This is a genomic window from uncultured Devosia sp., assembly GCF_913055165.1.
Classification (GTDB): Bacteria; Pseudomonadota; Alphaproteobacteria; order Rhizobiales; family Devosiaceae; genus Devosia.
In genome coordinates this window covers 1-47,148 of the sequence record NZ_CAJXJS010000027.1, presented here as the reverse complement: position 1 = coordinate 47,148, position 47,148 = coordinate 1, and the positions used below count along the sequence as shown (strand labels likewise).

Here is a 47,148-nt window from a genome sequence, read left to right as displayed (position 1 = left end):
TGCGAGCCATGCTTCTGCATGGCGTAGACATAGGCCTTGTTCAACAATTGCTCGTCGGCGTTCGGGTTGTATGCCTGAACCCGCTCGACAAGCTCGTACTGACGCATCATGGAGTTAGCCGCCCACTCGCACTGCCGAGCTTAGCGCCTGTGCCGGAAATGAAAAGAGCGCCCGACACATGCCGGACGCTCCCTGATATAATTGCGGCGCGCGTGAGCGCAACGCAAATTAATCGTCCCGGCGCTCCGGCGGAGCCAGGCTTTCGATGCCGCGCAGCAGTTCTTCTTCGCTGATGGTATCGAAGTTGATCGCATCGTCGTCGCCGGCGCTCTCGATCATCGGAGCAGCGCTGGTCTCGGGCTCGTCGACCTCGACGTATTTCTGCATGGAGTGGATAAGATCCTCGTGCAGATCCTCGGGCGAAATGGTGCCATCGCCGATTTCGCGCAGGGCAACGACCGGATTCTTGTCGTTGTCACGCGGTACTGTGATTTGCGCACCGGAGGAAATCATGCGCGCGCGGTGGGCGGCCATCAGAACCAGATCAAATCTGTTCTCGACCTTTTCAATGCAGTCTTCAACGGTGACGCGGGCCACGAACGTCTCCACACTTTTCGGGGAAATGAAGGGCCGCAATACACCAAGGGCGCTCCAATGACAAGGCCGCGGCGCCCACCAAGGACACAAAGGCTTCTGCTTTACGTAGCGCTGAAAATGTGCGAATACCGAACTTAAGTTTTAAAGGTCACGGCGGAATTTATTAGAGAGCCCGTCCTAGACGGCATTGCAAGGCTGGCAGCACCCCTGCCCCATGGGAGATTTCATATGGCTATTGATCCACGCGAGAAGATCGCCTTGTTCATTGACGGCGCCAATCTCTACGCGACGTCCAAGGCGATCGGCATCGATATCGATTATCGCAAGCTTCTGGCCGAATTCGGTGCCAAGGCTTATCTGCTGCGCGCCAATTACTACACCGCGCTGGTCGAAGATCAGGAATATTCCTCAATCCGGCCGCTGATCGACTGGCTGGACTATAATGGCTACACGGTCGTGACCAAGCCGGCCAAGGAGTTCACCGACTCCATGGGACGCCGCAAGGTCAAGGGGAACATGGATATCGAGCTGACCGTGGATGCGCTCGAACAGGCCCCCTATTACGACCATATGGTGCTCTTCTCCGGCGACGGAGACTTCACGGCGCTGGTGGCCTCGCTGCAACGCCGGGGCAAACGGGTGACCGTGGTGTCGACCCTGACCACGCAGACGCCGATGATTTCGGACGAATTGCGCCGGCAGGCCGATTTCTTCCTTGATGTGGCGGAGCTGGCCAAGACGGTCGGGCGACCTCAGGTGCAGAAGCCGGTCGAGGTCTGAAAGACGCCCGCCATTCGAGCCTTGTTCACTCAAATCGCGCCACTGGCGCGATTTGCCCTGCGGGACGTTCCAAGCTCTCATGGCCTGCTTACCTCAAATCTCTCCACCGGAGAGACTTGCCCCTCGGCCCTAGCCACTCGAGCATAGCTCTCGTGGCCTTCTTGACTTGCCCGGCTCCACAGGAGCCAGGCCTTCGCTTCGCGAACCGTCGGCGAAGTCAGCCTCGGCCGCCCTCTTTCAGGATACGCGCCTTGTCGCGGTTCCAGTCGCGTTCGCGGCTGGTGGCGCGCTTGTCGTAGTTCTTCTTGCCCTTGCCCACGCCGATCAGCAGCTTGGCCTTGCCCTGATCGTTGAAGTAGAGCTTCAAAGGCACGATGGTGTTGCCTGAGCGGGCCACTTCCTGATCGAGCTTGGCGAGTTGCTTTTTGGAGACGAGGAGTTTGCGCGGGCGCTTTTCCTCGTGATTGAAGCGATTGGCCTGCAAATATTCGGGAATATGCGCGTTGATGAGCCAGAGTTCCCCGCGCTCGGGGGACGCGTAGGATTCGGCAATCTGCGCCTTGCCCAGACGCAGTGATTTGACCTCGGTGCCGGTCAACACAATGCCGGCTTCGATCGTATCGCCGATCTCGTAATCAAAGCGCGCGCGACGGTTTTCAGCCACCTGACCGTGGCTGATCCACCCATTCTTGTTCTTGTCGTTCTTGGCTGCCATCAGACCTAGATAAGACCTGCATGGCGCATTGCAAAGTCCATGGCGTCCTGGGTCGGCTTGCTGATGGGTGTCAGGGGCAGGCGCATCTCATTGGCGCAGAGGTTGAGCCGGTTTGCCACATACTTGGCGGGAGCCGGATTGGGCTCCATGAACAGGTCCTTATGGAGGAAGGCGAGCTTGTCGTTGATCTCGCGGGCCCCCGCAAAGTCTCCGGCCAGCGACAATTCCTGCATTTGTGCACATAGGCGCGGCGCCACATTGGAGGTGACCGAGATGCAGCCATGGCCGCCATGGGCATTGAAGCCCAACGCCGTGCTATCATCGCCGGAAAGCAGGATGAAGTCCTTGCCCAGCTTGTTGCGCTGCATGGTGGCGCGCTCCATGCTGCCGGTCGCATCCTTGACCCCGATGATGTTGGCATGCGCATCGCGCAGCCGCACGATCGTATCCACGGTGAGGTCGACAATGGTCCGGCCGGGCACGGAATAGAGAATGACCGGGATGCCGATGGCGCTGGCCACGGCCGAGAAGTGCTGGAACAGCCCTTCCTGGTTGGGCTTGTTGTAATAGGGCACCACCGAGAGCACCGCGTTGGCGCCGGTCTTTTCTGCGAACTTGGCCAGGGCAACCGCCTCGGCGGTCGAGTTGGAGCCGGCGCCGGCAACCACCGGGACCCGACCATTGGCAACCTCGACGCAGATTTCGACGACGCGACGATGTTCCTCGTGGCTGACGGTGGGGCTTTCGCCCGTGGTGCCCACCGGCACCAGTCCATGCGTCCCCTCGGCAAGCTGCCACTCGACAAAGCTGGCGAAGGCTTTCTCATCAACGACCCCATCGCGCATGGGGGTGATGAGCGCCGTAATCGAACCTCGCAGCATTTTGTCGGTATTCCTCAATTGGGGTGCCGGCTCACCGGCCAGCTTGGATTTTCCAGGGGTTATGACTTCAGCGCAGAAGGCGCGGAATTGGGCGCACCATACTTTCAACAGCGCCGCGCCACAAGGCGCGTGAAACGCCTTGTTTCGGGGGCTCCGAGGCCGGTAAAAGAAGCCATGAAACCGTTCTTTGCCAGCCGCCGCAAGGTTCCGGATGCCCATCCTGCATTTGTGGGGCTGACCGTGACCCACATCTGCCTGGGGGATGCCCGTACGCGCGCTGCAGTGCATCTGCGCGGCAGCTTCCGAGCCGGCCGCATGCCTCTGGTGTGTCTGGCCGGCTACCATCGGAACATGAGCGACTTCACCAATTTTGTGACCTATTTTCATAGGCTTGGGTCTGGTGACTGGCCGATTGTGCTGATCGACCTGCCGGGGCGCGGCCGCGCCGATGATCGACCGCGAGAGATCCAGTACAGCACGCTTGCTGATGCGGCGGACGTCGCCGACCTGCTGTTTGCCCTCGGCATCGGCCGGGCCATTGTGCTCGGTCAGGGCCACGGGGGCCAGGTCGCCATGGCGCTGGCGGCGCAGCATCCCTTGCTGGTGGGCGGCACCGTGCTTGTGGATGCCGGGCCGGTGACGGATTCCCGCGGCATTGTGCGACTGCGCAACAATCTGGCCCATGTCGAATCCCTGCGCGGCGCCAAGGCGGTTGCGAATGGCTTTCGGCGCATGCTGGGCGGCGACTATCCGGGGCACTCCGAGGCCGAGCTGGATGCGCTGGCGCTCAGGAGCCACTGGTTCGACAAGCGCGGTCGGGCACGCCCCCTGTTCGACCCGCGGCTGCTCGACCAGATCAAGGATATCAGCTTCGACGATATTCTGGTGGCGCAATGGCCGCTTTACGACGCGCTTACCTGTGCGCCCCTGATGGTGCTACGGACGCAATTGACCGATCAGCTTCGTCGCGAAACCTTTGACGAGATGGTCCGCCGCCGGCCCGAGGCGGTGGCGCTGACCATAGCCGGCCAAGGGTCGCCGGCGCTGTTCGACCAGCAGCCAGAAATCGAGGCTATCGCGGGCTTCGTGTTCGCGTTGGGTGGGACGCGGCGGCGAGCGGCCTGACAATCAAGTGGCGGGCGTGGCCGTGGCCAGCAGGACGGCCTGTTCAACCCAGTGCTCGCGCCCGATGCGGCCCTTGACGGCAATACGCCCCTCCAGCCATTCGATGTGAGCCGGTGCCCAGGCGGCAATCTGGTCGTAATGATAGATGCCCAGATCGTTCAGCGCTGATTCCGTTTTTGGACCTATACCCTTGATTTGCTTGAGATCGTCCGGAACACCGTGGCGTGGGGCGGGCAAATCCGGCGGTCGCTGCTGGGACGCTGTTGGTGTGGGCTTCTGCGGCTCGGCGTCTTCCTTTTCCACTGCCCCGGCCAGGCGGCGGGCAGCCGAGCGCAGCGTGGGCGCATTGGCGGATGACGTTTGCGGTACCGGGACAGGCGTGGGTGTCGGCGCAGATGCGGCGAAGCGCGGCCTGTTTGCACTGGCCCGCACGGCCGCATGCGCCCCATAACCCAGGCTGCACCCCAGAAGATAGGCAACGAGTACCAGTAGCGCGATTTCGATGATGTGCTCGACGGGAATCATCCGCGCTCACCGCGGCTGAGGCTCAACCAACCAGTTACCAGACCAACGGCACCGGCCACGGCCATGAATGGCCAGTAATAGCCCAGGAGAAACAGAAGCGTCGTCCAGAATGACGTCATCGGCCCTGGCTCAACCCTCTCCGCCAGCCGCCCGGACGGAGACCACGATACGCCGGTTCTGACGCTTGCCGGCTGCGGTGGCGTTGTCGGCGACTGGTTTGGCCTCACCATAGCCGATGGCATAGAGCCGTTCGGGGGCAACGCCGCGCTCGATCAGGGCGTTGACGACCGCCTCGGCCCTGGCCACCGAAAGAGCGAGGTTGCGCTGATCGTCGCCATCGCTGTCTGTGTGGCCTTCGACATCGATGACGGCGTTGGGGCAAAGGGCGAGCGCCTCGGCGAAGGCGTCGAGCTCCGCCGAGGCGCTGGCGGAGATGATGGCGGCACCCGACTGGAAGAGAATTGCATTGTGCGCGGAAAGTTCGGCCAGGCGGGCTTCGCACAGCGCCAGATTTGAGGATGCCGCGGCAGGCGGTGGGGCTTCTTCCGACGTTGCGGCGATGGCCTCGGCCTGCACAGGTTCCTCTGGCGGCGTAGCGGGCTCAGCCGGCTCGACAGCGGGAGCGGAGAGCGCCAGTGACCATTTGGGCAGGGCCGTGCCAAGGGCGGCCTCGGCATCTGCCAAACGTTCGGCCGCAGCGATATTGCCATTTGCGGTCCAGCTTGCACCATCGAACGCGACCTCGCCGCTCTCGATGAGGGCCAACACATCCAGGGCCTGCAGGACCTCGAGGGAAAACTCTGCTGGAGCGCCGGTTCTGACCTCGGTGTTGTCGATGGCGGTCTCTCCCCCGCGTACCGCGAGGAAACGCTGCAGGGATTCTGCGGGCACAAAGCCTTCAAAGACGATTGCGCCGGTGGCGGACTTGCTTGCGGACCACACATAGGGTCGGGTATCGACGGGTTCGGGCACCACGACCTCGGCCCCTGCGGCGAGATCGAGCGGAGCGGCCACGTCCAGGCTGGCCTGACGCGCCGCACCGCTAGCAGCAGTTCCGGAAAGGGACCAGGACTTGCCATCGAAGGCCACCCTGCCCTGCTCCAAGGCCAGGAGCGCATCGACGGCGGCATTTACCTGGAGGGCAAAATTGTCAGGCGCACCAAGCGCCACGCGGCTGGTATCGGTGACCCGGGTGCCCACATGGACCTTGAGATAGTCCTGCAGCGCTGTGGCGGGCACATTGCCCTGGAACAGGAAACTGCCGTCGGCCAGACGCTCGGCGGACCAGACAAAGGGATCAGCCGCCACGGGAGCAGGCTTCGGGCTGGTCAGTGCCAGTGACCAGCCGGCCTGGGCGAGGCCCTGGACGGCAAACTCGGCCTCTATCGAACCCTTGTCGATGACCGAGGCGGGCTCTCCTGTGACGGACCAGCCCGTGCCGTCAAAACGGATCTCTCCCTGGCGCAACCAGGGCAGGAACTGCATGGCCTGCTCTGCGGATGCAACGAAGTTGGGCGCTTCACCCGAGGCATAAGTGACCTTCGAGCGTGCAGACGGTCCGGCAAGAGACAAGAGTTCTGTTTCGACCTCTGGAGCCGGCAGCATGCCGCTGAGGATCACTGCCCCAGTTTCATCGCGACGGATTGTGAAATTGTAGGCCGCGGCGGGAGGTGCCTGCACCGCCGCTTCGCCCAATATCAATCCCTGAGGCAGGGCTGACTCAAGCCGTGACCGGACCATCCGGTAATCGGCCGGTGATTGCGCGATGCCTGAAAGCGAGACGGCGTCACCGGCAAGAGCGAAGCGCCCTTCGGAAAGATGGGCGAGCAATTCGAGGCCGAAATCCACGGCACCATGATAGCCAGCCGGTGCGCCTGCACCGAACTTAAGGAAGGAAACATCTGCGCCGTCGAGGTCAGCAAATTTCGACCGGGTCGTTTCGTCGGGCACATAGCCATCGAATACCAGCACATTGCCCGGCTGCCGATTGATGCTGACCCAGTAGTCGGCGATGCGCGGCGGCTGCAGCTCGACAATGGAATTCGGGCCGGACAAGGCCTCGGTCACTGCTTGCGCAACCTCAAGGCTTGGCGGAACCCCCGTGAGACGGCTGACGCCATCGACAATGCGGCCCTCCCCTTCCTCGAGCCGCGCCAATTGCTCGACCAGGCGCCGCGCCTGCTCGGCGAAACCTGCCGGCGCACCGGAAGCAAGGGACAGGCCCGTGGCGATCGGTACGCCGGAGACGTCGGCGAGACGCAGCCGATCGACGATCTGCTCCTCCGGTACATAGCCGGAAATGGCGATGCGGTGCCCGTCATAGTCTGCGCGCCAGACATAGGGAGTGATGCGGACGGGCTCGACTGCAATCTGCCCTTTGGCAATGCCCGACGGCAGCGCGGCCAAAGCCATCTGCAAATGTCCGAGCGCGCGCTCTGAACTGGCCTGGCCAGTTGCGTTCAGGGTCAGGCCGGAGAGCTCGAAATGACCGGAAGTGACAAGCTGGGCCTGTGACAGGGCGAACTCGACACCACGCAGCCACTGGGCTTCATCAGGCTGGCCGGAGCGAATTTGCAGGTCCGCGGCAACCAGGCCCGGTCTGGAGGCGAGAGACTGACGTAGCTCTTCATTGGGCACGCTGCCATAGAGACTTACGCCCCGATCCTCAACTGCAACATTAATTCGATAAGGCGTGGCGAGCGGCGCGACTGTGACGATTTGCTCGACCCCCGCGACACCGGGCAGACCAGCAAGGCGCTGGATGACGAGGTCGCGTTCCGTATCAGAGAAAGTCGTTCCGGAGAGGGTGAGCTGGCGTCCCGAGATGGTGAAGTGGGCCCAATAATAGCCGTCAGAAGCGAGGACTTCCCTGCCCTGGCTTTCCAGATTGCCCACCATGGCCGGGGTGGCGAAGGCCAGGGCAGCGGCCGTGCCGCCCAGGACTGTCACAACACCCGGCGCCACCCACTTGAGGAGGTCCCTGATCATCCCGAATCCATTGGAAAACCGCAATTTTCAAGAGGTTAGATGATTTGCCGGGAAGGACAAAGGAAAAAGGGGTGGAGGCGAAACACTGGCGTGCCTGAGGGGCATCCTCCACCTGTTGGGGAGTAATGTCCGTCGCGAGGGCTGCCATTGCGTCAGACGCAGGTAATGTTCTCGAATCCGCGGTGTGCGGAGAAACTCCCCCTCACCGACTCGGCTTCGCCGAGCCACCTCTCCCCGATGGGGAGAGGAAATGGGGCGGCGCAGCTACAAGAAATGGCGCTCGCTTTTGCAGCTTGCTCATCCCAGTGTGGCGCTCATGGCCTTCTGGACTTGCCCAGCTCCACAGGAGCCGCGCATTCGCCAAGCGAACCGTCAGCGAATTTGCCTTTGGCACGGCTCAAAAACAGAAAGGCCCGGCAGAGCCGGGCCTTTCCGAATTCAGATGTAATCCGAGGATTACTTGAATTCCTTGGCGGCCTTGAAGGTGACCTTGTAGGCACCGTTCTGGTGGACTTCGCCCTTGACGGACGAGGTGAAACCACCGCCCGGAGCCCAGGCCAGTTCGGCAGCGCCGTAGAAGTCGGTCTGGGTCAGAGCAGCCGGCTTGTTGGTGCCGTAGACGCCGACTTCACCGGTGAGGGTGATGGTTTCAGAGACGGCAGCCACGAGCTGGGCAGCGACCTGGTAACCTTCGGTGTTGGCAGCAGCGGTGTCTTCATCGAACCAACGACCACCGAGGTTGATGCTCACGCCTTCGGTGACGGTGGCGCCGATGGAGCCGCCGATACCGGTCTGGGTGGCGACAGCGACATTGTTGGCCTGACCACCGGTGGCTTCACCCGACAGAGCGATCTTGAACATGTCGAAGGTGGCTTCAGCCGAACCCAGGACATTCCAGTAGCTGTCGTTGGTGTTGTTGGCGCTGTAGGCACCAGCAGCACGGACCTTGAACATGTCGAAGGTACCGGTCACGCCGGCGTGCACGGCCCAATCTTCGACGATCCCGTCGAGGATACCACCGGCAAGGGCGGTGACGTGAGCGGTGATGCCTTCACCGGCATATTCAAGCACACCGATGGCGGTACCGGCGTTCTGACCAGCAGCATTACCGGTGTACCAGCCACCAACAACGTTATTTGCAACATTGGTCGGCACCTGCTGACCAAAGGCACCCTGAGCAGAGCTATCGAGGTTCTCAAGGCCAGCCTTGACAACCACACCGTTACCGAGGTCGGACACGACCTGGATCACGTGACCACCATCTTTCGGCAGGTCATTGGCGAACATCACGCCCTTATCAACGGCATCTGAATTGAACAGGCCGAGGAAGTTGAACGGCTCGTCATCGCCGAAGTTGGCAATCGAACCCTTCTTACCAGCCATGATGGTGGTGGTATCGCCGATCGAGACATAAGCCTCGTCGATGATCCAGTCGCCATTTGCGCCGGCAATGTTCGCAGTGGCATCACCACCAACCGCGCGAGCACCTTCGTCAGTAACCTGCCAGTCCTGAACGGACTTCAGCTTGATGGTGGCAGAAGCCGGACCGAAGTCAGACGAAGCGGTGCCGACGAACTTCAGCCAAGCTTCAACCTTGGAGCGCCAGTCGTTGTCGAGGCCAGCGGTAGAACCGTTGTCCATGACATTGCGGCCACCGTCCTGGGCGTTGATCCAAGCCGGGTTGGTGCCGCCGTTCCAGTTGGCGTTGTAGTCGCCCCACTGGAGTTCGTACTTCACGCCGCCGGTGATCTGCAGGCAGTTGTCCGAGGACGAGATGGTCAGGCCGGAGATGCCGAGCGAGTCACAGACGTCGAGCGAGGTGAGAACACCCAGATCGGCAGCGAAGCCAGCGGTCGAGAGACCAGCGGCAGCAACAGAACCGAGGATAAGGCTCTTGAGTTTCATTAATTGACCTCCAAAGTCAGTCATTCTTTGTGCCGGTTACCCAGCGGTTTGTCGAAACGCGACCACACAATTCGTGGTGCTGTGTGTTGCCGTCGCGTTGCGACCGACAAACGATCCCATGCATGGATTCGCAAGACCCACTCTACGCATGCAAAAAGCTGACGCAATCGCGGCAAGCGGGTTTTGGGGTTGTCACAATCTGGTTGCGCGGCAGTTGTTGCAGATTCAGCACACACCTGGAAACGGACTGTTAAGCGAGCTGAACAAAGCGTTAAAATTGCAGGATTGCCCGGCATTTGCGCGCCAGAGATATAGCGAAGGCGGCCACGGCGCGGCAAATGTGGCAGCGTGCCCCATCTGTGGCACTGACGTGGAACGATGAGGAGACAGGCATGGGCGAAAGCAAGGTAGCACTGGTTACGGGAGGAACATCCGGGATCGGTCTGGCGGTGGCGCGGGGGCTCAAGCAGGATGGCTGGCAGGTGGCCATCTGCGGACGCCGGGCCGCTCTCGTGCATGAACTGGCCTCGGAGGCCGGACTGGACGGATATGTCTGTGACGTTGCGGATGCAGAATCGGTGGCGGCGATGTTCGACGCGCTCGGCCAGAAACACGGCCGGCTCGATCTGGTCTTCAACAATGCAGGGCGCTTCGCACCGGCGACGAATTTCGGCGATCTGGACACGGCGGTGTGGCGGGAGATGATCGACACCAATCTCAATGGCGCCTTCTATGTCGCCCAAGCCGCCTTCCGCATGATGCGGGATCAGCAGCCACAGGGCGGACGGATCATCAACAATGGCTCGATCTCGGCCTATGTGCCGCGCCCGCAAGCAGCCTCCTATACCACCAGCAAGCACGCCATCACCGGATTGACCAAATCGATCTCGCTGGATGGCCGCGCCTACAATATCGCTTGCGGGCAGATCGACATCGGCAATGCTGCAACCGACATGACGAGCACCATGAGTTCGGGATCATTGCAGGCCAATGGCACCATGATGCCCGAACCGACCTTCGATGTGGCCCATGTTGTTGATGCCGTACGTTACATGGCCAGCCTGCCGCTGGTGGCGAATGTCCAGTTAATGACTGTGATGGCGACAGCCATGCCCTATATCGGGCGAGGGTAGGCCCCGGCGCTATTTCAAGCGGCCCAAACCTTCTCGCCGGCAATCCAGGTCGACTGTACGTGCCGGCTGTCATCCAGGTGCACGAAGCTGGCCTCGGCGCCGACCTGCAGGTGGCCGATCCGGTCATCCGCGCCAATCGCGCGCGCGGGATATAGAGAGGCCATGCGCAAGGCCTCGCCCGGCTCATAGCCCAGGTGGTCGATCACGAAGTTCACGGCATCGATCATGTCGAGATCGGCACCAGCAAGAGTTCCGTCTGCCAGGCGGAGTGCGCCATCGGCACGCGTAATGGTCCGGCCGTTGAGCTCGATCGTCTTGAGATCGGTGCCGGTCTGGGACATGGAATCGGTGACAAGGAAGATGTGGCCCGGGCCCTGCTTGGCGCGCAGCGCGGCGGCCATGGTCGCTGGATGAACATGGATTCCATCGGCAATGAGGCCTGCATGCACATCCGGCCGGTCCAGCACCGCCCCGACCAGGCCGGGCTCGCGATTGCCCAATTGGCTCATGGCATTGAACAAATGGGTCGCCATGCTGGCCCCGGCGTCGAAGGCGGCGATGGCCAGATCGTATCCCGCATCGGAATGGCCGATGCTGACAATGGCGCCCGCATCGACGAGACGCGCGATCTGATCAGGCGGCACTGTTTCGGCGGCGATGGTGCAGAGCAGCCGGGGCAGGTCCGAAGCGGCCGAGCAGAGACGCTCCAGATCTGCTTGGCCCATGGGGCGGATCAACGCCGGGTCATGCGTGCCCTTGCGCGACAGGGCCAGATGGGGCCCTTCCAGATGCAGGCCGGCAAAACCCGGCACACGCTCGGCGTGGGCGGCGACGCCGGCGGCGATGGCCTGTTCGTTGATCTCGACAGTGTCGGTGATGAGCGTGGGCAACAGGGCCGTCGTCCCGAATTGGGCGTGGGCCCGGCAGATGGTCCGGATGGCATCCAGGGTGGGGCTGTTGTTGAACAACACGCCGCCGCCGCCATTGACCTGGAGGTCGACAAAGCCGGGGACGAGCAAGCCGCCATCGAGTTCGACACGCTGGGCATGTGCGGGAACATCGCCAAGCTGCACAATCCCGACGACATAGCCGAACTCGACCAGCAGCGCGGCATGGCCGTGCCAGGTGTCGCCGTCGAAAATGCGCGCGCCGAGGACGGCGGTGAGATCACTCATACCGTCTCCGTCACCTTGCGCAGCATGGGTGGCTCGTCCGGGTTGAGGCCGCGGTGGCGAGCCAGCGCCTCCACAAACCCATAGAAAGAGACAATCAGAGCGAGCGGGTCGGTCAGCGGGTGGCCGGTGGCAGCAAATGGCAGGCGGGAGGCGGCGCCGGGGCGGTCGCTGGTCAGGAAGGCGCGTGCCCCCTGCCCGGCCAGCTTGTGGGCCATATCGGCCACCGAGGCTTCGGCAGCGTCGCGGGCGGCCAGACCGAGCACCGGATAGCCGGGCGTGACAATGGAGACCGGGCCATGCATGACTTCGGCGGCACTATAGGACTCGCCCTGGATGCCGCAGGTCTCCTTGAACTTCAGCGCCGCTTCATTGGCGATGGCAAAACCGGGGCCGCGACCCAAAACGTAGAGGGCCGACTGGCCGTCGAGCGCCGGAATCATTTCGGACCAATCGCAGCGCACCGCCTTGGCGAGGCTTTCCGGCAGTGCAGCGACGGCACGCTGCAACTCGGCGTCGTCACTCCACCGGGCGAGCAGAGCGAGGCCGGCGACGACAGAGGTCACGAAGGTCTTGGTGGCGGCGACGCTTTTCTCAACACCCGCATGAAGGTTGATGGTGACGTCGCTGGCAGCGGCGAGCGGCGAATCGGCGGTATTGGTGATGGCAATGGTGGTCGCGCCGCTCCGGCGGGCGGACTGGGCCATGCCCACGATGTCCGGGCTCTTGCCGGACTGGGAAATGGCGATGGCAGCGGCCTTGCCCAGCTTGAGGTCGCGTCCATAGATCGAGGCAATGGACGGACCGACCGAGGCCACCGGAACGCCCAGGGACAATTCGATTGCATATTTGAGATAGGCCGAAGCGTGATCGGATGATCCACGGGCCACGGTGACCACCAGCGCCGGATCGAGCGCGCGCAGCCGGGCAGCGGCGCCTTCGAGCGTATCCGAGGAAGCCGTCAGGAAATTGGCCACCACTGCAGGGATCTGGTCGACTTCCTGGCGCATATAAGTCTGGGTCGTCACGGCCTAATGGCTCCATTGCTGGTGTCGCCAAGGCGCAACTCGGCCACAAAGTCATAGGTGTCGCCCCGATAGATGGAGCGGGTGAATTCCACCACGCGGCCCGTCCCCAAATAGGAAATACGCTCGATGTGGAGGCCGGCCGAGCCGACCGGCACCTGCAGCAGGTGAGCGTCGTCCTCGGCGATATTGGCGGCGCGGATGCGCTGAATGGCGCGGACGGGACGCATGCCGGTCTTTTCGAGATGCTTATAGAGCGAATCCGCAATAGCCAGGGGATCGGGCAAAACCGCCCCGGAGAGGCTGGCGCGTTCAATGGCGAGCGGCGTTTCACCTGTCAGGCGCAAACGCGAGATGCGCGAAACACGATCACCCGCACCGAGGCCCAGGATGATGGTTTCTTCCGGCGACGGGGCATAGAGACCCCGTTCCAGCCACTCGGCCCGCACCGCCATGCCGCGTCGGGCCATGTCTTCGGTGAAAGAGGTGAGCTGGGACAGAGATTGCTCGACCCGCTGCGTCTCAGGCGCAACAAACGTGCCGGAGCCGTGGCGCTGGACAAGAACACCCTCTTGCACCAATTGCTGGACGGCCTTTCGCACCGTCACCCGGGATACGTCGGCACGCAAAGCCAGGTCCCGCTCGGATGGCAAGGCGTCGCCGGGGTTGATATGCCCGCGCTTTATGGCATCCTCTATCCAGCGCTTGAGCTGCAGATAGAGCGGGCCGCCAATCGGCAGCACGACTGGACCGTCGCCAAACATCATGCCGGTCTGTTCAGTCAATCGACCTCCTTGGCCGGCCCTTCTCATGGCTGGAAAGCCTGTTGCACCGGGGCAGCCTCCCTTCATAATACCAATAAAATACCATTTACCAAGCCCAATTTGCCGCGGAGGGCGCAAGAAATGCATCCCGCTGTGGATATTGTGCTTTTGGACAAAGCGCCAAACCCCATTGGCTGGCCGCAGCAGTAAGTGGTATGTCTTTGGCATTATCGAGCGGAGGAGCGGAGAATGACCCAGAGGCTGACCGAGGCACGTCATCCCCAAGCGCAGGGGCTGGATCTGCTTGATGATGCGGAGATTCTCCATCTTCTGGCAGCAGGCCAGGCCGAGGCCGCCAACCGGGTCGCCGCGGCCATTCCCGAGATTGCCGCAGCTGCTGATCTGGCCGCCAAGTCAATCCGGGATGGCGGTCGCCTCGTCTATGCGGCCGCTGGAAGTTCCGGCCTCATGGCACTGGCGGATGCGCTCGAACTGCCCGGTACTTTCAGCATCTCCCGTGACCAGATCGTGGTCTTGCTGGCAGGTGGCATGGCGGCACTCAAGGATATGCGCGGCGGGCCTGAGGATGACGCGGAAGCGGCACGAGCGAGTACCAAAGAGCTGTCCCTGAACGAAAATGACTGCCTTATTGCCGTAACGGCCAGCGGCCGCACACCCTACCCTCTCGCGGCTGCCGCGGTGGCCCGGGCCGCCGGAGCGCGCACAATCGGCATCGCCAACAATGCCGGAGCAGACCTGTTCGACATGGTGGATGTTGGCATCTGCCTGCCGACCCCGGCCGAAGTGATAGCCGGCTCGACGCGAATGGGCGCCGGTACCGCGCAGAAGATTGCGCTGAACATGTTGTCCACCCTGATGGCCATGCGGCTGGGCCATGTGCATGACGGGTTCATGGTCAATGTCGTCGCCGACAATGAAAAGTTGCGCGCCCGTGCCTCAAGCATTGTGTCGGCGGTGGCCGGGGTGGACGGGACAGTGGCCGACGCAGCGCTTAGGACCAGCGCTGGTGCCGTCAAACCCGCCATTCTGATTGCCCGCGGGGCTGCCGATCTGGACCAAGCCAACAAGATCCTGGCGCGACATAGTGGACATTTGCGCCCTGCAATGGCTGATCTGGGCCAGTAACGACGCAATAACCCTAGTATTGGCGCCCCATCTTTGGTTAACTCCCGGTTACCGAACGACAGGGGGCAAACGATGTCGTGGATATCTTTTAGAGCCGCCGGCGGGCGACTTAAAATCAAGCCGCGCTGGCAGCAGCGCTGGGCCGAGCGCAACAAGAAGGTCAAGGTCGTGGACCTGGGGCTGTTTCTGGTTACCTGGTGGTCGGACGCCGATATCCAGCGCTATGGCTAGCTCTGCCCGTGATGTCGAAATTTTCTGATTTCTGATGTCGAAGCAGCATCGCGCCTGACGTCGCCTTTGCGAGACCGCAATACAAAGGAGACAGGCCATGCCTAGCCAAGTGACCGCTGACGAACATGCCGACGATTCCAACCGGGATCTGGTTCTGACCCGGATCATCGATGCCGCCCCAGAGGCGGTATTCCGCTGCTGGACCGAGCCGGTATTGATGAAACGCTGGTTCGCACCCAAGCCCTGGACGACGCCACACGCCAGCGTGGACCTGCGTCCGGGTGGCGCCACGCATATCGTCATGGCGGACGAAAAGGGGGACGAATATCCCAGCCCCGGCCAATTCCTCGAGATCGTGCCCAATCGCAAGCTGGTTTTCACCGATGCCTATATCGGAGACTGGCAACCCTCAGAGAAGCCGTTTTTCACCTGTGTGCTGACGTTCGGGCCGGAAAACGGCAAGACGCGCTATACCGCGACCGCCCGGCATTGGCGGGTCGAGGACCGTCAGACCCACGAGCAAATGGGGTTCCATGAGGGCTGGGCGCTGTGCGCCGCGCAGCTGGAGGAGGTCGCCAAGTCGCTTTGACAGGGCGCCAGCACCAAGAAACCCCGGAGGTGGTGGCACCTTCGGGGTTCTTGACCGGTCTTCGATATTTTTCAATCGCGTTCCGGTTCAGGAAAAACGCGCCCGATGCACAAGGGTTCCAAGAATTTTCCACGCGCACCCCGAACGCAATGATGAGATGATCAAAGCCGATCATATCTCGTTGGAGGTGCAAGGAAGTGAGCGACACCACGGGAGGGTGCCTTTGCGGAAAGGTCCAGTTTCGTGCACGGGGAGAGCCCTATCGGGTGGGGCTCTGCCACTGCCTGGATTGCCGAAAGCACCATGGAGCGCTGTTTCATGCTTCCGCGATCTACCCGGCGCCTGCCGTTGCGGTCTCGGGAACCACCCAGGCCTATCGGGGGCGGCATTTCTGTCCCGAATGCGGCTCCTCGGTGTTCTCCGTGTCCGGAGATGAGATTGAGGTCAACCTCGGTTCTTTCGATGTCATCGACGCATTCCGGCCCACATACGAACTCTGGTGCACGCGACGAGAGCCGTGGCTACCCGAGTTCGAGGGCCTGACAAGATATGCTGGAGACCGCGACAGGACCGGCAGGACCGAACCGTAAAGTGCCGCAGCGCCAGCGACCTAAGTCTGCTCCGGCTCGTAAGTGACTTCGCCCGCCAGCTCGGCCACGTGGTCAATGACCGCGGCAGCATCGGGATTGTCACCACCGAGCATATCGGCGACGCGTTCCAGCGCCGCGATCAGCATGATCTGCTCCCACTCCTTGAGCGCTGAAAACTGCTGGTGGAACTGCGCGTGGACCCCATCCGGGGCTATGGCGAGCACCTTCCGCCCCTTGTCGGTCAAGGACAGCAGCACCTGGCGGCGATCCTTCTCCCCGCGCCGACGCTGAATCATTCCCGCATTTTCGAGCTTTTGCAGCAAGGCTGTCGTGGTCGCCTGGGTGATGCCCATGCGCGAGGCTACGTGCCCGGCGGTTTTCTCCTGCTCGACATCCAGGATCTGCATGAAGATCAGCTGGGAAGGCGTGAGGCCCGTTTCGCGCATCAACTGCTTGGAATTCGATTCGGTGGCGCGCAGAATCTTCCGCATCGCGGTCAGCGCTGATTTGGTCCGATCTTCCAAAGGCGTACTCCAAAGTCTTCCCTAGCATATTATCGTCAGAAGCCAGGGAACCCAAGCGAGATGGCTGCGTTGGAATTTCCTTAGGCAAGGCTAACTTGTTTTTCGCACACAAAGCAAAACTCGCGGTCAGGAAAAATAATTCAGGCGCCCGCCTGGCGCGCAACCTCATGATTTATCGATCGAATTCAGCGCTTTCTGTCATTCATGTGACATCGCAACAGTGGTTCTGATCGTTTGGTGGGTTGAAATTTAGTTCAATCAAGCTAACTTTCGCGACCATGATTTATGGCAACTCAGCGCTATTCGACGCCGGTGCGATGCAGCGACAGTCCGCAAGAGGCTCCGAGGCGACCATCAGGACGCCGCGCAGTACCGATGGTGCAAAGGTGTGGGCCCTTATCGGCGACACAGCTTCGCTCGATGACAATTCGCTCTATTGCAACCTGTTGCAGGCCACGCATTTCGCTTCGACCTGCGCGATCGCCGAGCAGGACGACAAGGTGGTTGGCTGGGTCTCGGGCTATATCCCGCCGGAGGAGCCAGACACCTATTTCGTCTGGCAGGTCTGCGTCAGCGACGCGGCGCGCGGCCAGGGTCTTGGCAGGCGGCTGATTGGCAATGTGCTGGTGCGTCCGGCCTGCCGCTCGGTGACGACGCTCAAATGCACCATCACCCATGACAACGAACCGAGCTGGGGCCTGTTCACCGCTATCGCGCGCAAGCTCGACGCGCAGATGCGCCAAGTCGAGATGTTCGACCGACACGCCCATTTCGAGGACCGGCACGACAGCGAATATGCGGTCAGCATCGGTCCATTCCAACCCGATAAGGTCACGGCGCTTACGAGCGCCTGATCGCACGCCCCAAAAGACAACCCTTTGACTATCCACGTCCAGGAGACGTTTCCCATGGCCACGACAGCAACAATCACGCCCATGACCACCTTCGAGCGCGTCGAAAGCCGCGTGCGGTCCTATTCGCGCAGCTTTCCGAAGGTGTTCGACCGGGCGCTGGGCGCGACCATCTACGACACCCACGGCAAGGCCTATACCGATTTCCTGGCGGGCTGCTCGACGCTCAATTACGGGCATAACGACCCCGACCTGAAGGCGGCGCTGATCGAATATGTCTCTAATGACGGCATTGCCCATGGCCTGGACATGTTCACCGACGCCAAGGAGCATTTTCTTGCCACCTTCGAGCGATTGATCCTGCGCCCGCGTGGCATGACGCACCAGTTGCAGTTCACTGGTCCGACCGGCGCCAATGCTGTCGAAGCGGCCATGAAGCTTGCGCGCAAGGTTACGGGTCGCACCAACATCATTTCCTTTACCAATGGCTTTCACGGCGTGACGTTGGGCGCGTTGGCCGCTACCGGCAACGGCAAGCATCGCGGTGGTGCCGCCACGCCGCTTTCTGGCGTCACCCGCGCCGCCTATGACGGCTATCATGGTCCGGACATCAATACGGCCGACCTGCTTGATCGCCAGCTCAGCGATCCTTCGAGCGGCATCGATGCGCCGGCAGCGATCATCGTGGAGACCGTTCAGGGCGAAGGCGGCCTCAACGCCGCGTCACCCGAGTGGCTGCGCCAGATCGAAGCCATTGCCAAAAAGCACGGTGCTCTCTTCATCATCGATGACATCCAGGCCGGCTGCGGACGCACGGGCGGGTTCTTCTCGTTCGACGGCATGGGCCTGTCGCCGGACATCGTCACCATGGCTAAGTCGCTTTCGGGCATGGGCCTGCCACTGGCGGTGACCCTGATTAAGCCAGAGCACGACATCTGGAAGCCAGCCGAGCATAACGGCACCTTCCGCGGCAACAATCATGCTTTCGTGACCGCCGCTGCGGCCCTGGACAAGTTCTGGTCCGACGACCGCTTCCTCTCGGAGGTGAACGAGAAGGCCCGCTATCTTAGCGAACGTCTGGGCGCCATTGCCGACGAACATGGCCTCACTACCAAGGGCCGCGGCATGATGATGGGCATCGATGCCGGTTCAGGCGAAAATGCCGCCGCGATCTGCAAGGCGTGCTTTGCCAAGGGCCTGATCATTGAGACCTCAGGCAGCTTTGACGAAGTGGTCAAGGTCTTGTGCCCGCTCACCATTTCCCTCGACCAGCTCACCGCCGGCCTCGACATCATGGAAACCGCCTTCGACGCGGTCCTGGGGTCCCACCGCGCGGCCGCCGAATAAGGAAAGTTCCAAAATGATTGTACGCGATCTCGAATCCGCCCGTTTGGGCGACCGCCTCGTCAATTCCAATGGCTGGGACAGCACGCGCCTGCTGCTGGCCGGCGATGGGATGGGCTTTTCCTTTCACATCACCCGCATTCATGCGGGCACCAGCCACGTGTTTCACTACAAGCACCATTTCGAGAGCGTCTACTGCATCTCGGGTGAAGGCACGATCGAGGACATCGCCACCGGCACGGTGCACCAGATCCGTCCCGGCGTGATGTACGCCCTCGACCTCAACGACAAGCATCGCCTGACCGCCAAGAGCGAGATGGTGATGGCGTGCTGCTTCAACCCGCCGGTGACCGGCCAGGAAGTGCACCGCGAGGACGGCTCCTACGCCCCGGCTCCCGAAGACGCCTGAGCGGCTCCCCAAAACACCAACTGAAAGGCGAGACACATGACCCAGTCAGCTTTCGACACCGCCAATCACGATGACTATCCCACCCGTCTGCCGGCCGAAAAATGGCAGGAACGGAAAGACCCCGTCGTCTGGGGCAAGTGGAGCCCGGAAGCACCGCTGACGCGCGCGCAGACCGAGAGCTTTGAAAAGAACGGCTACCTGATCCTCAAGGATGTCTTTTCGCCGGCGGAAGTCGCCGCGCTGCAGAAGGAGTCCGCCCATATGCGTTCGGGCGAGGCAAAGATCGCCGACGACAATGTGATCACCGAGCCGGGTTCGGACGAGGTACGCACCGTCTTCCGGCTGGATGAAGAGAACGCGCTGTTCGCGCGTCTCGCCAGCGACCGCCGCATTGCCGGCGCCGTCAGCTTCCTGCTCGACGACGATGTCTATCTCCATCAGTCGCGCCTCAACTACAAGCCGGGCTTCACCGGCAAGGAATTCTACTGGCACTCCGACTTCGAGACCTGGCACGCTGAGGACGGCATGCCGCGCATGCGCGCGATCTCGGCCTCAATCCTGCTCACGGACAATGACGCGCTCAACGGTCCGCTGATGCTGATGCCGGGCACGCACAAGAACTTCATCGCCTGTGCCGGCGAGACGCCCGAGGACAACCACAAGACCTCGCTCAAGAAGCAGGAAATCGGTGTGCCCTCTCATGAGGCGCTGACCAAGATGGCCAAGGAGCACGGCATCGACTACGCCTCGGGCAAGGCCGGGACAGTGGTGCTGTTCGACTGCAACACCATGCATGGCTCGAACGGCAATATTACGCCCTTCCCGCGCTCGAACGCCTTCTTCGTCTACAATGCCTGGTCCAACCGGGTGGTGCAGCCCTTCGCTGCCAAGAACCCGCGCCCGGCATTCCTCAGCTCGCGTGACCCCAAGGGTCCGATCGGCATCGAGGCCGGCAAGATCGGCTGAGGCCGGCTTTTGAGACGCCTACGACCAACCAAAATGGCTCCGCTCCCGTAATGGGAGCGGCTGGAGACTGCATGACCACAGAAAGCCCGCGCCATACCGTTGAGAAGATCGGCGGCACCTCGATGTCCCGTACCGAGGAACTGCTCGATACCGTGCTGATTGGTAACCGCAAGGGTGCTGATCTCTATCATCGCATCTTCGTGGTCTCGGCTTATGCCGGGATGACGGACGACCTGCTTGAACACAAGAAGTCAGGCAAGCCCGGCGTCTATGCGCTGTTTGCCAGTGCCGAGAGCGGCTGGGGCTGGGGCGATGCACTGAGCGCCGTGGCCGACAAGATGTTCGCCCACAACGAGCGCGTCTTCAGCGACGAAGGTGCCCGGCAATCCGCCAACCGCTTCGCGCGGGAGCGAATCGAGGGCGTCCGCTCCTGTCTCATCGACCTGCAGCGACTTTGCTCGTTCGGGCATTTCCAGCTCGGGCAGCACCTTCTCACAGTGCGCGAGATGCTGGCCTCGCTGGGCGAAGCGCATTCGGCGTTCAATACCGCCCTGCTGCTCAATCTCAACGGCGTGCGGGCCCGGATGATCGACCTTACCGGCTGGCGCGACGAGGCACAGTATTCTCTCGATGAGGCCATCGAGCGGGCGCTGGCCGATGTCGACCTCAGCACCGAACTGCCGATCGTAACCGGCTATGCCCAGTGCAAGGAGGCCCTGATGGGCACCTATGACCGGGGCTATTCGGAAGTGACATTGTCGCGACTGACGGTCGTTACCGGGGCACGCGAGGCGATCATTCACAAGGAATTCCACCTCTCGAGCGCCGATCCTCGGCTGGTGTCGCCAGAGGCCGTTCGCGTCATCGGCGAGACCAATTACGATGTCGCCGACCAGCTCTCCAATATGGGCATGGAGGCGATCCATCCGCGCGCCGCGAAAAGCCTTCGGCAGGCCGGCATTCCGCTTCGGGTCAAGAATGCCTTCGAGCCGGAACATCCCGGCACGGTGATCCGTTCAGACCTCGATGCGCAATCGCCACAGGTCGAGATCGTGACCGGTCTGAGGCAGGTTTACGCCTTTGAGTTCTACGACCAGGACATGGTCGGGGTGAAAGGCTATGACGCCGAAATCCTCGAGGCGCTGAAGCGCCACAAGGTCTGGATCATCGCCAAGACGTCGAACGCCAATACCATCACCCATTACCTCAAGGGTTCTATGAAGGCGATCAAGCGCGTTGAGGCTGACCTTTCGGCCACTTTCCCGACGGCGGATATCTCGCTGCGCAAGATCGCGCTGGTTTCGGCCATCGGCCGTGATCTGCGCTCCCCCAGGGTGCTGACCCAAGCCATTCAGGCCCTTTCGGCAGCGGGTATCGAGCCGCTCGGCGTGCACGACCTTCTGCGCAAGGTCGACCTGCAGGTCATCGTCGAACCGGATCAGTTCGAAGCCACCATCGCGGCCCTGCACAAGGGCCTGATCGAAGACTGGGCAACCGCGCCGCAACCCAAATTGCACGCGGCTGCCTGATCCAGGACCGGCTGCAAGGATGGGCAGCAGCCGGTTTCCATTGCCCGAAGAAACCACAAGAGGAGAACACACATGACCAAATTCGGAAAATCCGCAGTCATGGCGCTGTCCGCCATCGCCGCTTCGGCTCTTGCCTCCACCGCCGTCAGTGCTGCCACGCTGGAAGAGATCCAGGAAAGCGGCTCGATCCGCATCGCCGTGGCGAACGAAATTCCTTACGGCTATGTCGATCCCAGTGGCGAAGCCAAGGGTGCCGGGCCGGATGTGGCCAAGGCCATCATGGAAGAGCTGGGCGTCGAGAACATCGAGTGGGTGACCACCAATTTCTCGTCGCTGATCCCTGGCTTGCAGGCCGACCGCTTCGACATGGTCGCCGCCGAAATGGCGATCCTGCCCGATCGCTGCCAGCAGGTGCTCTTTTCGGAGCCCAACACCTCCTATGGTGAAGGCCTGCTGGTTGCCGCCGGTAACCCCAAGGACATCCATGCCTATGCGGACTTCGCCGAGAACCCCGACCTCAAGGTCGCCATCATGGCGGGCGCCGACCAGCTTGAAATGATGCAGGCGCTGGGTGTGGATGAGGCCAATCTGGTCACCATCGCGGCCAATGCCGACGCCATCTCGACCGTTTCGACCGGCCGTGCCGACGCCTATGCGGCGACCAGCCTGACCGCCAGCGGCCTGGCCGAGCAGAATGACGGCGTGGAAGTGGCTTCTGATTTCACCGACCCCGTCATCGACGGCGAAGAAGTGCGCAGCTGGGGCGGGTTCACCTTTGCCTCGGGCAATGAAGCACTGCGCGACGCCGTGAACGAGGCCCTGGCCGAGTACAAGGCAACGCCCGAGTGGTCCGAGACCCTTATGGGCTATGGCTTCACCCAGTCCGACGTGGATGGCTCGGGTCAGCGCACCACCGAGGAGCTCTGCGCCGCCGAGTAATCCGGCGTCACGGAAGTTCATTCTGGGCGGGTGCTCCGGCGCCCGCCCTCCGCGCGTTCAACCACTGCACGGAAGCTGACACATGCACTGGACTGAATATCTCCCTCCCCTAATGCAAGGGGCCTGGGTGACAATACAGCTGACTTTCTACTCCACCCTATTGGGGGGCCTGCTGGCCTTTGCGGCGGGCATCGGCAAGATCTCGTCAAACTGGGCCATCAAGGGTGTTTCGGTCGCCTATATCGAGGTGTTCCGCGGAACATCCCTGCTGGTGCAGCTGTTCTGGCTCTATTTCGCCCTGCCCATTGCCGGCATGGCCATCGGGCTCGACCTGAGGCTGCCGCCAGTCGTTGCAGGCGTACTGGCCTTGAGCCTGAATATTGGCGCCTATGGAGCCGAAGTGGTGCGTGGCGCAATCCAGTCGGTGCACAAGGACCAGCACGAGGCTGCCCGCGCGCTCAACTTCACGCCGCGCCAGACGCTGTGGACCATCACCATTCCACAGGCCATCCCCGAGATGATGCCGTCTTTCGGCAATCTGGCGGTGCAGAACCTGAAAGACACAGCGCTGGTCTCGCTGATCAGCCTGGGCGACCTGACGTTCCGCGCCGAGCAGATCCGCAATTTCACCCAGGACAGCACCACGATCTATTCCATGCTGCTGGTGACCTATTTCGGCATGGCCCTGGTGCTCACCGCCATCATGCGCGGCCTTGAAGCCTATGTGAGCCGCTGGCGCGTCGCGAGGAGCTGACCCATGCTATTTGGATATGAATGGGACCTCTCCAGTCCCCTCGCCTTTGCCCTGTCCATCCTGCCGATCCTGCTGACCGGCATGATCGTGACCATCCAGGCCACCGTGCTGGGCTTTTTCGTTGCCCTGGTGCTCGGGCTGATCTGGGCGGTCCTCAAATCCGCGCCGTCGCGCTTCATCGCCTGGCCGGCACGGGTGGTGACGGAGTTCATCCGCGACACGCCCCTGCTCGTGCAGCTCTTCTTTCTCTACTACGTGCTGCCCGAGTTCGGCATCGTCCTGCCCGCTTTCCTGACCGGCGCACTAGCGCTGGGCATCCAGTACAGTGCCTATACCTCGGAGGTGTATCGCGCCGGCATCGAAGCAGTCGGCGCCGACCAACGCGAAGCCGCGCGGGCACTGAACTTTTCGGGCACGCACACCTTTACCCATGTGGTGGTGCCGCAGGCGATCCCGCGCATCATCCCCGCCATGGGCAATTACCTCGTCTCGATCATGAAGGACGTGCCGGTGCTTTCGGTGGTGACCGTGCTGGAAATGCTCAACGTCGCCAAGATCGTGGGCGACCGGACTTTCGACTATCTCGTGCCGCTGTCCATGGTCGGCGCGCTCTATCTCATCATGACATTGGTGGCCTCGGCGGGCGTGCGCCTGCTCGACACCTGGCTGCCCAAGCAGGGGATTCCCTTGAAATGACCGACGAACCGATCATCAAATTTGACAAGGTCATCAAGCGCTTCGGCGACCTGACCGTGCTCAACGAACTCGATTTCGAAGTCAAGAAGGGCGAGAAGGTCTCCATTATCGGGCCATCCGGCTCAGGCAAATCGACCGTGCTACGCATTCTGATGACGCTCGAAGGCATCAATGGCGGGGTGGTGACGGTCAATGGCGAGCCGCTGTGGCACGAAAAGGGTCCGGACGGCACGCTGAAGCCGGCCAGCGAGGCGCATCTGCACAAGATGCGCGCCCAGCTCGGCATGGTGTTCCAGCAGTTCAACCTGTTCCCGCATATGACGGTGTTGCGCAATATTACTGAAGCGCCGGTCAAGGTGTTGGGCCTGTCCAAGCAGGAGGCGCGCCAACGGGCCGAGGAACTGCTGGAGCTGGTGGGCCTGGCCGATCAGGCACAGAAATATCCGCACCAGCTGTCGGGCGGCCAGCAGCAGCGCGTGGGTATCGCCCGGGCGCTGGCCATGCGCCCCAATATCCTGCTGTTCGACGAGCCGACGTCAGCACTGGACCCGGAACTTGTCGGCGAGGTGCTCAACGTGATCGGCAAGCTGGCGCATGAGCATGATTTGACCATGCTGCTAGTGACCCACGAAATGCGCTTTGCCCGCGAAATCTCGGACCGCGTCTGCTTCTTCGATCAGGGTCGCATCCGCGAGGAAGGGGCGCCGGAAGAACTCTTCACCGACCCCAGCGAAGAGCGCACCCGCGAGTTTCTGCAGGCCGTGCTGGACAGTTGAGGGTGCCGCTCAATCTCTGAATATGTTCTGGGTTCCCTGCGCAACGTCGACCGGCCCGGTGGTCGTTGCAACAGGTTTCATCGCCGCGGGCTCTCGTGGTGCGATGCGCAGGGCCCGCAGGGCGTTCAGGATCACGGCGACGTCGATTACCTCTTGCAGCAGGGCGCCCTGCACTGGCGAGAGGTAGCCATAGGCTGCGGCAATCATCCCGAGGACAGACAGGCCGATGCCGGCGACGACGCTTTCTACCGCGATGCGACGCGCAGCTCGCGCAATTTCGATCCCGGGTCCCAGCCGATCGATCCGGTCAACGAGCAGCACCACATCGGCCGCCTCAGCCGAAGCGGCGGCGCCGCGCGCTCCCATCGCCACCCCGACATCTGCCGCCGCCAGCGCCGGCGCGTCGTTGACGCCGTCGCCCACCATCATGACAGGCCCGCGCTTTCGCTCCGTAAGCACAAGCAGAACCTTCTGGTCCGGCGAAAGACCGGCCCGCAACCCATCAAGGCCAAGCCCTTCGGTCACGCGCTCGGCGACGTCGGCGCGGTCACCGGTGGCGAGCAGTATGCGCGAGACGCCTTCGCGACGCAGGCCTTCGAGCATGACACCCGCGCCTTCGCGAAGTGGATCTGACATGAGGAGGTGTCCTGCCATCCGGCCATCGACCGCCACAGCGACGAGAAGCGATCCGGCAGCCATGGTGGCCTGTTCCGCCGCCGGCCGCCCGATACGGGCTGCAACGAAGCCGTCCCCACCGACAACGACCCAGCTGCCTTCGACCTGACCCGCAATGCCTTCGCCTGGACTCTCAGACACCTCCGAGGGCACAGGCAAGGTGAGCCCGCGCGCTTTCGCAGCAGCCACAATGGCCTGCGCCACGGGATGCTTGGATGCCTGGTCCAGTGCCGCCGCCAGCCGGAGAATATCCCCCTCGCTCATATCGAGGTGGCGGTCGATCGATACGATCTGCGGACGGCCATCGGTCAATGTGCCCGTCTTGTCGAGGATCAGCGTGCGGATGCGCGCCATCGTCTCGAGCGGCCCTGCGCCCTTGATCAGCACGCCAAAATGTGCAGCTCGCGACAGGCCTGCCACCAGAGCGACCGGCACGGCCAGGATCAACGGACAGGGCGTCGCCACGACCAGAACGGCGACAGCCCTGATCGGATCGCCGGTGAACCACCAGGCCGCGAAGGCGATGCTGACGGTCACCGCGAGAAAGCCGAGCGACCATTGATCTGCCAGCCGTGACATCGGCGCCTTGGACGCCTGCGCCTCCTCCACCAGCCGGACAATTCCGGCATAGGTGCTGTCCTTGGCCTCACGCGTCGCCGTCAGGTCGAAGGCTTCGCCAGAATTGGTCGAGCCGCTCATGGCCTCTGCGCCATGCATCAGCCTGACCGGCAGGGACTCGCCGGTCAGCGCCGATGTGTCGACAAAGGCAACCTCGGACGCCACCTTGCCGTCCACCGGGACCACATCACCCTGCCGGATCAGCAGGCGGTCTCCGGGTGCAATCTGCTCAAGTGGCACCTCCTCCAGTCCACCGTTCCGATGACGCGTTGCCGTACGGGGTACGCGGGACAGGAGGTCATGCATCTCACGCCTTGCGCGACCTTCAGCGAAGGCTTCAAGGAAGGTGCCTCCGGAATACATCACTGCGACGACCGCCGCGGCCAGTGTCTCTCCGAAGACTAGTGCTGCCGTCATGGATAATGCCGCGACGATGTCGAGCCCGACCTCGCCGGAGCGCAGGCTTCTAAATATCTCGACAACGAGCGCTGCCAGCGCTGGCACGACCCCGCCAATCCACACCAGAGTGGCTATGTCGGACTTGCCAGCCAAGCTGAACGCAAGTCCTGCGAGGAGACCCGTTACGGCGATGAGCAGGATGGCTGTCTTGAAGCGATCGGTCGGGGCCGTTTCCATGCGACTCATCTTCCTGAGGCTGAGGCGGCTATCGCGGCTCCTGGGAAGGAAGGCGGCCGATGCCTACGCCTCTTGCGCGATCGCCATCATCGCGCATGAGCAACACGGCGTCGAGTACGCCGCGACGCGCAAGCGCAGCGGGTGGCGCCTAACGGAACCATCTGTTTTTTCAGGCAAAGTGGGGTATCGCAAAAAACTGACTTTCCAGAACATCAGGAAAATCAATTAGTTATAACCATAAGAGGTAGTGGCGGAGAGGAAGGGATTCGAACCCTCGAGACCGTTCCCGATCTGCACCCTTAGCAGGGGTGTGCCTTCGACCACTCGGCCACCTCTCCGGCGGGGTCGGGTCTAGCTGTCCGTTTGGGCGATGGCAAGCGGTTTTTGTCCACAGCACCGTATGGCCGGCTGGCTGTGGAAGAGGTGGCACCCTGCCGCCGCAATTTGGTTGGTTTGGGCGAATAGTCGTGGCTTATATCACGCCAGGGCGGATTGAACCCGAACCGTGAAAGAATGGCGGCGAAAGCAAGAGGCAGAATCGAATGAATGGCTGGGACAAGTCTGGGCGCCGTCCAATGCGGCTGGCTGCCACAATGCTGTTTGCGGCCTGCGGGGCCGCCGCCGCGTCGGCGCAGACGCCCATAGAGGGTGTCTGGCGCACGGCATTGCTGTCGGAGGTGACGATAGCGGTCTGTCCGGAAGGCTATTGCGGCTACCTGTCACGGATTGTCGTGCCCGAAGGCATGCTGAGCGGGGCCGAAGCGGAAGCCGCCGCCGCCATGGCGCCTGAGGACTTTTTCGACTATCGCAACAAGGACCCCGAGCTGCGCGACCGGCCGATGCTCGGCCTGCAGATCCTGACCCTTTGGCAGGGCAATCAACCCTATATATTTGACGGGGAAATCTACAACCCCGAGGACGGCAACACCTATTCGGGCTATGTGGAAATGATCGGGCCGGATACGGCGCGGCTGAATGGCTGTGTGCTGTTTAACGTGGTGTGCCGGGGCGAAGAGTGGACGCGTGTGCCTGCCGAAGAACTTGAGGCGCGCGCCGCAGCCGAGGCAGAGGCCGAGACGGCGGATGCCGCCCCGGCGCAGTAGGGACGGCTATTCACGCATCAAGCGCATCTGTGGCTGGCCATTGCCTCGCAAGGCCGGAGAGATGCCGCGCATGTCAACGGTCGAGACCACACGCTGTCGATAGGCGGCAAACATGAAGTCGGGCGTGACATTGACCGGTTCATCGAACTGGATGGTGACGGTATAGGCCTGCATGTTGTGGGCAAGCTGCACCCCGATCAGCAGGCCCTTGAAGGGCTGTTCGAGGTAGAAGCCCTTAACGCGCATGCCGACCTGAAAGGGCACGGCGACACGCTCTGGCAAGGCCGCGCGAGCGGTGTTCCAGTCGCGATAACCATGGGCGCGCGCGACCTCTTCGAGGGCGGCGCCATGGGTCATCGGCTGGCCGTCCCGGGCCCGCTGTTCGCGCAGGGCCTTGGCTTCGGATTTGAGGGTTTGGGCAGAGGGGGTATCGAGGGAAAACGACATGTTCGGGCTCTCCGTATGGGAGGCGACAATTCACATGGGAGCCCGCATTGCCATGATGCGCCTTGGGAGAAACAACCGAAGGGATCATCGTTTAGAGCTGGACTTCACCATGGATCTTGCGATCCGCGGGCGGCAGGTGCCAACAACCGAACGCGTAAATGCTCCCGTGTGGCCGTCAAGTCAAGGGCGGGCCGATCACGTGCGGTGATGGCGCGATCAGACAATTGCATTGGGCACGGTTGGCATTGGGCGCTACGAGAACGGGACGAGGTCCAGGAGTACCAAGATGAACGAAATTCTGCTGCTCGTAGCAGGCCTGCTGGGTGGCGCGGTCAATTCGCTGGCGGGTGGCGGCTCGTTCATCGTTTTTCCGGCATTGCTCTTCGCGGGCGTTCCTCCTGTCCTGGCCAATGCGTCCAACACCTACGCGGCCCTGCCCGGCTATGTCAGCGGCACCATTGGCTATTGGAACGCCATGCAGGCGCACAAGGACAAGCTTGTCACCTACGGTCTTGTCGCAGCCTTCTTTGGCTATGTCGGTGCGGAACTGCTGCTGGTCGTTTCGGACGAATTGTTCTCGCTGGTTGTGCCCTGGCTGATGGCGTTTGCCGTGACACTTTTCGTATTCGGCAACCGGATCAACACAGCGCTGAGGGCGCGTAGTGGCGAGAGGCGCGGCCTGAAGACGCTCGGGGCGGTGCTGATCCTGTCCCTGCTGGCGGCCGTCTGTGTTTATGGCGGGTTCTTCAATGCGGGCCTGGGCATTTTGCTGTTGGCTTTCCTCGCCATGGCGGGGATGACCGACATCCACGCGATGAACGGCCTCAAGCTCTATATCTCGTCCATCGTGGCGGTGGTGGCGGTGGCACGATTTGCCCTGAACGGCACGATCGATTGGTATCACGGCTCGATCGCGCTGGTGGGCGTCACCATTGGCGGCTATGTGGCGGCACGGCTGGCGCAGTTCATTCCGACGCTGTGGATCCGCCTGGGCGTGATCGTCTATGGCATCGGCATGACCGGGTATTTCTTCTGGACGGCTTATTTCGCCTGATGGACCCTAGTCCGCCAGTCTGACCCACACGGCAGCGTCGTGGAACGGGGCACCGCCGAAGGGCGGGGCCGGTTCGGCGCTGGTGAGCGTATTGATGCCCTGCCCGCCGCGATGCGCCTTGTTGCGGTGCAGGCCCTCGGCGATCAGCACGCCGGTACGCAACCCGTCGAACAGCCGCGCGGTCAGTTGCACCGCGCCGCGATGATTGCCGACCACGACTGCGGCGCCGTCTGCAATTCCCAGCCGGGCAGCGTCGTCGGGGTGGATAAGGACGCTCGGTTCACCCTCGCGCATGAGGCTGCCCGGAGTCTGGTTGAAGGAGGAGTTGAGGAAAGCGCGCGACGGGCTGGTGGCCAGCTTGAAGGGGTATTCGGCGTCGGTTGCTTCGGTGATGGCCCAATGGTCGGCAAAGCGGGGCATGATGGCTGGATCGCAGACCCAGCGATAACCCTTCTTGTCCGAGACTGCCTGCCAATCGGGCGCGAAGCGGAAGCGCCCGTCGGGCCAGGCAAAACCATTGGCAAAGCGGGCTTCGTCGTCGGGCCGGCCGCGATCGATATAGCCAGTCTTTTCCACCTCTTCGAGCGCCGGATAGTTGGACCGCGCAAAGGTGTCGGCCACCACGTCGCGATCGCTGGTCTGGAAGGTCGGGTCGTCGCTGCCCAGACGCTGCGCAATGGCGTTGATGACGTCGTGATTGGAGCGCGCCTCGCCCGGTGCGTCGACCACGGCAGGGCCATACAGGATGCGGGTATGGCCGCCGCGGGTGTAGTAGTCATTATGTTCGAGGAACATGGTGGCCGGCAGCACGATATCGGCCAGTTCGGCCGTCTCGGTCATGAACTGCTCATGGACCACCAGGAACAGATCCTCGCGCATCAGGCCCTGCCGCACCAGCGCCTGATGCGGCGCCACAGTCGCGGGATTGGTATTCTGCACGATCATGGCATGCACCGGTCCACCGCCCTGCAGGGCCCTGGCATTGCCGGTGAGGATGGGTCCGATCTCGGACATATCGAGCAGGCGGGGCGTGCCCTTTTGCAGGTGCTTGCCAGTGAGGTGGGACTTGTCGAGGCCCCATGTGCCGGAATTGGAATGAAAGGCGCCGCCGCCGCGGTGTTGCCAGGCGCCGGTCATGGCGGGAATGGAGAGCGCGGCATGCATGGCGGTCGAGCCATTGCGCTGGCGCGAAAAGCCGAAGCCAAGCCGGAAGAAGGTACGTGGGGTCTTACCGACGAGATGGGCGAAGGCTTCGATCTCGGCGACCGAGAGCCCGGTGATATCCGCCGCCCATTCCGGCGTGCGAGTTGCGAGATGGGCTTCGAACTCGGGCGAGAAATCGGTGAACCGGGCCATGTAGTCCCGATCGGCCAGACCATCGCGCAGCAGCACATGCATGGTGGCGACTGCCAATGCGCCATCGGTGCCGGGCCTCACGACCAACCCCATATCGGCCTGGTCCATGGTGGCATTGCGATAGATGTCGATGACCACCACCCTGGCGCCGCGCGTCTTGCGGGCCTTCATGGCATGGGTCATCACATTAACCTGGGTATGCACCGCATTGGTGCCCCAGATGACCACGCAATCGGCCTCGGCCATCTGCTCGGGATTGACGCCACCCAGAAGGCCGGTGCCGGCGATATAGCCGGGCCAGGCGAGACCGGTGCAGATGGTGTCATATTGATGCGAATAGCCGCGCACGGCGCGCAGACGCTCGATGCCGTCGCGATGCACATGGCCCATGGTGCCGGCATAGAAATAGGGCCAGATGGCCTCCGGGCCATGCTCGGCCTCGATGGCAAGAAACCGCCGGGCGATCTCGTCGAGCGCCTCGTCCCAGGAAATGCGTTGCCACTGCCCTGCCCCCTTGGGGCCGACCCGACGCAGGGGGTGGGTCAGGCGGTCGGGGTGATGGATGCGCTCGGCATAGCGCGCCACCTTCTCGCAGATGACGCCGGCCGTATAGGGATCGTCTTTGGCGCCGCGCACACGGCCGATGTTGCCATCGGCAAGGATGTCGACGTCCAGCGCGCAGACCGAGGGGCAGTCATGCGGGCAGACGGAACGGATGGTGCGCTGGGCAGTGGGGGCGTTCATGGCGCAAGCCTAGTCCCACCCCTGCCCCGGAACAATCGCATTGTGGTGATGGATGCGATCAGGGACGGTGATGACCCCCGAGGTGGCGCCTTCAGGCTGCAAATGCCTTGGTGGCCGTTTCAGCGTTCCGCCGCGCACGAGTGGCCGCATGCTTGGCAAGTTGCGCAGCGCCGCCATGAAACTGGGAAAAGGTGATGCGCCCCGAGGCTCCGGTGATGGTGATGCCGCGCCAGTTGGGACGCACCTGCCGCACCTCGGACCAGTCCAGTTTCGTTTCGCGTCCCATGGCGTTGCGATGGGTTACCTGACGATGATCCCAACGCGTCTTGGTGAAGAGACCCGCAAAGCCGATGCCGAGCGAACCGCCTGCCAGCAGCACGACAGCCAGATAGGTCGCGACAAGCTGGGTGGGGTCGGCCACGTGACCCATTATGATCACGGCGAAGAGGAGGATAGCGGCGAGAGCAGCAGCGCCATAGCAGGCGAAATATTCAACCATGGAGGGGCGCAGTTCGGCCCAGCCACCTTCGACCATCACGGCCTCTTCGGGCTGCAGCAGGCGCAGGGCGAGGAAAGCCGCGTAGCCAAATGCCACAACGCCCGCCGCACGCGACAGCGGCAGGTGGTCAGTCATGGGGATGTGCTTGAGGATGATCAGAAGGGTGATGGTAATGAGCGGCAAAGCCACTTCCTGCCAACGCAAAGGCACGCTGCAAATCTCCATAAAAGCGGGGCCGGCGACGCATACTCGGCAGTTCGCATTCAAAGTTATGCAATCAAATCGATTTGGCCATTCACAATTTCGCCAAAACTGGGGCAGCAGTGCCATTATCCCGCGCAGCGAGTGGCGAAGGGATGAGAAACAGATTCAACCGCTTGCCAGCCAGATTCACAGCATTCCGGCAAGCGATTGTTTCAACTGAGATTTTGTTGGCACGAAGAGTTTCGACCACAGCCCAGGCGGGCTGGCGCGCTCCCAATCACGTTGATCTGAAGCGTTGCGAAAAAGCCTCAGTCGACAGCAGTGCTGTCGACGCAATCGCGAGGACGAAATTGCCATGCGGCCATTGGCAATCTTGAACGGCTGGGCCGGCCGAAACCGGCCCTGGCCTGATCACTCGGGCGCGCGGTTCTTCTTGTGATCCTTGGACTTGGGGGCCTTCTTCTTTTGAGGGCGCGCCTCACCTTCGGCAGCCGGCTTGGCCCATTTCGGCTTGCCCTTGTCCTTGGCTGCAAAGGGCTTGGGACCCTTTGCGGCTTTGGGGTCGCGCGGCGGTCGTGGCGTTTCCATGAAAGCCTCGAAGTCATCGGACTTCGGCTTGCCATAGCGCTCCTTGCGGTCCGCCTTTTCGGGGCGCGGCTTCATCGGATCGTATTTTTCCGGCGGGCCGGGTGGGCGGCGCTTGCCCTGTGGCCGATCAGGCCGTTCGCCCGGACCCTCGACGGCGCCGATGTGCACGCCCTTTTCGCCAGTGCCGTTCTTGCCGACGGAGCGGAGGAAGCTGTCGACCTTGTCGGCGGCGATCTCGAAAATGGTCTCGGTGTCGAAGATGCGGATCGAGCCGATATCGCCCTTGGTGACGCCGCCGGCCTTGCAGATCATGGGCAGGAGCCAGCGCGGCTCGGCCCGCTGCTTGCGGCCCAGATTGACCTTGAACCAGCTGCCGCCGGCAAAGCGCTCGCGTGAGCGGGGCGCACGAGCTTCGTCGGGCGCGGCAGCGACGACATCTTCGGGCACGGGGCGGGCCGCCAGCTGCAGGCGCAAATAGGCGGCGGCGATGACTTCGGGGGTGTGACGCTCGATCAGCTGGGCCACCAGAGGCGCTTCATCTTCGTTGGCGGCGGTGAGCAGATTGGGCGCGGTCAGGATATGCTCCTGATAGCGCGCATCGATGTCCGCCGCACTGGGCGGCTGTGCCATCTGCGCCTCGATCTTGGCGGCGCGAAGGATGGACAGCGCGACCCGCTTGCGATGGCTGGGCGAAATCACCACGCAGGTGCCCTTGCGGCCGGCGCGTCCAGTGCGGCCAGAACGGTGCAGCAGCGTCTCGGCGTTCATGGGCAGTTCGGCATGGATGACGAGGTCGAGATTGGGCAGGTCGATGCCGCGGGCGGCCACGTCGGTGGCAACACAGATGCGCGCGCGGCCGTCGCGCATGGCCTGGAGCGCATTGGTGCGCTCGGACTGGGTCAGTTCGCCCGAGAGAGTAACGACGTCAAAGCCGCGATTGTGGAGGCGCGCCGATAGGTGCTTCACCGCCTCGCGGGTGGAGGCGAACACGATGGTATTGGTGCTTTCGTACCAAAGCAGCGTGTTGATGACGGCGTTCTCGCGCTGGTCGGCAGGCACGACCATGAGCTTGTAGTCGATATCGGCATGCTGCTCGCCCGAACTGGTGGCGCTGATGCGCAGCGCATTGTTCTGGAAGGTCTTGGCAAGATCGGCGATGGGACGCGGGACTGTGGCCGAGAACAGCAGGGTGCGGCGATCCTCGGGGGCAGCCGCCAGAATGAATTCGAGGTCTTCGCGGAAGCCCAGATCGAGCATTTCGTCAGCCTCGTCGAGGACGACGGCGCGCAGGGCCGACATGTCCAGGGCGCCGCGGGTGATGTGGTCGCGCAGGCGCCCGGGCGTGCCGACGACGATATGGGCGCCGCGTTCCAGTGCCCGGCGCTCGGTGCGCTGATCCATGCCACCGACGCCGGCAGCGGTCTGGGCATGCATTTCGGCATAGAGCCAGTCGAGTTCGCGGCGGACCTGCATGGCCAGTTCGCGGGTCGGGGCGATAACGAGGGCCAGCGGCGCGCCAGGTGCGGGCAGGATCAGGTCGTCGCCCAATAGGGTTGGCGCGATGGCCATGCCGAAGGCGACCGTCTTGCCCGACCCGGTCTGGGCGGAGACGAGGAGGTCGCGGCCATCGGCCTCGGACTCGATGACGGCGGACTGGACAGGGGTCAGGCTTTCATAGCCCTTGGCCTCAAGGGCGCGGGCAATGGGGGCGACAATGGTTTCAGGCAGAGACATCAGGGGCTTTCACTAAGCAGCACAGCCCCGGCAAGCGCGATGTCCACTCCCAAAACTCCGGGACATCTTCGCTCAAAAAGGGCGGTTGGTGAGGACTCCGGCGACAATGCGGGAGCCAAGGGTCGTGCCAGATATAGCACAATCAAGCAAAAAGGCCGCCCGGCGGGCGGCCTGGTGTTTGGGGTGGCGCGATGGGAGCAAAGGCCCCCTCACCCGGCGCTACGCGCCGACCTCTCCCCCCGAGGGAGAGGTGAAGGTCGCCCCGGCCCTTCGCATGGCTCAGGGCGTTCGCCCCTCAAATCGCTCCACCGGAGCGATTTGACGGCTGGCTAGGCCAGCCGTCGGGTCTCACCCAACGATCTCGTCGTCGGTGAAGAAGAACTTGATTTCCTGGGCAGCGGTTTCGGGGGCGTCCGAACCGTGGACCGAGTTTTCGCCGACGGAGAGGGCGAATTCCTTGCGGATGGTGCCTTCATCGGCATTGGCCGGGTTGGTGGCGCCCATGATTTCGCGGTTCTTGAGGATGGCGTTTTCGCCTTCCAGCACCTGCACGACGACCGGCGAGGCAATCATCTGCTCGACCAGTTCGCCAAAGAAGGGGCGCTCCTTGTGGACCGCGTAAAAGCCTTCGGCCTGTTCGCGGGTCATATGGATCTTCTTCATGGCGATGGGGCGCAGGCCGTTCTCTTCGAACTTGGCGATGATCTTGCCGATCAGGTTGCGGCGGACGGCATCGGGCTTGATGATGGAGAAGGTGCGTTCGAGCGCCATGGCGGTTGGTTCCTGCTTCATGCGTGGGAAAGGTGGCGCCTTGTAACGGGAGAGTTTGAAGGTGGCAAGACGGCGGTGCCGCCTTGTCACGATATCAATCCAGCCGGGCGAGTTCCTTGCCCAGCACCGTACCATCCGGCGCCAGAAGCGTGACATCGACGCTCGATGTGGCATTCGAACCTTCGATGATTTGATCGACCTCAATATCGACGACCTGCATGGTGCAGACTTCGGCCGTAGCGATGGTTGGGAAGACGGCAATCAGCGTACCATCGGTCTCCTCCCCCACTGCGGCGGGCAGGACCTCTTCGCAGGCGCTGCCCTGGTAGGTGAATTCGATCTTGATGTCGTTGTCATGGATCCTGGCGGCCGTGAGGTCTTCCAGCACCACACCGCCACGCTCCTGAGCGAGCGCAGGCGTAGCAAGCAGGGCGACGGCGAGGGCAAGTCCGGCGGCGCGTTGAAGTGTCATGGTTCAGTCCTCCTTCGCTCTGTCCAAATGGAAACGCAGCACACCGCAATTCGATGCCCGGCATTGATCTTCAGCAGCCAACAGGTTGCCAGTCGCCTGCGAAAACCCTAATCCAGCGGGAAGAATTGATGTGTCCCCTGCCCCAGGCGCGCGCGGGGTGCGACGCAAGCGGATTATCGGACCCATGCTCAAGATCAACAATCTCACCTATCGCATTCAGGGGCGCCCGCTGTTCGAGGACGCCTCACTCGTTCTGCCCGATGGCGCCAAGGCCGGGTTCGTGGGCAAGAACGGGACGGGCAAGACCACGCTGTTCCACCTGATCCAGGGGCATATCGGGGCCGATAGCGGGTCCACCGAGGTCAACAAGAAGGCGCGCATCGGCGCGGTGGCGCAGGAGGCGCCGGCGGGCGAAGAGACGGTACTCGAAGTGGTGCTGGCCGCCGACAAGGAGCGCTCGGCGTTGCTGGCCGAGGCCGAGACGGCGACGGACCCGCACAGGATCGGCGAAATCCATATGCGGTTGGCCGATATCGACGCGCATTCGGCAGAGGCGCGGGCCTCGTCGATCCTCAAGGGCCTGGGCTTCGAGCATGACCGGCAGAATGCGCCGACGCGCGAGCTTTCGGGCGGCTGGCGCATGCGTGTGGCCCTGGCGGCGGTGCTGTTTTCGCAGCCTGACCTCTTGCTGCTGGACGAGCCGACCAACTATCTCGACCTTGAAGGCACGCTGTGGCTGGAAAAATACCTGGCCACCTACCCCTACACGGTCTTCCTCATCAGCCACGATCGTGACCTGCTCAACAAGGCGGTCAATGCGATCGTGCATCTCGAGCACCGGAAGCTCACCTATTACAAGGGCAATTACGACACGTTCGAGGAAACGCGTCGCATGCAGATGGAGCTCAACAACAAGCAGCGCGAAAAGACGCTGGAGCAAATCGCGCATCTGCAGAAATTCGTCGACCGCTTCAAGGCAAAGGCGACCAAGGCCAAGCAGGCGCAGGCACGCGTCAAGATGATTGAGAAGCTGCGGCCGCCCGAGGCGATGTTCGACGAGCATGCGGCGCCATTCCAGTTCCAGCAGCCCAAGGTTGAGCTACCGACGCCGATGATCACGCTGGACAAGGTGTCGACCGGCTATGGCGACAAGGTGATCCTCAGAAACGTCACCCAGCGCATCGACCCGGATGCCCGCATCGCGCTGATCGGCGTCAACGGCAATGGCAAGTCGACCTTTGCCAAGCTGCTGGCGGGCGACATCCCGGTCATCGATGGCAATCTCAAGATCAACAAGAAGCTCGAGATCGCCCATTTCGCCCAGCACCAGATGGACAAGCTCAAGCCCGAGCAGACGCCGCTGGAACATGTGGCCGCGCTCATGCCGCTCGACAACGAGACCAAGCGGCGGAGCCGGCTGGCGCAGATGGGGCTGACGACCAGCCGCATGGACACCAAGGCCAAGAACCTCAGTGGTGGCGAGCGCGCGCGGCTGCTGATGGGTCTGATCACCTTTTCGGGGCCGTCGATGATGATCCTCGACGAACCGACGAACCATCTCGATATCGATAGCCGCGATGCGCTGGTCTATGCGCTCAACGACTATCAGGGCGCGGTGCTGATCATTTCGCACGACCGGCATCTGATTGAAGCCACCTGCGACACGCTCTGGATCGCAGAAAACGGCACGATCCGCGAGCTGGACGAGGATCTGGACAGCTACCAGCGCAACATAACCTCGTCCAAGGACACCAAATCGAGCGGCGGCGCGGCCAATGGCGGCGATCGCAAGCAGTCGCGTCAGGAGGCGGCGGCACGGCGAGCCGAGCTGGCGCCGCTCAAGAAGAAAATTGCCGATGCCGAAAACAAGATGAAGCGGCTTCGGACCGAGATCGACAAGATCGAGGCGCAACTTGCCGATCCAAAAGTCTATGACGGACCGCCGGACCGGCTGATCGCCCTGGGCAAGGACAAGGCGCGGTTCAGCACAGACCTTGAGGCCTTGGAGGAGACATGGCTTGAGTTCAGTGCAGAACTGGAAGAGGCTGAACGCGCATGACGGCCGAGGAAATCATCGCCGAACTGGACCTGCAGCCGCATCCCGAGGGCGGCTGGTATATCCAGACCTTCGCGGATGAACCGGGCCCGGATGTACGAGCACGATCCACAGCCATCTATTTCCTGCTCAAGGCCGGCGAGGTCTCGCATTGGCACCGGGTCGATGCCGTAGAAATCTGGCACTGGCATGCCGGCGCGCCACTGACGCTGGACATTGCCAATACCGCCGACCGGCAGTCCATCGTGCTGGGGCCAAACCTGTTGGCGGGGCAGCGTCCGCAGGGGATCGTCCCCGCCCATGCCTGGCAGTCGGCGCGCAGCCTGGGCGACTGGACCCTGGTCGGGTGTACGGTCGCCCCCGGCTTCCGCTTCGATGGTTTCGAGCTGGCGCCGCCTGATTGGCAACCGGAGAGCTTCACCACGTTGCGTTGAAGCCATTGACGATGCCCTCGCTGTGATCTTGACTGGATACCGATCCGGTGTGAGGCGTGCCATGTTGCGTGTGATTGCCTTGATAGTCGCGATGGCACTGGCCGCACCCGTCCTGCCGGCCAATGCGCAAGATATGTCGGGCCTCTCCAAGCAGGAGCGCGCCGAGACATTGCGCTTCGCCGTCAACAACAGCCTCTTCACGCTCTATCACGAGGTTGCGCACCTCTTGATCGACAAGCTCTCCTTGCCCGTTCTGGGCAAGGAAGAGGACGCCGCCGATCACATCGCGACCTGGGTCCTGTTGGAAAAGGGTACGCCCGAGGCGAACCAGGCACTGGAAGATGCCGCCGATGGCTGGGTGCTGACCGGGGCCCGCTATGGCGACTATTTCGGGGGTGACGACTACGCCTCCGGATATAGTCCCGACCGCCACCGGGCCATGCAGATCATCTGCCTGATGGTCGGGGCTGACCGAACTGCCTTTCGCAGCATTGCCAACGCCTATGACATTCCTTCGGAACGCCAGCACACCTGCCTTTACGATTATGAGCTGATCAACCGGAGCATGGACACGCTGCTCGCGCGCGGCAACTCGGGCACGCGTGTCGACGTCACCTATCACGATGGCGGAACGCGATTGCGGCTGGCCGAAAGGGCTTTTCGCGGTAGCGGCATCTTTGACGAGGTCGCCGAAGAGCTGCGCCGCGGCTATCGGCTGGATGGCCAGGTTCGGTTCACCGCGCGCCGCTGTGGCGAGTCCAATGCCTTCTATGACCCCGCGACAACCGAAATCATCTTCTGCTATGAGTTGATGCAGGATTTCATGCAGCTTCATCTGGACCAGCGGGAACAACGCAGTCGCAATTGAGGCGCTGATCCTTGAGGATCCGGCGGCAGGCCGCCACAGGGGGTTTTTGATGAAGCAGTGTGCAGCGGCCCTGGCCGCGATTTTTGTGTGCGTGACGCTGAGTGGTGGCGCGGCGGCGCAGGATGACGAGAACCAGGTCCTGCAAGATGCGATGGCGTTTGCCATGCATGACGCAGCCTTCACCGTCTACCATGAAGTGGGACACATGCTGGTGGGCGAACTGGGCCTGCCAGTCCTTGGCAAGGAGGAGGACGCGGTCGATACGCTGGCCACGATCTGGCTGCTCAATGACGAGGATCAGGACTACGCCTTCAACGCCCTCATCGATGCGTCAGATGGCTGGTACTACAATGCGGTGAATTCCACCGGCTCGGGCGTCGACGAATTCTCCTACTATGACGAGCATAGCCTGGATATCCAGCGCGCCTATGCCATGGTCTGCCTGATGGTTGGCGCCGATCCCGACAATTTCGGAGAGACGGCGGACATCTATGAGCTGGACCCCGACCAGCAGGAGAATTGCGCCTATACCTATGAGCAGGCGCTGGCGTCCTGGGGGACACTACTTTCCGCCCATGAGCTCAATGGCAATGAGAGCGCGCCGATCGAAGTGATCTACGAGGATGCAGGGGATTTCGAGGAGTTCGCCGTTGCGCTCAAGGAAGAAGGCGTCCTGGAGCGGGCCGCGGACGAAATCACCAGCTCCTACGCCCTGCCCCAGCCCGTAACGTTCCGGGCCACCCAGTGCGGCGAGGCCAATGCCTATTATGATCCGTCTGCCGGCGAGGTGACATATTGCTACGAACTGGCCGCCGAGATGTACAATCTCTATGTCTATGACATTGCCGGCTGGGGCGACACCGGCGAGGACACCGGGCTGGAATAAACGAGCGTCCGAGCCTCAGCTAAACCCGACATATCGCCCTGGACGATGGTTCAGGGCGATAATCATGTTGAGCACCAGCGCCCCAAGGATCGAATAGATTACCCGGTCGAAGGGCAAGACGAAGAAGGCAATAACCAGGATCACCGCATCGACGCCGAGCTGGAAATAGCCGGCACGAATGCCGAAATTTTCCTGCAGGAACAGCGCCAGGATGTTGATACCGCCAACGCTGGCCTTGTGGCGGAACAGGGACAGGATGCCCAGCCCCATCAACCCGCCGCCCACCAGGGCAGCAAAGAGCGGGTCGATGCGCTCGATGCCGATCCAGCCCGGTATCTGGGTGGAAAAGACCGACACCAGCGCCACGCTGGCAATGGTCTTGAGGGTGAAGGGCAGCCCCATGCGGAAATACGCCAAGGCGTAGAACGGCAGGTTGATGGCAAAGAACAGCCAGCCGAAAGGAATGCCGGTGATGTATTGCAGAAGCAATGCCAGACCGGCGCTGCTGCCGGTGGTCAACTGGACCTGCGAATAGAAGGCAATACCCAGCGACACCAGCATGGTGCCGATCAGCATGGCAAAGATGTCTTCGTGCAGCTTGTGCCGGCTAGGCGTCGAAAGATCAGGGGTCATGCCTTCTTCATCCAGCGGCCACTGGCCTCCTGCTGCCAGTAGGTCACCTCATTGGCCTGCCTCAGCACCTTCCACGCTTCACGGGCGGCCTGCACCGCCTCAGGATCATGACCGGAGAAGAGGTAGACCAGCCGCTCATAACCCTCGCCGGACTGGGGCACGGCCCCATCAGCGAAGAACCGGACTGCGGCGCCATTGGGATTGTCGGATTCAGTGGTGATCAGGATGGGCTGGAGCGCGTCAGTGTCCTCGCCGGCGAGGCCATGGGCGAGAAAGCTATCGTCGCGATAGGTCCAGAGATGGGCATCAAGCGCTTCCGCCCGTTCGCGCGATCCGACCTCCACCACCGCACGCCAACCGCGTTCCAGAGTCTTCTCCAGAAGCAGGGGAATGACGGCCTCAAGCGGGCGGGCTTCCAGGTGATAGAAAAGAACTTCGGCCATGGCTCCACAATGATTGCCGCGCCGCGGCTGGCTTGTCAGGTATGGGCCGAGAGGAGCCCATGCGAACCGACATGTATCACGTGATCGGAGATTGTGCCGAACAGCGAAGTACCGCAAGGTGCGGCACGATTCATCCCACGCAAATCAGCAAGAGCTGCAACCGAAGCGCGCATGAGACGACTGACCCGCTATCTGACGCGCCTGTTCGCCAGCGATGCGCTGATCCTGTTCGGGATCGTGTGCTTCCTTCTCTGGCTGGTCAACTGCCTGCGATCGTTCGACGTTGTCTCGGTCAAGGGCCAGGGTTTTGGCACCCTGGCGCTGCAGGCGCTCTACACCATGCCGCCATTGGCGCTGTCGTTCTTCTACATTTGCGTCGGCATTGGCGTGGTGCGGGCGCTGACGGCGCTGCAGGCCAGCCATGAACTGCATATCATCCACACCAGCAATGGCCTGGGTGGGCTCTGGCGCGCGACTGTTGCAACCTGCTGCACCGCCGTGGCGCTGGTATTGCTTTTCGCCCATTTCGTTGAACCCCTTGCAAACAAGCAGCTCAACCGCCTTTCGGCAGAAGTCGCGGCTGATCTGGTCAGCTCGACTCTCAAGCCGAACCGGTTCACCCAGGTTACCCCCGGCGTAATACTGCTCATCGGCGGGCGTGCCGATGGCGGAGAAATCACCGAATTCTTCGCTGATGACCGGCGTGATCCCGATACCCGCCGGACCTATATTGCCGCTTCCGCGCGCGTGGTCAGCGTGGGCGAGGACTATGTGCTCGAATTGCGCGACGGCACCTTGCAGTACAGCGAAGCCGACGGTCGATATTCCGAGATTCGCTTCTCGCGCTACGACGTCAGCGTCGAGAGCCTCGCCCAGCAAGTGGCCCAGGTCGACGTGCTGGGGGAAACCGACAGCTTCGGCCTGATCGCCCGCGCCATCGAAAGCGGGTGGGAGCCCAATATCGTCAAACGCCTGCTGGACCGTTCGGCGGAGGGCTTGCGGGTGCTGGGCCTGGTACTGCTGGTGGTCGCGATGGCTGGCTTTCCCAGTGGCAATCGCACCCGGTTCAAGCTGCCGCTCGAGGCCCTGGTCATGCTGGTGGCCTTCGGTGAGCGCGGGATCAGCGCCTATAGTCCATTGGGCACCGGCACAGGCGCCATCATGCTCATTCTGGCCGGCGGTGCCATTCTCGCTTTTCGGGTGTGGCCACGACACCCCAGGGCGGTGGCGGTGGCATCATGATCAACAATATCGACGAGGTCGTGCTGGCCCGGCTGTTCAGCCGTATCGCGGCGACCGTGTTCATTTTCTACGGGCTCATTGCTCTGGTGGAATCTCTGGACACCTGGCGGTTCACCTATGTGGCCGAACAGCGCGGGCTGCATATGGCCGTGGTCATGGTCGCCATGAGCGCGGTACGTTGGACGATCAAGACGCTGCCAGTGACTGTGCTGATGGGCACAATACTGGGGCTGGCCGATCTCAAGATTCGGCATGAACTCACGGTGATCAAAGCCAGCGGCATGTCGATCTGGCGGGTGTTGCGCGCGCCAGTGGCCGTGCTGTTCGTGGCAAGCCTGCTGATTGCCCTGCTGGCTGAGACGACCAGCACCATGATCAATCGCGAGCTTGCGCCCACCCCGCCGGGTCAGGTCACCCAGTTGACGCCGCCGGGCGAGGTCTGGCTGGAGCAAAGGGGCGATGGCGTTCACTATGTCTTGATGGGACGTGGCATGTCGCAGGGGGGATCGCGGCTGGCCGATGTGACCCTGTTTCACCTCGGACCGAGCGAGACGCCCCGCATCGAGGCACCCGAGGCCATACTGGAAGCGGGGTACTGGACCTTCCCGGAAGCGCTGGTTCGAGCCCCAGTTGATCCGGCCCGGACCGTATTCGACCTGCGGGTCCCCACCCGGTCTTCAGCGGCCGAAATCAGCCTCAAGCTGGCCTCGACCGAAGACATGACATTCTTTGAACTGGCGAGGCTGCTGCAGCGCGGCGTCAGCGACCCCTCGATCCGCGCCGCCACTTCGATGCGCCTGATCAAGCTACTGGCGTTGCCGCTGGTGCTGACCGGATCGCTGCTCATCGGCTTTGCCTTCACCGCCGGCTATAGCCGCAATTCCCAATTCGGCCCGGCGGTTCTTTATGGAATAGTTCTGGGGTTCATCGTCTTCATCATCACCGAAATGGCCGACCGCGCCGGCAGCACCGGCGTGCTCGACCCCTTGTTCGCGGCCACGGGGCCGGCCATGGTTGCCATTGTCATCGGGGTGACGGTGTTGCTGCGCAAGGAAGACGGCTGGACGTGACCGGGACAATCCGGATTTTGGCCTCAATCATCGCCCAATTGACAAAACTGGCTCTGACGCCCCATTGAAGGCGTCACACGACAAGCGGAACCGACCATGATCTTTGCTGAGCTCCGGCGCGCATTTGGCGCGATGTTCATTGGACTTGCCCTTGTGCTGGGCGCTGTCTCGCCCGCATGGGCCGCAACGGTGGCGACCGTCAATGGCGAGCCGATCAGCGACGTCCAGGTGGACCAGCGCCTAAGGCTCTTCCGCATGGAAGGAAACAATACTGGCCGCAACGGCGCCATGCAGCAGCTGATCACCGAGGCCATTCAGCTTCAGGAAGCCAAGCGGCTGGGCATCAATGTATCCAACGCGCAGGTCGACGAGGCCTTTCTGCAGATCGCCCGCAACCTCAATGTGAGCCGGGATCGCCTGCAAACCATGCTGCAGCAGGGCGGCGTCAGCTCCCAGACCCTGCAGGACCGGTTGCGGGCCGCCATTGCCTGGAACGCCGTGACCGAGGCGGCTGTCGTGCCCCAGGTGCAGATTTCCGAGCTCGAGCTGGATCAGCGCGCCGCCCAGCAGGTCGCCGACTTCCAGAAGTTCGACTACATCCTCAAGGAAGTTATCTTCGTCGGTGGCGGCGGACGTTCGGGCCAGGCCAATCGCTATCGCTCCAGCTTTGCCGGCTGCGACACGGCGGTGGAACTCTCGCTCGCTTACACCGATGTGGCCGTTGTCGATATCGGCCGCCGGCACGCAACACAGATGCCGGATGCCATCGCCAAGGAACTGGCCGGCCTCAATGTGGGCGGCATCAGCAAGCCGCGCGCCGTCGAGACCGGTCTGTCCATGCTGGCCGTTTGCGAGAAAGTGCAGGCCGAGGACCTGACCTTCGTCAAGGGTGGCCTGCGTGAGGACGCCGGTGGCGATGCGCTCGCCAAGGAGGCCGAGGCCTATCTCGAGCGCCTGCGCAGCCAGGCCAAGATTTTCTACCAGTAAAACCTTGCGGCGTCGGCCGCTGATACAATCGTCGGCAAAGGTTTGGGGGCGGCCGCATGGAGCGGCCGTCCTGTCTTTGGGGGACAGCATGCCAGCACCATTGGCTGTGACCATGGGTGAGCCTGCCGGGATCGGGCCGGACCTGTTGCTTGCTCTCTATGCGCAGCGCGTCGAGCGCAACCTGCCGCCCTTCGTGGTGTTCGGTCATGAGGGTTTTTTGGCCGCGCGGGCAAAAAGACTTGGTCTCGCCCTGGACATCCGACGCGTGGCGGCCGACGAAGCCGTTGCGGCCTTCGAAAAAGCGATGCCTGTCGTCCACATAGAGGGGATGGTGGCGGACCTGCCCGGCATTGTGGATGAACACGCCGCGCCAGTGGTGATCAAAGCCATTGAGCAAGCCGTGCATTCCACCCTCACCGGCCATTGCCGCGCCGTGGTCACCGCCCCTATCCACAAGGGTGCGCTTTACCAGGCTGGGTTCAAGCATGCCGGCCATACCGAATTCCTGGCCGATCTCTGCGCCATCGACGGCCACGCGAGGTTGCCGGTGATGATGCTGGCGCATGAAGACCTGCGGACCGTGCCGCTGACCATCCACGTGCCGATCAAGGACGTGCCGGGGCTGATCAACCGCAAGCTGATCGTCGATACGCTCAAGGTCATGGCGCATGACCTCAGACAACGCTTCCACATTGCAGCGCCCCACATCGCGGTGGCCGGTCTCAACCCGCATGCGGGCGAAGGCGGGACGATCGGGCGGGAGGATGTGGAAATCATCGGACCGGCCATTGCCGATGCCGTCGCCGAGGGGATCAACGCGGTCGGCCCCCTGCCCGGCGATACGTTGTTCTATCCGCCACATTGGCGGCAATATGATGCCGTCCTCGCCATGTATCACGACCAGGCGCTGATCCCCATCAAGACAGTCGCCTTCGATGCCGGAGTCAATGTCACGCTCGGCCTGCCCATCGTGCGCACTTCGCCCGACCATGGCACCGCCTTCGATCTTGCCGGCACCGGCAAGGCCTCCCCTTCCAGCTTCGCTGCGGCCATCGCCATGGCGGACCAGATGACGGCCTCCAAAGCATGAGCCAAATCGACAAACTTCCGCCGCTGCGCGAGGTCATCAACGCCCATGGGCTCCGCGCCAAGAAGGAATTGGGCCAGAACTTCCTGCTCGATCTCAACCTGACGGCGCGCATTGCCCGCGTCGGCGGTTCGCTGGAAGGGGTACGCGTCATCGAGGTGGGTCCCGGCCCTGGTGGATTGACGCGCGCGCTGCTGGCCGAGGGTGCGCGAGAAGTGATCGCCATCGAGCGCGATGCCCGCGCCCTGCCTGCCCTGGCGGAAATCTCCGACGCCTATCCCGGCCGCCTTACCGTCATCGGCGGTGACGCCATGGAGATGGACTACCGCCTGCTGGCCAACGGTCCGACGCGGATCGTGGCCAATCTGCCCTACAATATCGGTACCCAGCTGCTCACCGGCTGGCTGACCATGGAGCCGTGGCCGCCCTTCTTCGAGAGCCTGACGCTGATGTTTCAGCGCGAAGTGGCCGAGCGGATCGTGGCAAGGCCCGGGGACAATCACTATGGCCGTCTGGGCGTGCTCGCGGGATGGCGGACCGATGCCCGCATCGCCTTCAATGTCTCGCGGCAGGCCTTCGTGCCGCCGCCCAGCGTCACCTCGGCCGTGGTGCATATCGTGCCCAAGCCGGTTGAAGAGGGCCTACCGGTGAAGCTGGTCGAGCAGGTTACCAAGGCGGCCTTTGGCCAGCGCCGTAAGATGGTCCGGCAGTCGCTGAAATCGCTCGGCGTGCCCGTGGAGGGGCTGTTGGCCGCTGCCGGCCTCAAAGGTGACGAGCGGGCCGAGGAACTGCCGATCGAGGCGTTCCTGGCCATGGCACGGGCACTGCCGGGATTGCGCTAGGATGCCACGGGCGGTGCCGCGGCCCTTTCTGGCATCGGCAACGGCGCCACAAATACCAGCCTAATCGCCACCAGCAGCGCCAGCGCGGCCGCGCCGCCGCTCACCAGCATGACGCCGGGCCAGGCCCAGGCCGTCCAGGCATAGCCGCCAAGTGTGCCCAGGATCGAGGCGCCCAGATAATAGGCGACGAGATAAATGGCCGAGGCCTGCGCCTTGCCGACACGGGCACGGCGCGTGACCCAGGCGCTGGCGACCCCATGGGCGGCAAAGAAGCCCATGGTGGCAATAGCCAGCCCGAGGATGATGACCAGCGTGTTGTCGATGAGGGTGATGGCCATGCCTGCGCCCATGAGGGCCACAAGGGCCCAAAAAACCTTGCGGCGGCCAAGCCGCTGCGACAGGCCGCCGGCCCAGGTGGAGGTGACGCTGCCCAGCACATAGACAAGGAAGATCGACGCTATGGCCGAATGACTGAGCGTGAAGGGCGGCAGGGCAAGGCGGAAACCGGCATAATTGTAGAGCGTCACGAAGCCGCCCATGAGCAGGAAGGACGCAGCAAAGAGCCAGGGTAAAGCTGCGTCATCGAAACTGGCGCGGCAGCGGCGCCAGAGTTCCCCCAGGCCGATGGGATCGCGGACAAAGGCGCGTGGCTTTGGCAGCAGGATGGCGACCGCAATGGCTGCGGCAAGGATGAGACCGGCTAGTATGCCGGTGCCCAGCCGCCAGCCGAGGAAGTCGGAGAGGA

Annotated in this window: 50 protein-coding genes and 1 tRNA gene; 29 read left to right on the top strand and 22 right to left on the bottom strand. The window is 62.6% G+C overall.

Annotated elements, in window-relative coordinates; translation table 11 throughout:
- Positions 1-228: 228 nt before the first annotated feature.
- Positions 229-597, bottom strand: a complete 369-nt coding sequence (gene rpoZ / locus QZ564_RS10680) for a DNA-directed RNA polymerase subunit omega (RefSeq protein ID WP_297109101.1) — start codon at positions 595-597, stop codon at positions 229-231.
- Between the two features lie 228 nt (positions 598-825).
- Between rpoZ and QZ564_RS10675 the strand changes: the two genes are divergently transcribed.
- Positions 826-1,377 (top strand): NYN domain-containing protein, encoded by a 552-nt coding sequence (locus tag QZ564_RS10675; protein WP_297109098.1) that lies wholly within the window; start codon positions 826-828, stop codon positions 1,375-1,377.
- A gap of 217 nt (positions 1,378-1,594) precedes the next feature.
- Here the strand turns inward: QZ564_RS10675 and smpB are convergent, their stop codons facing one another.
- Positions 1,595-2,092 (bottom strand): SsrA-binding protein SmpB, encoded by a 498-nt coding sequence (smpB, locus tag QZ564_RS10670; RefSeq protein WP_297109095.1) that lies wholly within the window; start codon positions 2,090-2,092, stop codon positions 1,595-1,597.
- A 5-nt stretch (positions 2,093-2,097) separates the two neighbouring features.
- On the bottom strand, positions 2,098-2,973 hold the full coding sequence (gene dapA, locus QZ564_RS10665) for a 4-hydroxy-tetrahydrodipicolinate synthase (protein WP_297109092.1): 876 nt from the start codon (positions 2,971-2,973) through the stop codon (positions 2,098-2,100).
- A 174-nt stretch (positions 2,974-3,147) separates the two neighbouring features.
- Between dapA and QZ564_RS10660 the strand changes: the two genes are divergently transcribed.
- The gene (locus QZ564_RS10660) at positions 3,148-4,098 is read left to right on the top strand and encodes an alpha/beta hydrolase (protein WP_297109089.1); all 951 of its coding nucleotides are present in this window, start codon (positions 3,148-3,150) and stop codon (positions 4,096-4,098) included.
- 3 nt (positions 4,099-4,101) lie between these two features.
- Here the strand turns inward: QZ564_RS10660 and QZ564_RS10655 are convergent, their stop codons facing one another.
- From QZ564_RS10655 to QZ564_RS10640, 4 genes are all read right to left on the bottom strand, one after another.
- Positions 4,102-4,623, bottom strand: a complete 522-nt coding sequence (locus tag QZ564_RS10655) for a hypothetical protein (RefSeq protein ID WP_297109086.1) — start codon at positions 4,621-4,623, stop codon at positions 4,102-4,104.
- Positions 4,620-4,742: a hypothetical protein gene (locus tag QZ564_RS10650; protein ID WP_297109083.1), complete on the bottom strand. Its 123-nt coding sequence runs from the start codon at positions 4,740-4,742 to the stop codon at positions 4,620-4,622. Before QZ564_RS10650 ends, QZ564_RS10655 begins: the two co-directional genes overlap by 4 nt.
- Positions 4,743-4,752: 10 nt before the next feature.
- The gene (locus tag QZ564_RS10645; RefSeq protein WP_297109080.1) at positions 4,753-7,611 is read right to left on the bottom strand and encodes an OmpA family protein; all 2,859 of its coding nucleotides are present in this window, start codon (positions 7,609-7,611) and stop codon (positions 4,753-4,755) included.
- A gap of 456 nt (positions 7,612-8,067) precedes the next feature.
- Complete coding sequence (locus tag QZ564_RS10640) at positions 8,068-9,516, bottom strand: hypothetical protein (RefSeq protein ID WP_297109077.1); 1,449 nt, start codon at positions 9,514-9,516, stop codon at positions 8,068-8,070.
- Positions 9,517-9,908: 392 nt separating this feature from the next.
- Between QZ564_RS10640 and QZ564_RS10635 the strand changes: the two genes are divergently transcribed.
- Positions 9,909-10,649 (top strand): SDR family oxidoreductase, encoded by a 741-nt coding sequence (locus tag QZ564_RS10635; RefSeq protein WP_297109074.1) that lies wholly within the window; start codon positions 9,909-9,911, stop codon positions 10,647-10,649.
- 14 nt (positions 10,650-10,663) lie between these two features.
- Here the strand turns inward: QZ564_RS10635 and nagA are convergent, their stop codons facing one another.
- The 3 genes from nagA to QZ564_RS10620 are packed head-to-tail and all read right to left on the bottom strand — an operon-like array spanning position 10,664 to position 13,613.
- Positions 10,664-11,824 carry an N-acetylglucosamine-6-phosphate deacetylase gene (nagA, locus tag QZ564_RS10630; protein ID WP_297109071.1) on the bottom strand — a complete coding sequence of 387 codons (1,161 nt, stop codon included), beginning with the start codon at positions 11,822-11,824 and terminating at the stop codon, positions 10,664-10,666.
- Positions 11,821-12,831, bottom strand: coding sequence for an SIS domain-containing protein (locus QZ564_RS10625; protein ID WP_297109112.1), 1,011 nt, complete (start codon positions 12,829-12,831; stop codon positions 11,821-11,823). Before QZ564_RS10625 ends, nagA begins: the two co-directional genes overlap by 4 nt.
- 14 nt (positions 12,832-12,845) lie before the next feature.
- The gene (locus QZ564_RS10620) at positions 12,846-13,613 is read right to left on the bottom strand and encodes a GntR family transcriptional regulator (RefSeq protein WP_297109108.1); all 768 of its coding nucleotides are present in this window, start codon (positions 13,611-13,613) and stop codon (positions 12,846-12,848) included.
- A 246-nt stretch (positions 13,614-13,859) separates the two neighbouring features.
- On the opposite strand from QZ564_RS10620, the gene QZ564_RS10615 reads away from it, so the two are divergent.
- The 4 genes from QZ564_RS10615 to QZ564_RS10600 all read left to right on the top strand — a co-directional run bounded on the left by QZ564_RS10615 (position 13,860) and on the right by QZ564_RS10600 (position 16,166).
- The gene (locus tag QZ564_RS10615; RefSeq protein WP_297109068.1) at positions 13,860-14,756 is read left to right on the top strand and encodes an N-acetylmuramic acid 6-phosphate etherase; all 897 of its coding nucleotides are present in this window, start codon (positions 13,860-13,862) and stop codon (positions 14,754-14,756) included.
- Between the two features lie 72 nt (positions 14,757-14,828).
- Positions 14,829-14,987: a hypothetical protein gene (locus tag QZ564_RS10610; protein ID WP_297109065.1), complete on the top strand. Its 159-nt coding sequence runs from the start codon at positions 14,829-14,831 to the stop codon at positions 14,985-14,987.
- A 97-nt stretch (positions 14,988-15,084) separates the two neighbouring features.
- Complete coding sequence (locus QZ564_RS10605) at positions 15,085-15,576, top strand: SRPBCC family protein (RefSeq protein WP_297109062.1); 492 nt, start codon at positions 15,085-15,087, stop codon at positions 15,574-15,576.
- 197 nt (positions 15,577-15,773) lie between these two features.
- The gene (locus tag QZ564_RS10600) at positions 15,774-16,166 is read left to right on the top strand and encodes a GFA family protein (protein ID WP_297109059.1); all 393 of its coding nucleotides are present in this window, start codon (positions 15,774-15,776) and stop codon (positions 16,164-16,166) included.
- Positions 16,167-16,186: 20 nt separating this feature from the next.
- On the opposite strand, the gene QZ564_RS10595 is transcribed toward QZ564_RS10600, so the two are convergent.
- A complete protein-coding gene (locus tag QZ564_RS10595) occupies positions 16,187-16,690 on the bottom strand; it encodes a MarR family transcriptional regulator (RefSeq protein ID WP_297109055.1) in 504 nt (167 codons plus the stop codon).
- Positions 16,691-17,007: 317 nt separating this feature from the next.
- Between QZ564_RS10595 and ectA the strand changes: the two genes are divergently transcribed.
- From ectA to ehuA, 9 genes are all read left to right on the top strand, one after another.
- Positions 17,008-17,544 carry a diaminobutyrate acetyltransferase gene (gene ectA / locus QZ564_RS10590; RefSeq protein WP_297109052.1) on the top strand — a complete coding sequence of 179 codons (537 nt, stop codon included), beginning with the start codon at positions 17,008-17,010 and terminating at the stop codon, positions 17,542-17,544.
- Positions 17,545-17,598: 54 nt separating this feature from the next.
- Positions 17,599-18,888 (top strand): diaminobutyrate--2-oxoglutarate transaminase, encoded by a 1,290-nt coding sequence (ectB, locus tag QZ564_RS10585; RefSeq protein ID WP_297109049.1) that lies wholly within the window; start codon positions 17,599-17,601, stop codon positions 18,886-18,888.
- Between the two features lie 13 nt (positions 18,889-18,901).
- On the top strand, positions 18,902-19,294 hold the full coding sequence (locus QZ564_RS10580; protein WP_297109046.1) for an ectoine synthase: 393 nt from the start codon (positions 18,902-18,904) through the stop codon (positions 19,292-19,294).
- Between the two features lie 36 nt (positions 19,295-19,330).
- A complete protein-coding gene (thpD, locus tag QZ564_RS10575) occupies positions 19,331-20,260 on the top strand; it encodes an ectoine hydroxylase (RefSeq protein WP_297109042.1) in 930 nt (309 codons plus the stop codon).
- Between the two features lie 71 nt (positions 20,261-20,331).
- Positions 20,332-21,789 carry an aspartate kinase gene (locus QZ564_RS10570; protein WP_297109040.1) on the top strand — a complete coding sequence of 486 codons (1,458 nt, stop codon included), beginning with the start codon at positions 20,332-20,334 and terminating at the stop codon, positions 21,787-21,789.
- A gap of 72 nt (positions 21,790-21,861) precedes the next feature.
- Positions 21,862-22,728 carry an ectoine/hydroxyectoine ABC transporter substrate-binding protein EhuB gene (gene ehuB / locus QZ564_RS10565; RefSeq protein WP_297109037.1) on the top strand — a complete coding sequence of 289 codons (867 nt, stop codon included), beginning with the start codon at positions 21,862-21,864 and terminating at the stop codon, positions 22,726-22,728.
- A gap of 82 nt (positions 22,729-22,810) precedes the next feature.
- Complete coding sequence (gene ehuC / locus QZ564_RS10560; protein WP_297109033.1) at positions 22,811-23,482, top strand: ectoine/hydroxyectoine ABC transporter permease subunit EhuC; 672 nt, start codon at positions 22,811-22,813, stop codon at positions 23,480-23,482.
- Positions 23,483-23,485: 3 nt separating this feature from the next.
- The gene (gene ehuD, locus QZ564_RS10555) at positions 23,486-24,178 is read left to right on the top strand and encodes an ectoine/hydroxyectoine ABC transporter permease subunit EhuD (RefSeq protein ID WP_297109031.1); all 693 of its coding nucleotides are present in this window, start codon (positions 23,486-23,488) and stop codon (positions 24,176-24,178) included.
- Complete coding sequence (ehuA, locus tag QZ564_RS10550; protein WP_297109029.1) at positions 24,175-24,954, top strand: ectoine/hydroxyectoine ABC transporter ATP-binding protein EhuA; 780 nt, start codon at positions 24,175-24,177, stop codon at positions 24,952-24,954. Before ehuD ends, ehuA begins: the two co-directional genes overlap by 4 nt.
- A gap of 9 nt (positions 24,955-24,963) precedes the next feature.
- Here the strand turns inward: ehuA and QZ564_RS10545 are convergent, their stop codons facing one another.
- Positions 24,964-26,883: a heavy metal translocating P-type ATPase gene (locus tag QZ564_RS10545; RefSeq protein WP_297109027.1), complete on the bottom strand. Its 1,920-nt coding sequence runs from the start codon at positions 26,881-26,883 to the stop codon at positions 24,964-24,966.
- On the opposite strand from QZ564_RS10545, the gene QZ564_RS10540 reads away from it, so the two are divergent.
- Positions 26,882-27,112 (top strand): hypothetical protein, encoded by a 231-nt coding sequence (locus tag QZ564_RS10540; protein ID WP_297109025.1) that lies wholly within the window; start codon positions 26,882-26,884, stop codon positions 27,110-27,112. The two genes, QZ564_RS10545 and QZ564_RS10540, sit on opposite strands and share 2 nt — an antisense overlap.
- A gap of 19 nt (positions 27,113-27,131) precedes the next feature.
- On the opposite strand, the gene QZ564_RS10535 is transcribed toward QZ564_RS10540, so the two are convergent.
- Positions 27,132-27,221 (bottom strand) — tRNA-Ser (locus tag QZ564_RS10535).
- 237 nt (positions 27,222-27,458) lie between these two features.
- Between QZ564_RS10535 and QZ564_RS10530 the strand changes: the two genes are divergently transcribed.
- Entirely contained in the window at positions 27,459-27,986 is a 528-nt protein-coding gene (locus QZ564_RS10530) for a DUF2147 domain-containing protein (RefSeq protein WP_297109023.1), read from the top strand.
- Between the two features lie 6 nt (positions 27,987-27,992).
- Here the strand turns inward: QZ564_RS10530 and QZ564_RS10525 are convergent, their stop codons facing one another.
- Positions 27,993-28,433 carry a glyoxalase superfamily protein gene (locus QZ564_RS10525; protein ID WP_297109021.1) on the bottom strand — a complete coding sequence of 147 codons (441 nt, stop codon included), beginning with the start codon at positions 28,431-28,433 and terminating at the stop codon, positions 27,993-27,995.
- Between the two features lie 286 nt (positions 28,434-28,719).
- Between QZ564_RS10525 and QZ564_RS10520 the strand changes: the two genes are divergently transcribed.
- Complete coding sequence (locus tag QZ564_RS10520) at positions 28,720-29,487, top strand: sulfite exporter TauE/SafE family protein (RefSeq protein WP_297109019.1); 768 nt, start codon at positions 28,720-28,722, stop codon at positions 29,485-29,487.
- A gap of 6 nt (positions 29,488-29,493) precedes the next feature.
- Here QZ564_RS10520 and QZ564_RS10515 read toward each other — a convergent pair whose 3' ends face one another.
- Positions 29,494-31,587: a molybdopterin oxidoreductase family protein gene (locus QZ564_RS10515; protein WP_297109017.1), complete on the bottom strand. Its 2,094-nt coding sequence runs from the start codon at positions 31,585-31,587 to the stop codon at positions 29,494-29,496.
- A gap of 91 nt (positions 31,588-31,678) precedes the next feature.
- Positions 31,679-32,269 carry a hypothetical protein gene (locus QZ564_RS10510; protein ID WP_297109015.1) on the bottom strand — a complete coding sequence of 197 codons (591 nt, stop codon included), beginning with the start codon at positions 32,267-32,269 and terminating at the stop codon, positions 31,679-31,681.
- On the opposite strand from QZ564_RS10510, the gene QZ564_RS10505 reads away from it, so the two are divergent.
- A complete protein-coding gene (locus tag QZ564_RS10505) occupies positions 32,259-32,510 on the top strand; it encodes a hypothetical protein (RefSeq protein ID WP_297109013.1) in 252 nt (83 codons plus the stop codon). The genes QZ564_RS10510 and QZ564_RS10505 overlap by 11 nt on opposite strands.
- Positions 32,511-32,701: 191 nt before the next feature.
- Here the strand turns inward: QZ564_RS10505 and QZ564_RS10500 are convergent, their stop codons facing one another.
- The 3 genes from QZ564_RS10500 to QZ564_RS10490 all read right to left on the bottom strand — a co-directional run bounded on the left by QZ564_RS10500 (position 32,702) and on the right by QZ564_RS10490 (position 35,855).
- Positions 32,702-34,612, bottom strand: a complete 1,911-nt coding sequence (locus tag QZ564_RS10500; protein WP_297109011.1) for a DEAD/DEAH box helicase — start codon at positions 34,610-34,612, stop codon at positions 32,702-32,704.
- 348 nt (positions 34,613-34,960) lie between these two features.
- Positions 34,961-35,383, bottom strand: a complete 423-nt coding sequence (gene ndk / locus QZ564_RS10495; RefSeq protein WP_297109105.1) for a nucleoside-diphosphate kinase — start codon at positions 35,381-35,383, stop codon at positions 34,961-34,963.
- 94 nt (positions 35,384-35,477) lie between these two features.
- The gene (locus QZ564_RS10490) at positions 35,478-35,855 is read right to left on the bottom strand and encodes a hypothetical protein (RefSeq protein ID WP_297109008.1); all 378 of its coding nucleotides are present in this window, start codon (positions 35,853-35,855) and stop codon (positions 35,478-35,480) included.
- Positions 35,856-36,039: 184 nt separating this feature from the next.
- On the opposite strand from QZ564_RS10490, the gene QZ564_RS10485 reads away from it, so the two are divergent.
- The 4 genes from QZ564_RS10485 (at position 36,040) to QZ564_RS10470 (ending at position 40,099) form a co-directional block, all read left to right on the top strand.
- The gene (locus tag QZ564_RS10485; protein ID WP_297109005.1) at positions 36,040-37,914 is read left to right on the top strand and encodes an ABC-F family ATP-binding cassette domain-containing protein; all 1,875 of its coding nucleotides are present in this window, start codon (positions 36,040-36,042) and stop codon (positions 37,912-37,914) included.
- Positions 37,911-38,345: a cupin domain-containing protein gene (locus QZ564_RS10480; RefSeq protein WP_297109002.1), complete on the top strand. Its 435-nt coding sequence runs from the start codon at positions 37,911-37,913 to the stop codon at positions 38,343-38,345. The genes QZ564_RS10485 and QZ564_RS10480 overlap by 4 nt, the downstream gene beginning before the upstream one ends.
- 61 nt (positions 38,346-38,406) lie before the next feature.
- Positions 38,407-39,213: a DUF4344 domain-containing metallopeptidase gene (locus QZ564_RS10475; RefSeq protein ID WP_297108999.1), complete on the top strand. Its 807-nt coding sequence runs from the start codon at positions 38,407-38,409 to the stop codon at positions 39,211-39,213.
- A gap of 49 nt (positions 39,214-39,262) precedes the next feature.
- Positions 39,263-40,099: a DUF4344 domain-containing metallopeptidase gene (locus tag QZ564_RS10470; RefSeq protein ID WP_297108997.1), complete on the top strand. Its 837-nt coding sequence runs from the start codon at positions 39,263-39,265 to the stop codon at positions 40,097-40,099.
- Positions 40,100-40,114: 15 nt separating this feature from the next.
- Here QZ564_RS10470 and QZ564_RS10465 read toward each other — a convergent pair whose 3' ends face one another.
- Both QZ564_RS10465 and QZ564_RS10460 read right to left on the bottom strand, forming a co-directional pair.
- The gene (locus QZ564_RS10465) at positions 40,115-40,732 is read right to left on the bottom strand and encodes a YitT family protein (RefSeq protein WP_297108994.1); all 618 of its coding nucleotides are present in this window, start codon (positions 40,730-40,732) and stop codon (positions 40,115-40,117) included.
- Positions 40,729-41,175 (bottom strand): DNA polymerase III subunit chi, encoded by a 447-nt coding sequence (locus QZ564_RS10460; RefSeq protein ID WP_297108991.1) that lies wholly within the window; start codon positions 41,173-41,175, stop codon positions 40,729-40,731. The genes QZ564_RS10465 and QZ564_RS10460 overlap by 4 nt, the downstream gene beginning before the upstream one ends.
- Positions 41,176-41,346: 171 nt before the next feature.
- Here QZ564_RS10460 and QZ564_RS10455 point away from each other — a divergent pair, with 171 nt between their 5' ends.
- From QZ564_RS10455 to rsmA, 5 genes are all read left to right on the top strand, one after another.
- Complete coding sequence (locus QZ564_RS10455) at positions 41,347-42,417, top strand: LptF/LptG family permease (RefSeq protein WP_297108988.1); 1,071 nt, start codon at positions 41,347-41,349, stop codon at positions 42,415-42,417.
- A complete protein-coding gene (locus tag QZ564_RS10450; protein ID WP_297108985.1) occupies positions 42,414-43,487 on the top strand; it encodes an LptF/LptG family permease in 1,074 nt (357 codons plus the stop codon). Before QZ564_RS10455 ends, QZ564_RS10450 begins: the two co-directional genes overlap by 4 nt.
- 96 nt (positions 43,488-43,583) lie before the next feature.
- On the top strand, positions 43,584-44,474 hold the full coding sequence (locus tag QZ564_RS10445; RefSeq protein WP_297108982.1) for a SurA N-terminal domain-containing protein: 891 nt from the start codon (positions 43,584-43,586) through the stop codon (positions 44,472-44,474).
- An 88-nt stretch (positions 44,475-44,562) separates the two neighbouring features.
- Entirely contained in the window at positions 44,563-45,564 is a 1,002-nt protein-coding gene (gene pdxA, locus QZ564_RS10440) for a 4-hydroxythreonine-4-phosphate dehydrogenase PdxA (RefSeq protein ID WP_297108979.1), read from the top strand.
- Positions 45,561-46,403, top strand: coding sequence for a 16S rRNA (adenine(1518)-N(6)/adenine(1519)-N(6))-dimethyltransferase RsmA (rsmA, locus tag QZ564_RS10435; protein ID WP_297108976.1), 843 nt, complete (start codon positions 45,561-45,563; stop codon positions 46,401-46,403). Before pdxA ends, rsmA begins: the two co-directional genes overlap by 4 nt.
- Here the strand turns inward: rsmA and QZ564_RS10430 are convergent.
- A partial coding sequence (locus QZ564_RS10430) for an MFS transporter (protein ID WP_297108972.1) occupies positions 46,400-47,148 on the bottom strand: 749 nt, incomplete at its 5' end. The genes rsmA and QZ564_RS10430 overlap by 4 nt on opposite strands.

Coding starts and splice junctions, on each gene's coding strand:
- QZ564_RS10675 (WP_297109098.1), top strand. CDS start 826: ATGGCTATTGATCCACGCGAGAAGATCGCCTTGTTCATTGACGGCGCC.
- smpB (WP_297109095.1), bottom strand. CDS start 2,092: ATGGCAGCCAAGAACGACAAGAACAAGAATGGGTGGATCAGCCACGGT.
- dapA (WP_297109092.1), bottom strand. CDS start 2,973: ATGCTGCGAGGTTCGATTACGGCGCTCATCACCCCCATGCGCGATGGG.
- QZ564_RS10660 (WP_297109089.1), top strand. CDS start 3,148: ATGAAACCGTTCTTTGCCAGCCGCCGCAAGGTTCCGGATGCCCATCCT.
- QZ564_RS10655 (WP_297109086.1), bottom strand. CDS start 4,623: ATGATTCCCGTCGAGCACATCATCGAAATCGCGCTACTGGTACTCGTT.
- QZ564_RS10650 (WP_297109083.1), bottom strand. CDS start 4,742: ATGACGTCATTCTGGACGACGCTTCTGTTTCTCCTGGGCTATTACTGG.
- QZ564_RS10645 (WP_297109080.1), bottom strand. CDS start 7,611: ATGATCAGGGACCTCCTCAAGTGGGTGGCGCCGGGTGTTGTGACAGTC.
- QZ564_RS10640 (WP_297109077.1), bottom strand. CDS start 9,516: ATGAAACTCAAGAGCCTTATCCTCGGTTCTGTTGCTGCCGCTGGTCTC.
- QZ564_RS10635 (WP_297109074.1), top strand. CDS start 9,909: ATGGGCGAAAGCAAGGTAGCACTGGTTACGGGAGGAACATCCGGGATC.
- nagA (WP_297109071.1), bottom strand. CDS start 11,824: ATGAGTGATCTCACCGCCGTCCTCGGCGCGCGCATTTTCGACGGCGAC.
- QZ564_RS10625 (WP_297109112.1), bottom strand. CDS start 12,831: ATGCGCCAGGAAGTCGACCAGATCCCTGCAGTGGTGGCCAATTTCCTG.
- QZ564_RS10620 (WP_297109108.1), bottom strand. CDS start 13,613: ATGATGTTTGGCGACGGTCCAGTCGTGCTGCCGATTGGCGGCCCGCTC.
- QZ564_RS10615 (WP_297109068.1), top strand. CDS start 13,860: ATGACCCAGAGGCTGACCGAGGCACGTCATCCCCAAGCGCAGGGGCTG.
- QZ564_RS10610 (WP_297109065.1), top strand. CDS start 14,829: ATGTCGTGGATATCTTTTAGAGCCGCCGGCGGGCGACTTAAAATCAAG.
- QZ564_RS10605 (WP_297109062.1), top strand. CDS start 15,085: ATGCCTAGCCAAGTGACCGCTGACGAACATGCCGACGATTCCAACCGG.
- ectA (WP_297109052.1), top strand. CDS start 17,008: ATGCAGCGACAGTCCGCAAGAGGCTCCGAGGCGACCATCAGGACGCCG.
- ectB (WP_297109049.1), top strand. CDS start 17,599: ATGGCCACGACAGCAACAATCACGCCCATGACCACCTTCGAGCGCGTC.
- QZ564_RS10580 (WP_297109046.1), top strand. CDS start 18,902: ATGATTGTACGCGATCTCGAATCCGCCCGTTTGGGCGACCGCCTCGTC.
- thpD (WP_297109042.1), top strand. CDS start 19,331: ATGACCCAGTCAGCTTTCGACACCGCCAATCACGATGACTATCCCACC.
- QZ564_RS10570 (WP_297109040.1), top strand. CDS start 20,332: ATGACCACAGAAAGCCCGCGCCATACCGTTGAGAAGATCGGCGGCACC.
- ehuB (WP_297109037.1), top strand. CDS start 21,862: ATGACCAAATTCGGAAAATCCGCAGTCATGGCGCTGTCCGCCATCGCC.
- ehuC (WP_297109033.1), top strand. CDS start 22,811: ATGCACTGGACTGAATATCTCCCTCCCCTAATGCAAGGGGCCTGGGTG.
- ehuD (WP_297109031.1), top strand. CDS start 23,486: ATGCTATTTGGATATGAATGGGACCTCTCCAGTCCCCTCGCCTTTGCC.
- ehuA (WP_297109029.1), top strand. CDS start 24,175: ATGACCGACGAACCGATCATCAAATTTGACAAGGTCATCAAGCGCTTC.
- QZ564_RS10540 (WP_297109025.1), top strand. CDS start 26,882: ATGCGACTCATCTTCCTGAGGCTGAGGCGGCTATCGCGGCTCCTGGGA.
- QZ564_RS10545 (WP_297109027.1), bottom strand. CDS start 26,883: ATGGAAACGGCCCCGACCGATCGCTTCAAGACAGCCATCCTGCTCATC.
- QZ564_RS10530 (WP_297109023.1), top strand. CDS start 27,459: ATGCGGCTGGCTGCCACAATGCTGTTTGCGGCCTGCGGGGCCGCCGCC.
- QZ564_RS10525 (WP_297109021.1), bottom strand. CDS start 28,433: ATGTCGTTTTCCCTCGATACCCCCTCTGCCCAAACCCTCAAATCCGAA.
- QZ564_RS10520 (WP_297109019.1), top strand. CDS start 28,720: ATGAACGAAATTCTGCTGCTCGTAGCAGGCCTGCTGGGTGGCGCGGTC.
- QZ564_RS10515 (WP_297109017.1), bottom strand. CDS start 31,587: ATGAACGCCCCCACTGCCCAGCGCACCATCCGTTCCGTCTGCCCGCAT.
- QZ564_RS10505 (WP_297109013.1), top strand. CDS start 32,259: ATGAGCGGCAAAGCCACTTCCTGCCAACGCAAAGGCACGCTGCAAATC.
- QZ564_RS10500 (WP_297109011.1), bottom strand. CDS start 34,612: ATGTCTCTGCCTGAAACCATTGTCGCCCCCATTGCCCGCGCCCTTGAG.
- ndk (WP_297109105.1), bottom strand. CDS start 35,383: ATGGCGCTCGAACGCACCTTCTCCATCATCAAGCCCGATGCCGTCCGC.
- QZ564_RS10490 (WP_297109008.1), bottom strand. CDS start 35,855: ATGACACTTCAACGCGCCGCCGGACTTGCCCTCGCCGTCGCCCTGCTT.
- QZ564_RS10485 (WP_297109005.1), top strand. CDS start 36,040: ATGCTCAAGATCAACAATCTCACCTATCGCATTCAGGGGCGCCCGCTG.
- QZ564_RS10480 (WP_297109002.1), top strand. CDS start 37,911: ATGACGGCCGAGGAAATCATCGCCGAACTGGACCTGCAGCCGCATCCC.
- QZ564_RS10475 (WP_297108999.1), top strand. CDS start 38,407: ATGTTGCGTGTGATTGCCTTGATAGTCGCGATGGCACTGGCCGCACCC.
- QZ564_RS10470 (WP_297108997.1), top strand. CDS start 39,263: ATGAAGCAGTGTGCAGCGGCCCTGGCCGCGATTTTTGTGTGCGTGACG.
- QZ564_RS10465 (WP_297108994.1), bottom strand. CDS start 40,732: ATGACCCCTGATCTTTCGACGCCTAGCCGGCACAAGCTGCACGAAGAC.
- QZ564_RS10460 (WP_297108991.1), bottom strand. CDS start 41,175: ATGGCCGAAGTTCTTTTCTATCACCTGGAAGCCCGCCCGCTTGAGGCC.
- QZ564_RS10455 (WP_297108988.1), top strand. CDS start 41,347: ATGAGACGACTGACCCGCTATCTGACGCGCCTGTTCGCCAGCGATGCG.
- QZ564_RS10450 (WP_297108985.1), top strand. CDS start 42,414: ATGATCAACAATATCGACGAGGTCGTGCTGGCCCGGCTGTTCAGCCGT.
- QZ564_RS10445 (WP_297108982.1), top strand. CDS start 43,584: ATGATCTTTGCTGAGCTCCGGCGCGCATTTGGCGCGATGTTCATTGGA.
- pdxA (WP_297108979.1), top strand. CDS start 44,563: ATGCCAGCACCATTGGCTGTGACCATGGGTGAGCCTGCCGGGATCGGG.
- rsmA (WP_297108976.1), top strand. CDS start 45,561: ATGAGCCAAATCGACAAACTTCCGCCGCTGCGCGAGGTCATCAACGCC.